Genomic DNA, 54089 nt, shown 5'->3' on the forward strand with positions numbered 1-54089 from the left:
GCCTCTGCGCTGCTTTTGTTGCGTTGAATCCGACGTTTTTAGCAGGTTTTAATCTCTTGGTTGTGGGGGTTCATTGCATTTGCGTCCCTTTGAGCATCGTCGCCAATCCGATGGTTGTGACACTCCCATGACTGACCTCCCGCAATCACATCCCGTGACCGGTGTGCTTTTGTCCTGGAAGAGGCACGGGACAGGCAGCCATGAAAACCGAAATCATCGAGCGGCTGGGGCAGGGGGACATTCTGGTCCCAGCAATGATTGCAGAGGGCTTGAGTGCGAACGAACGGGTCAAGGCGCGCCTCAGCGTACTGCAGGGGGTGGGGCGGCACGCGCGAAATCCGCAGGCCGCGCCATTCAATCTCGGGGTCGAATGCCGTGCGGCCGGGCTCGACTCGGCAGCCATGGAGATCCTGGTTTCCCAGGCAACCACGGTTCAGGGCGAATGTGTCGAGGCGCCGGGATTGGCGAGCCTCGGGGATGGGATCTGGGCCGATGTTGAAACCATGGGACGGTGCGTCAAGGCGGGCGATGCTGCCGAAGGGGACGCCGGCCTTGCCCGGCTCGCGGCGCTGAAAGCGGCGCTTCCGCTCGGCTCGGCCGATACGGTCGGGTTCGCTGTCATTTCCCAACTGACCAGCTTGTCGGAACATGGAGGCGATAGCCTCCACCGCCTGGTGATGGATCTGCATAAGGCCCTCAATCGGCTCTCTGCGCAGCATGCGGAAGAGATCGTGGCCGGGGCCCATGCGTTCGGCCTGCTGCCCGATGACCGCCCCGCGGTGGGGGCCTTCATGCGCGGATTGGAATCGACGCGCAGGCTCAAGTTTGACCACCCTGGCCTTGCGACTACGGTCGCCCGGTCGGGTGCGCGGCTCACGATACAGAACGACATCGGCGAGACCGATGCTCATGTCGTGGTCATTTCGGTGGAGGGCGACGCGGTCACGGTCACCTACACCGACGTCCATCTGGCGCGGGCGAAGTTCTTTACCGGCCTTCTGCGGGATTTTCCTGCCCAATGGAGCGGTCTGGAGCGCAAAAGCGGCGAGGCGCTTGGCGATGATGGGGTGTTCTATCTCGTCACTGGCCGGTGCCCCTTCACCGACCCCGCGGGGCGAGATGCGTTCCTGGAAGGCGTCGGCGCCAGTCTGGTGTTCCTTATTGATTGGAATAAGGCGCGCAAAGTGCTGCGCACCTGGGTCCCGAAGGCCGATGCCGTGCGGGTCCTCGATTGGGCCGCGCGGAACAAAGTCGGCCAACGCGGCTTCCTGGAACTCGGCGGAAGCGAACTGGTTGCCGCCGCCGTTCAGCACGCGGCGCCGACACGCATCGGCTTCGGCGAGCGGTTGGATGCCGCGCTCGGCCGTGATGCCGCAGTCGATTTTCTCAAGACAGTCTTGAAGGTGTCCGCCGAGGCGCTGCTGAACGGCAGTTCGGTGCGGCTGGCGCGGGACCAGATCGAAGCGGATCTGGTGCGCCACCTCCAGCGGGTCGAGGCCACGTTGCTGGCGATCGTGGTTCGGCAGGCCGGCTTGGCGCGGGAGATCGCCACCGCCATCGCCCATATGATCGCCGAGCAGCAGGCCCGCCGCGCCGTCGATCGCGACGCCCTGGCGCGTGGCGCGCGCCGCATCGAGGAAAAGGCCGACCGTATCGCCCTCGAAGCGCGCAATATGATCGCGCGCTTCGAGGCGGCTTCCGCCATCGTTCGTCTCGTGAACGGCCTAGAGGAAGCGATCGACGAATTGGAGCAAGCCGCTTTCGTTGCCTCGCTCGTGCCCGATGGGCTTTCCGCTGACCTGCTGAAGCCGTTGGCGGATCTGTGCGCGGCGGCCGTTGCGGGTGCCGGGGCCGCGGCGAGCGGGGCTGCGGCTGCAGCCGAAGTGCCTGCGGGGCAGCGGATCGATTCGGAGGACGCGTTGGCAGCCGTGGGGCGCCTCATCGAAGCGGAGCATGCGGCCGATTCCGCCGAGCGGGCGGTCACGGCCCTGGTTCTCACCGAGACCTATGATCTGAAGACGGCGCTCGGCGTGCTCGAACTCGCGCGGGCCCTGGAACGGGCGACCGACCGGCTGGCGGGCTTCGGCCACGTGTTGCGCGAGCATGTGCTCGCCGATCTTTCAAAGTGAAAAAGGAGGGGATGATGCATATCGCTCGCATCGCTGGCGGTTCCACCGCGACACCTTCTGCAGAGATCATCGGGGCCAAGGCGGCCAATCTGGCACGCATGGCGGCGCTGGGCCTTCCCGTTCCGCCGGCTTTCGTCCTGCCTGTGGAATTGTGCGCCGCTATCGTGAGTGGCGAGGCCGGGGCCCGCAAGAAGCTAGAGGACGGGCTGCGCGAAGGCATGGCCTTTCTTGAACAGGCGACCGGCAAGATATTCGGCGATCGGCGCCAGCCGCTGCTGGTTTCCGTGCGCTCGGGCGCCGCACGGTCCATGCCGGGAATGCTGGATACGGTGTTGAACGTCGGCTGCACTGAGATGGCGGTGCAAGGCCTGATCCGCGCAAGTGGAAATCCGCGCTTCGCCTGGGATTGCCGCAGGCGCTTTCTGGAGAGTTATGCGGATGTGGTCCTGAGCGCCGATGGTGCGGCCTTTGCCCAGGCGCGTGCCGTCTTGGCGCACGCCGAAGGAAATATCAGCGAGGCGGAGCTGGACAGCGAAGCGCTGGAACGACTTGCCCGCATTTACGAGAAACTGATCGACGGCGCGGACCTCGACCTGCCGGACCATCCGGCAGCGCAGGTGGAAGCTGCGGCCCAGGCGGTTTACCGCTCCTGGACCAGCGATCGCGCCATCACCTATCGCAAGCTTCAGAACCTTGGGGATCTGCAGGGCACCGCCGTCACCGTCCAGGCCATGGTCTATGGCAATCGGGGCCTGTCGTCGGGCGCTGGCGTGGCCTTCTCCCGCGATCCCTCGAGCGGGCGCGCGGAGCCGGTGATTGACGTGCTGTTTGGTGCTCAGGGGGAGGATGTGGTTTCCGGCAGCCGCACGCCAGATGGCGAGGAGGCCATCGTGCGGGCGGCGCCGCAGGCAGCTGAAGATCTGCGGGCCCGGCTGGTTCAATTGGAAGAGGCCTTCCGCGATGTGCAGGACGTGGAGTTCACCATCGATGAAGGGGAACTCTGGATTTTGCAGACCCGTGCGGCAAAACGCACCCCGCGCGCCGCTCTGCGCTTTGCCATAGACCTCGTGGCCCAAGGGCTGATTACGCCAGATGAAGGCACGGCGAGGCTCGCCGATCTTGATCTCGCCGCCCTGGTCACCAAGCGCCTTGTGGATGTGGGTGTTCCGGTAGCAGAGGGAATCAGTGCGTCCGCGGGCGTCGCCGTCGGGCGCGTCGCGTTCGACTCGCTGAGTGCAGAGCATCTCGCCTCCACCGGCACACCGGTGGTCCTCGTGCGGCCGGATACCAGCACGGCGGATGTCGCGGGCTTTGCCGCTGCAGAAGGCATTCTTACGGCCGTGGGCGGCCGCACCGCCCATGCGGCGTTGGTTGCGCGGCAATTGGGCAAGCCGTGCATCGTCGGGTGCGCCGGATTGAGGGTCGATCCCACAACACGCACGGCGATACTCGGAGGGGCTTTGCTCCACCAGGGGGACTGGCTGACGCTGGATGCGGACGCGGGCCTGCTCTATCTCGGCCAGGGCCGGATAGAGCAGGAACGGCCGGAGGCGGATCTTGCGGAAGTTGCACGGTGGCGCAGCCAGGTTGCCGAGATTTCCTGACCGCAGACGGTGATTGCGAAGCAGCAGCAGCCGACCGCAGCGCCAATCGCTACACCCACATTTTATCTGTTTCGCACAATGCGGTGAGAGCTGCCCGAAAGCGTTGCTGTCACTGTTCCCCGCCCGAAGCTGCTGCCAGGCTATCCGCGGCGGATGGAGCCCGCCAAACAATGGTTCGTTCGCAAAAAAAAGCGCGTCTCTGCGCGGGAGTGGCCTCCCGCCCGGCGTTCTTAGACGCGGTAATAATCCTTGTACCAATCGACAAAGGCAGCGACCCCGACCGATATATCGGTGTCAGGACGGTAGCCGGTGAGGCGCTCAAGGAGATCCACATTGGCATAGGTGTTGGGGACGTCCCCCGCCTGCATCGGCATATAATTGCGAATCGCCGTCCTGCCAACGCAGCGCTCGATCTCCGCGATGAAGTCCAGCAGCCGCACCGGACTGCCTTTGCCGATATTCACCACGCGGAAGGGCGCGGCCGGGCTTGAGCCCAATGTCTCGTCGCTCTCATCGGGCAGCATCGCGGCTGCGGGGACAACATCGAGCAGCAGGGCCACCGCCTTCACCAGATCATCCACGTAGGTGAAGTCGCGATACATGTCGCCGTGGTTATAGACGTCGATCGGCTCGCCCTTGAGCATGCTGCTTGTGAACTTGAACAGCGCCATGTCGGGCCGGCCCCAGGGCCCGTATACGGTGAAAAATCGAAAAGCCGTCGTCGGGATGCCCCATAGATGGGCGTAGGAATGACTCATCACCTCTGTCGCCTTTTTGGTGGCGGCATAGAGGGTGAGGGGAAAATCGGTCCGCTCGCCCTCGATAAAGGGCATCAGGGTGTTGGCGCCATAGACCGAGCTGGTGGAGGCGAGCATGAAATGCTTCACCCTGTGCACACGGGCCAGTTCCATGACGTTGAAAGTGCCGATCAGGTTGGCGTCCACATAGGAGCGGGGATTCTCCAGGCTGTAGCGCACCCCCGCCTGGGCCGCGAGATGGATGATCGCTTCCGGGCGGAAGGCATCCGCGATGTCCTGCAGGGCGGTCTGGTTCTCCAGCATCACTTCGTGGGCGCTGAATCCCGGATTCTGAAGCAGCAGCGCTTCGCGCCGCCGCTTGAGCGCGACATCGTAATAAGGGGTCAGCCCGTCGATACCCGCGATCTCGTGGCCCGCCTTCAGCAGCCGTCGCGCGAGATGAAAGCCGATGAACCCGGCCGTACCGGTAATCAAGATCCGCATAAGGAATGTCTCGTCGGGCTGCCAAAACGCCCCGCTTCTGAACTGGCCACTTTGGCGCGAGCGTGTCTTCACCACATTCGGTGACGCGATTCCAGTGTGGCCGGGAATCCAAAGGCCGAATCTTTGACTTGGCTTTGGCCGTGATTCTCTGGTCTTGGCCGCATTTGGTCCGTGCGACGGCAATTTTTAGATTTTGGAAGCCGGCGCATCAATCTTGTCAGGATTGTGGGTAATTCATCAGCCGGCAGCGCAGAGCTTCAATGCTGGCCACGATTTGTCGGCATATGTACGGTATCTAGGTAGAGAAAATGAGGCGTGTTAATCCTGCAACACTGCCTGGAAATCCAGTGCTGAAGACCCTTTCCGGCGCATACAGGCGTTGATCCCAGGTGAGCCTTTTGTATGGTTGCTTTGCGACGAAGGGGGGCAGTCCCCGGTCGCCCTTCCTGCGTTTGTGGCTTCGGCCCGAGTGCGGTGGGGAATCGGGGCAAGAACCCTCTCGGGGTGCAGTGGCACCGACGAAGTGGCGCTAGCTCCCTCGGAACGAAACTTGGAGGTCACACGATGAAGATGGTGAAAAGCCTTCTCCTCGGCAGCGCGGCGGGTCTCGTCGCGGTCGCTGGAGCAAATGCTGCCGATCTGCCTGTCAAGGCGAAGGCCGTTGAGTATGTGAAGGTCTGCTCGGCGTACGGCGCTGGCTATTATTACGTTCCGGGCACCGACACCTGCCTGAAGATCGGCGGCTATGCGCGCGTCGACTATTATTACAACGGCGTTGGCACGTTCAACCCGGCGATCTCCAACGTCGCCGGCGGGGCGTTCAGCAACCCCGGCACGGGCTCCATCGCCTATCCATTCCAGACCGATCGTAGCTCCGACTACAGGACCCGCGTTCGCGGCACGTTCGACTTCGACGCCCGCACCGCGACTGACTACGGGGTTCTGCGGTCATATGTCCGTGGCGGCGTCGAGTGGAACTCCTGGGGCGCCTCCGGTGCCTCGGCCACCCCGTCCAACGGCGGCAACAACCTCTATGTCGAGCGTGTGTTCATCCAGTTCGCTGGCTTCACGTTCGGTTACACCCAGTCGTTCTTCGACACGGGTATCGACTATATGATGACGACCCCGTATGCGGGTTCGAACCAGTGGAACACCGTGGTCGCCTATACCGCGCAGTTCGGCAACGGCTTCTCCGCCAGCTTGGCGTTGGAAGATGCGGCCAACCGCATCACCGGCGTGCAGGGTTCTGTCTCGACCGTGCTGCCGACCACCCTGGCCGGCCTCGCTTCGGGCGTAGCCTCTCCCGGCCTCCCTTTGGGCTACGTCTCTCCCGGCTACACTAACTACCAGGCCGGCACGCAGGTTCCTGACATCGTCGCCAACCTGCGCGTCGATCAGGCCTGGGGTTCGGCTCAGCTGTCTGGTGCTCTGCATCAGGTCACGGCCCTCACCCCTCTCAACACCGGTGTCTTCCCGACCGGCGTTTCCTATCTCGGTCAGAGCACGGACGACACCTGGGGCTGGGCGATCGGTGGTTCGGTTGAACTCAAGCTGCCCGTCATCTCCCCCGGCGACAGCTTGTACATCCAGGCGAACTATGCTGACGGCGCTCTGAGCTACCTCGGTCTCTCGGGCACCACCCAGGGCCGCGCCACTAGCCTCGGCTCCTCCGGCATCAACAGCTTCGGTTCGTTTGCGTCGTATGACGGCGCGTTCTACCCGCTGGCTGACGCCGTGTGGAACGGTTCGAACCTCAGCTACGACACCGAGTCCGGCTGGGCTCTCCAGGGTCAGTATCGCCACTACTGGATGCCGAACCTGCGTTCGGCCGTGTACGCTGGCTATGTGGACATCAGCGTTCCCGACAACACCGTTGGCGCCGCCGACGTGAAGATGTGGCAGGTCGGCCTCAACACCATCTGGTCGCCGGTGAAGAACCTCGACCTCGGTGTCGAAGTGCTCTACTCGAAGGTTGAGGGCGGCAACAACCTACTCGCCAACAACACTACTGCTTACCTGACCCCCAGCCTCGCCACCGGGGTTGTCACCTCCGCCGTGGGCGGTTCCACGGACGTGTGGTCGGGCGGCTTCCGCGCTCAGCGTAACTTCTGATCGACTGAACAGTCGGTTCGAGATGGGCCCCGGTGGATTTCCACCGGGGCCTTTTTTTGTCTGGTTGGCTTCGGCTCAGGTTGGACCCGGTTTCGCGTGCTCTTTGCCACGCAGAACGCGCACCAAATGTCCGCCGTCCTGGGCATGTTTCGGAGGGCAGGGGCCTTAAGTTCGCGAGGCGAGCAAGGCGATCGCATGCCCCTCCGCTCCATGCAGAGCTTCCTGCCGCGCTTCAAAGCGTGTCCTTCAATGGCAACAGGCGCAATGCCATCTCGCGCACCATCGCCGTAGCGAACCCGCGGACGAGAGCACCGTGCGCGCGGGTCTGTTTGCCTTTACCCGCTCGCCGATCCATGGGATCACTGCGGAGCGGGCCTTCCCGCACATCGTCGGCGGAGGGATGAGACGCAGCATGGAAGCTGGAGCCGGCGGAGATCTGCCGCGCCTGCGGTCCCGGTCGTGGGTCCGGTGGCGTGCGGGCGGCCTTGTTGCGACGACCCTGGCCGGCCTTGCATTGCTCTGGTGGCTCGCCTTGTTGCAGCGCCCAGCCATTGAAGCCGATCTCGAGGAGCGCGCCATCGAGGCATTGCGCAATACCGGTGAATCTTGGGTCCAGGTGCGCTTCAACGGCCGTGATGCCGTGATCACCGGCGAGGCCCTGGCGGAGCAGCCGCGTATCAAGGTTCGAAGTGCGCTGGAAAGCCTGTTCGGGGTGCGGCAGGTGAGCGATTCCATCGTCATGCTGCCCGAGCGGCGCCCCTTCACCTTCACCGCGGTCCGCGATGGCCGAACCTTGCTCGTGTCAGGCTATGTTCCGTCCGCCTATGCTCTTGCGCGCATCGGCGAAGCCGCGCGCGCGCTTCCGGGCGGGTTATCGGTGCAGGGTCTCGATCGGCTGGTTCGGGCCCGCGGTGCGCCGGCGGGAGATTTTTCCTCCGTCGTCGCATTTGCCCTCGAGCAATTGGTGCGCCTGCCTGCTGGTCGCGTCACGCTATCCGACGATGTCATGTCGATCGAGGGCCGCAGCCCGGACCTCGCCACGTACGATTCCCTCGGGGAGATTTTCCGCAGGCCCCTGCCGCAGGGTTTCCGCTTAGGCATTTTCGCTGTGCGCCCGCCGGTGATCACCCCCTATCTGTGGTCGGCGGTGCGTGACGGCAACCAGGTGGACCTGCTCGGCTACGTGCCTTCCGATGAGGCGCGGCAACAGGTGCTCGCGGCAGTCCGCGGCGCCCTCGACGATGCGCGAGTGACGGACGAGATGCGCTTGGCCGATGGCGCACCGAGCGCCGAGCGGTGGATCAAGGCGGTGACCTTCGGGCTCCATCAATTGGCTCAGCTTCCGAAGGGCAGGGTGGATATTTCCGACACCGCGATTACCTTGGATGGTGCGAGTCCGGACTATGGTTCCTTTGACGCCCTGCTAGCCGCGCGCCGCGCGCCGCCGGAAGGCTTCTCTGTGGCCCGCTTTCTGGTCGATCCACCGCGTGTCTCGCCTTTTCTTTGGGCGGCGACGCTCCAAGGTGACACGTTGAAACTGACCGGCGCGGCGCCTACCGAGGAGGCGCTGCGCGGCATTGTGGAGGCCGCGCGCAGCGTGCTTCCGGGCATCGTCGTGACGGACCAGACCAAGCTCGCTTCCGGGGGCCCCCCCGCCGATGCCTGGGTGAATGCCGCAAACTTCGGCTTGGCCCAATTGGCCAAGCTGCGTGAGGGGCGGGCTGAGCTTTCCGGCACTCACATCACTTTGTCGGGCGAAGCCTCCGATTCGAGCGCCTATGCTGCAATCCGGTCTGCTGTCGCGGTGCCGCCGACCGGCATTCATGCGGATGCCGGGGCGGTGCGGCCTCCATTGATTTCGCCTTACGTGTTTGCCGTTCGACGCGACGCCGAAGGTGTCATCGTTTCCGGCTTCTTCCCCGATCCCGCAACCCAACTCGCGGTTCGTGCACTGATTGCGGATCTCTATCCCAGTGACCGCATCAACGATGTAAGCGCGGTGGGGGCCGGGGCGGCGCCTGGCTTTGGAGAGATGCTGCCCAAGCTCCTTCCCGAGATGGCCCGGCTCGAGACCGCGGAATTGCGGATCGTCGACGGGCAGGTCCAATTGTCGGGTGCGGCGCTGCATCCCGCCGCGGTGGCCCAAATCGAAGCTGGCGTTCGCCGCGCGCTGCCCCGAGGTTTTACCGGCGAGGTCACCTTGGATCGGGCACCGCCGGGGACGCCGGAATCCGACCAGGAATGCGCCGGTGAGGTGGAGCATGTGCTTGCGACAACGCCATTGCTGTTTGAGGCGCGCTCGGTTCGGCTTGTTGCCGCGAGCGCCTCAAGCCTCGATCGCATTGTCTATGCCGTCCAGCGCTGTCCCGGCACACGCGTGGAAATATCGGGTGTGCCAGAGGGGAGCGGAGGGGGGGATTTTGCCTTGTCTCGTGCGCGAGCAGACACCATTTCAGCCTATCTGAGGCAGGCAGGTATTGCCCCCGGACGCTTGGTCGTCGGAACTGGTGCGGGTGGCCCAGGTCCGGGATTCGACCCCGCCTCGGGGCGGGTGCGGGGCGGCGTGCAGATCATGATCCGTGCCGCGGAGCCGGCCGTGGAGCCGGTGCTGAGATAGCGCTCGGTTCACGCGGCAGCAGGTTACATGCCGGCGAATCGGGAGGAAAAGAAAAATGGCCTATCTCGCCCTGACCCTCTGGCCCTACGTGCTGGGTGCCTTCATCCTCGGTCTTGCCGTCGGATATGCATTCCCGCCGGCGGCGCGGGAGCCGCGGCCATGATGTCGTTCGAAATCGAGACTGCCCTCCTGCTGATCCTGGCGTGTGCGCTCGGCATCGCCTTAGGCATGGTGTTGCGTCGGCGTTCCGAACATAGGCGGCGAATTTCCCTTTTCGCCCAGTCAACTTTCGTGCCGCTGGCCGAATCCGGCGACAGCTTCGAGGCGGATGACCTACCGGAGGCGGCGCCTCAGGCGGGGGCCACAGCGATCTCGGATGGTCCATCCCCCGCCATCTCCGAGATGCTGGTGAACCAGCCGGCGCCGCCAGATCCAGTCCCCACAACGCCTCCCGAGAGCAAGCCCAAGAAGTCGCAACGGCGCCCGCCTCCGCGTGCGGGGAGCACGAAGGCGGAATCCACGAGCCCGATAGCACTTCCCGACCTCTCGACGCCCGAACAACAACCGACCCTATTCACTTTGCCCCCGATCTCCTCAGGCGAGGCCGCCGTTCCTGGCACGCGTCCGCCCGCTCTCGCCGGTCCGGATCCCGCCGGCGCGGATGATCTCAAGCGACTCAAGGGCATCGGCCCATTGAACGAACGCAAGCTGAACGGGCTTGGTATCTATCACTTCCGCCAAATCGCGGCCTGGAGCGACGAGGAGGCCCGTTGGATTGGCGCAACCCTGGGATTTCGCGGCCGGGTCGAGCGTGAGGATTGGGTCGGCCAAGCGCGAACCCTGATATCGGCTGCGCCGCTCAACAACGCCCCGTGAGCATTGTCACCCGGTTTTCTCAGCTCCGAGGGCGCCGGGTCTGAGCGGCTGGACCTTGGAGAATGAGACGAATGGTCGGAGCAGCAGGATTCGAACCTGCGACCCTCTGCTCCCAAAGCAGATGCGCTACCGGGCTGCGCTATGCTCCGACGGGCGAAGCGCCTTTGCATTCCTTAGTTTTTCCGGAGATGGAGGGCAAGCCCTCCGCTGAAATAAGGGAACGAAAGAGGGCCGAAACCCGGTGTTCGGGACGGAAAGTCCCGGAAAAATCCCGAAATCCGTTCATGGCCTGTTCTTCGTCTTGCGCTCGATACGCGGCGGGGCCGCCTCGCGCACGTTGCGCTGGGCGGCCTCGGTCGCTTCCATCGCGCGGCGCAGATCCATGTCGTCGGCGTGAGCGTATTTCGTGGTGGTTGCGATATCCTCGTGGCGCAATAGCCGCTGCACGAGCTTTAGATTCCCACTCTCGCGCAGAAGGCGGGTGGCGGCGGTGTGTCGGTGGTCATGAAACCGGAAGTCATCGATCTTCGCGGCGACCTTGCAGCGGCGCCATTGCGTCTTCAGCCCCTCATAGGTGATCGGCCGGCGTTCGCCCCGGCGGCGCCCGTCCCGCACGCGTTGGACCTGATAGGTGAAAACGGCATCGGGGTGGTGCCCCCGCAGGGGGAAGAGCAGTTCGCGCAGGCCCGTTGTCAGCGGAATCGTGTCAACCTTCTCGCCCTTGCCGCGGATCGTGATGCTGCGATTGCCCCAATCGATATCGGAGGGGCGCAGGCCGACGCATTCGGCGAGCCGGCAGCCGGAGAGCAGGGCGAAGCGAAGGATGGGGTGATAGTCGGGGCGGAGCGCATCGAAAATCTGAGTCTCTTCCTCGCTGCGCAACTCGCGCACCCGTTCCTTGGGCTCTGCCAGCAGGAAGTCCTTCCACTCGATTTCTTGCACCTGCTGATCCCAGTGCTTGCGCGCTCGGGCGAGGACGCGGCGGAGCGGCTCGGTCACGGTCCTGTTGACGGTGGAGTTCTTGACGCCCTCAGCGCGTCGGCGAGCAACGGCTGCCGAGACGATCTGCTTGCCGATGTCCTTCAGGAGCGTCTTCGGGCCAAGCTGAATCGTGAGCCATTCCAGGGCGGAATCGAAGGTCTCGCGGTAGTTTCCGCGATAATGTTGCCCGACCTCGGTGAAGAAGCGGGCCATGGCGACATTGACCGTCATCGCCGCTCCGCCCGGCCCGGCGGCGCTCAGTGTTTCGCGCGCCGCTTCCCGCTGGCGGGTTTCGTGGCGCTCGGCCTCGCGGCGCGACGTGCAGCCCGTTGTGCCATGAAATCGTACACCTCGGAATTGGAAGTCGAAGTGGAAGAACGGGCTTCCCTTGGGCTTATAGACGGACATTGGTCAACTTTCCGGCGCGCCGCCACGAAGGCATCGATGTCGGTCGGATCGAACATGCGCCGCTGGCGCCGCTCGCCCCGGCCGGTCGAGATGTATGTGATCTCCCCATGGCGGATGTGTTCGCGCAAGGTGCTGGTGCAGATGCCTAAAGCTTTGGCAGCCTCCTCCATTGACAACAGCCGAGACATGTTCAGTTGCCTCCCTGCTTGGAGAAGCATGCGAGCAACCACGTCCGCACGCGGGATTGAAATGATGGATCGGCGCTCATGTGCTCGCTCTCCGGATGGCCTGATAATCGGCCTCGACAAGAGGGAGGAGAACGCCGGCGACACCGCGCCATGTGCGTTCGGCGGCGGGGTCTGCTGGCTGCTGGCGCCGCTGCAGGACTGCGCAGAGGCATGTAGCGAGCATCGGCCACGCCTCGCGGTTATTGGTGACCCCGCCATAGACGGTTTCAGCGCCGGCTTCGGCGGCACGATAGGCATTCTGCACCTGGTCGGTGAGGTCGTGGCGATCAATCCAGGCGCGTTCTGGATCGCGCCTTGGCCAATCCGCCAAAGCCTCGCGCGTGTATGTGATGAGGCGCCATAGCGCCATGCGGGTGGGGCGCAGGTGCTCGCTCATAGGGTCACCGGTGTGCCGTTGTGTTCGATTCCGTCGAGACAACGGCCAGCGGCGCGCTTGCCGACGCGGCGCATGACGTGGAATCTCACCCCGTGGAAGCCGCGGCCGCCGGCAAGGTTCAGCCAACGGGTCTTGACGTCGTCAGCGAACTTTCGGCCGTAATCGGCTCGCCAGTCTGGATCGTCCCGTTCTCGGTCGATCGCCACCGCCCACTCGCCCCACTGCTTGAACAGGTAGGGAATTCCATGCGCCGCGCAGAAGTCGCGGGCGGCGCGGTGCCAATCTGGATGCGACGGGCGGGCGCGCGGGCCGCTCTCTCCGCCGGAGATGAGCCACGACAGGAATTCCCAGCCGGTCCAGTCCACCAACCCGAGGGCGGGCTCGTAGCTCACGAAGGTGGACCATCCGCCGGCGGCGAGCGCGCCAAGATCCTCGCGCCGCTCATCGGCCCGGTGCTGATCCTCGACCGAGACGCCGAGCAAGACATTCGGAAGGGGCCATGCACCGAGGTAGACCCGCGGGCCAGCGGGGGCGAAGCTATCGTCAATTCCGGGCGCTATCAGCACGACCTGGAGCCGTTGGTCCAGCGCCATGCCGCAAGCGAGTTCATAGACGCGGCGCGGCGTTGTCGGATCGGTGCAGTAGCGGCGCATCCGCGCTGAGCGCTTCGTCAACACTTGAAGGGTGTGCTGCGGGCACAGCGCCATGACGGCGAATACCCGGTCGATCCACTCGTCTGGCACGCTCTCGTGAAAGAGATCGCTCATCGAGTTGACGAAGATCCGCCGCGGGCGGCGCCAGCGCAGCGGCTGGGTCAGGATGTGCTCGGGTGCGAGGGCGATCTTGCCGGTCCACACCGCGTTGCCGTTCACCACCTTGGTGGTGCCGACATAGTGAGAGGTGGACTGCATCAATTCGATGCGCCGCGCCATGCTCATGGCGTAGCAATTGGTGCAGCCTGGAGATTCCAGCGAGCAGCCGACGATGGGATTCCACGTCGCATCGGTCCATTCGATTTTCGAATTATCACCCATGGTCGCTCCCTTCCAATTCGCGCAGGCGATCTGCGCGGGTCGCGATTTCCTCTTTCAGCTTCTGGATTTCCGCGGTCACTTTTTGCCGCATGTAGTCTTCGGCGCGCGGTATCTCCTGCGCGATAGCCTCGATGAGGCGGCGCGCCTCGGCCGGCGTCAGGTGGCAGATGGTGGCGCGTTCTGCCCGGCCGGCGGGGTCCGGATTCCGCATGTAAATGCCGATGGCCGAATAGTCGGCCTGAACTTCTAGATTGCTCATCGCTCATGCCCTCATCGGCATGAGCACGAAGAGCGACGTGGCGTCGCCTTCGGCGGTGATGAGGGCGGGCGAGCCGGCATCCTCCAGCATCACGCGCAGGCGGTCGCCGGGGGCCACGGAGCAGATGTCGGCGAGATAGGCGGAGTTGAAGCCGATATCGAGCGGCTCGGCGTCGTAGGCGGCCTCCATTTCGTCAACCGCAGTTCCGGTATCCGGGCTGACCACGGAGAGGGTGAGGGCTGAATCAGAAAAGGAAAACTTCACGGCCCGCCCGCGCTCGGTCGAGAGGGTTGAAACGCGGCTCACGGCGGCGGCGAACTGTGCCTTGTCCAGCACCGCGGCCTTGGAATTCCCGCTCGGAATAACGCGGTTGTAATCGGGGAAGGTGCCATCAATGAGCTTGGTGGTGATGGTGGTCACGCCTGCGGCGACGCGCAGTAGCGTCTTGCTCACGCTCACCTGCACCTTCGCCTCGCCCTTGATCTTCGCGAGCTTCGCCATTTCGGCGACGGCTTTGCGCGGGATGATCACGCCGAAAGGTTCGCCTCCGGTTCCTTCCGGCGCCGCCATCTGGTAGCGCGCGAGGCGGTGTCCATCGGTGGCGACCGCACGCAAAACCAAGCCATCGGCATGGTCCTGCAGGAGATGGAGGAAAATGCCGTTCAGGTAATAGCGCGTCCCCTCGGTGGAGATGGCGAATTCCACCCGGTCGATCATCTCGGCCATCTTGTGGGAATCGAGCGCGAAGGAATGCGACCACTCGCCCTTGGCGGCGTCGGGAAAATCGGCCGGGTCGAGCGTCGGCAGGGTGGCCCGCGACTTCCCGCAGCGGATCGTCACGGTATCGCCGTCGCCGCCCGTCAGGGATATTTGCGTTCCATCGGGCAATTTGCGCACGAAATTGAACAGGGTATCGGCGGGCACCGTCATGGCGCCGGTGTGCTCGATCTCCGCCGCTATTTCGGTTGTGCCCGTGATATCCAGATCGGTGGCGGTCAGGCCCAAGGTCTCACCGAACGCGGATACCTTGATGTGGCTGAGGATCGGGATGGTGTTGCGCCGCTCCACAAGCTTGTGGATGCGCTCCAGGGCGCCGGCGAGCGCGTCGCGCGAAAGGGATAGCTTCATCAGGCGGCTCGCTGTGAAAAGAGGTCGGGTTCGTGCGGGCGGGCCTTGCCCGCGTCTTTCGCCGCGCGGATCTCGGCTCGCAGAAGGTTTGTGGTGATGGTGGCGAGCCGCCGGCCGAGTCCGGCGCTCTTATCGTGTTTGCCCCTGGCGCGGGCATAGGCCGCGATCAATTCGCGGCGCTGAGCCTGAAGTGTCGCGGCCTTGGCCATGCTCAGAAGTCGAACTTCGAGGTATCGACGTTGAGGCGGCTGGCGATCTTCTTCAGGATCTCCGCTTCCTGCGGTTCCACCTCGCCATCGGCGTTCGCCACATCGACGGCCACCAGATAGACGTCTTCCGCCATCTGCCCGCCATCACGGCCCTTGATATCGTCGAGCTCGCGCGCCAGGGCCTGCCGGCCCGAAGCATCCTTCGCCCGCTTGAACATGGTCTCGGCGGTGACCTCGATCTGGTTCTGCTGGTACATCTTGCCCAGCACCGGATGATTGGTGAGGATGCGCGTCACCTTGGAGCGCTCGCTGTCCTCGATCTCCCCATCGGCATTCGCCACCAGGGCGGAGGCTGCGCACACAGCTTCCAGATAGTCCTTGTTCTGCGAATAATCGGCCTGCACTTCCTTGGCGCCGGCCTTGAACGCCTTTTTGATGGCTCCGAACATGGATCACTCCTAAGTCTTATGATTTCGGCTGTGCCCCAGCCTGAGGGTTACTTGCGCCAACGCTGGAAGCGGCGGCCTGCCTCGAACACAACGCCGGTCCAACACAGCCCCATGGCCAGTTCCGGCAGGTTGTTGAAGACGGCGATCCACATGATCAGGCCGCCATTTCCGGCTTACCCTCATAGGCGGGCAGGCCGGTGGTGGTGGCGGCATCCTGCAGGTCCGCCTGTACCTGTTCGCGCAGGAAGTATTCCCAGCGATAAAGCTGGTAGAACCAGGAGATGGCGCCGCCGCTGATGCGGTAGCGGATGCGCGCGGGGATGCGGATGCGCGGGGGCTCGGCGTCGCCGGAGACGAACGGCGCCACGGACACCATGAAGATTCCGGGGATATCGATGGGCTCGCCAGCGGCGTTCGTGTGCTCGGTGGTGAACACCACCTGGCGCTCGCCGGTCTGCGGGTTGAAGGCCTGCTTGACCTTCGAGCCCTCGTTGACTTCCAGCGACCGGGACAGAGACAGGATCTCGTTGGGGGCACCGAACCGGGCCTTGAACTTTTCCGCGAACTCGGTCACCTCGCCAGGGAACGGCGAGGCCAGCTCGGCCACATGCTCCTCGAGGAACAGGGCGAACTTGGCCTGTTCCATGGGCTTGCTGTCGCCGGCGATCCAGACCTTGAATTCTTCGGTCAGGGGGAACGCGTAGACCACGCGGTGCTTGCCGAAGCGCGCCTCATTATCGAGGGTGTGATAGTCCAGCACCGCCGTCAGCTTGGGGTTGGGCCAAGCCGTTTCGGCGAAGATGGCCGAGCCGTCATCCTTATGGCGTTCCACCAGGGCGATGAAGGAGGCGAGCGTGTTGACGGTCGCCGTGCCTTCGCGTTCCAGTTCCGCGCGGGCCTCTTCGATGAGGTCGATGAGCGAGATGAACTCCTGCGCCCGGCGGTCCCAGCCGACCGGCACCACGGGGGGCAGTCCGCGCCCGAGGCCGGCGGTGGGGATCGAGATGATATCCGGCTTGCTGCCTTCGATGGCCAGCGCCTTCAGGCGGTCGATGGCATCGCCGCGCAACTCGCTGGAATAGGGCGCGTATTCCGCCGCCGCGCCGTGCAGCGCCGAGGCCAATCCGAGGCCCTCGGAGAATCCTCCGAGCCGCGCGCCGATCATCGACGCGTCGATGGTGATGTTCAGCTTTTCGTCCGGCGCCTTGCCGTCGTTTTCCGGCGTCTCTTCCGTCATGGGTCTATCCTCGGTGGGCAATGGGGGAGGGGGGGGGGGCGCCGGTCAGGCGCTGGCGCGCTCGCCGGCTGGGCGCGGCCCGGCGAACATGTCGGTCTGGCTCGGATGTTCGACGCTCAAGGCGTTGCCTACCGGCCAGAAGGTGGTTGCGGGGAAGCCCTTTTCCTTGGGCAGCTTCACCTTCACGACCGGCTTCAGGTCGATCCGGTCGGCGAGTTTCGTGAACTCGACTTCCAGGGTGAGGGAGGCCTGCGCCTTCTCTTCGGGATGCTGTTCCAGCGTCTCGATGACGCGGGCGAGTTCCTCGTTGAGGCGGCTTTCCAACTTGCCGCGGGACAGGAGCCCCACGGCTTGCAGAAAGCCGCGAATGACACGCTCGGACATGGGGAAAGCTCCTTTCAGGCAGCCGCACGGGCCGCGATGTGCTGGGGGAAAAGCTGGGTGAAGCGGGCGCGCCATTCGGCGGCGGCGCGCGGCCACGGCCAGATGGAGATCCGTCCGCGCAGATGCGCGGGTTCGATGGTCTCGAAGTCCGGATGCCAGGGATGGGGCGAGGGGCACAGGAGCTGCGCGCGCTCGGCGGCGAGCATGCGCAGGTCCCAATCATGCACGCGCTTGGAGACCTCCGGCGGCAGAGGCCAGGGCTCGCCGGCGGCCTCATAGATGGCGGAGTCCAGATCGTGCTTCAGGCCGGCGATGGCGTCGCGCACCAGGGCCTTGCCCACGCGCTCCACGGTGGGACCGCCATTCATCATCTTCGCGAGCGCCCGGCCCGCGCGGATGGCGATGGCCCATTGCACGGGCGTGATCAGGTCTCCGCAATAGGATTCATGAGCGTCGTGCAACAGGAAGGCGCGCGCGACGACGATGCTGCCCGTCTCGGCCAGGATGGCATCCACGCCGAGCACGCAATGCTGCGCTACCGAATAGGGGCCGCCGCCGGTCGCCCCGTTGAAGCGGGGCAGGCGCGCGAGATGGTTGGGGATATCGGTGACGAAATCCACCATGCCGGCGTGCGGCGTCATCAGGTCGCCGACGCGGCTGGTCTCGGTCTGCATCCAGGCTTCGGTCATGCGGCCTCGCCATCGCTGGGTTGAACGGAAACGAACGTCGGCGCGCCATCCACTATTTGGAGGCGAAAGGGCTGATCGCCCCATTTGAGGAAATGGACCGCCACGACCTCAGGGTTGTCCATGTCCCGCGCGTTCGACGCGAACTCTCGCGCGAACTCTTCGAGGGTTTCGGCGCAGCTTTCGGGCTCGCCCATCTCCCAGCAATTGGTGAAGTCGGCGGGCGCCCCGCCCTCTACCCGATAGGTGCCGTCTGGATAGACAGTCACCTCGCGCGATCCGCGCGGTTCGCTCCACGTGAAATCCAGGCACTCGATCTCCGTGACCCACATCGCGTAGACGTCGGACGGATCGTCGCCGTCGTCATCAGCCCCGGAACCGCCGACCCTGAAGGCCAGAACGTCCGCGGCGGCGGCGCCGCCGCCGTCCCATAAGATCCAGTCCGTGGGGTGTGCCTTTCCCGGCGGCATCACTTCGTCAACCAGGAATTCCGGCCACCAGGTGCGGGTCGGCTGGGATTGATCGTTGTTCATGCGGCCTCGCCATCATTGGGCTGAACGGGTTCAAAGGTGGGGGCCGCGCCGCCGAACTGGCGCAGCGCGATCTCTAGGGCGCGGTCGATGGTGCGGGCGAGCGGCCCGGTGCAGCGGGGATCTTCCCGCATGCTCACCATCCACGGGCCGACGCGGGCGGCGGCATCGCGCTGGCCGGTGCGCACCGCGAACAGCAGGGCCTGCGAGGCCTGCCACACAAGGCGCGCGATGCTGCCGGGGCCGGTGCCGCCGGGGGAATAGGAGATGAGCGCGCCCATGGGTTCAGGCCGCCGCCAGGCCGGAGGGCGGACCGGCCAGGGCGCGGGCCTCGTCTGCATATTCTTTGATCTGCGCGGCCGAGAATCCGGCGCGGGCGAGGTCATCGGCCGTGCAGCCGCCGGTGGCGTGTTCACAGGCGCGCATCACATCCGCCATGCGGACGGCGATGCCGGCTGGCGGGGCGGGCTGTGTGCCGTCCGCGACCTTAGCGAAGCGGAAGGGCGCGAAGCCTTGGGCGAAGCCATGCAGCCAGATGAGCGGCGCGGCCATCTGCTGGGATGGGTTGAGATGGTCGCCGGGCTCGACGGCGCGCACGGTGTAGATGTGGCCCTTGGCGAGGGGGAAGCGAGGGCCGGCGCCGAAGATGCTGGTGCAGCGCACCACGTCGTTCGCCTTGAGGCCGTGGGGATGGCCGACCTTCGGTCGGATGCTGCCTCCGGTCATCAGGCGGCCTCCCCGGTGGGGATTTCCCCGGCGGCGGCCTCGGCCAGCCCGGCGACAAACTCGGCACGCACGGTGGCGATGCGGGCGGCCAGGAAAGCGCGGGCATCGTCCGCGGCCTCCACCTGACCATCGAAGAGGCTGTCGTCTTCCTCTTCGAAGAGCTCGGTGTTGAGCGCCTGTTCCTGCCGCAGGGCCAGCTTCGGCAGGTGATCGGCGGCGGCGATGAAATCGCCGGCCTCTTCTTCGGCGAGGGCGAGCGCCGGCCCGAGGCCGGAGAGCGCGCGCTTCAGCTTGCGCGCCTCATCGGCGGTCAGTTGGGCGGGGAAGATGATGTCCGACATAGGGGCTCCCATCGGGTGATGGGATATGAAAGCGCCACTTGATTTAAAACGTCAAGCAGTGCTTTCAAAAAAAGTCCAGCGCATCAAGAGTGTTTTGTGTTCTTGCTTCGTTCTCGTTTGCGAGTCACATTGTCGCGGTTAGCTCGGAGTAGAAAGATGGCACATGTGACTTACTATGTCGTACTCGTGTTCGACCGATCCGATAAAGGTCGGCTGCGCCCCCGCGATCCTATTGCGCCTCAATCGAAGGCAGGTGCGCGAAGATTAGCATGCCGATTATCGCAGGAGGCGGCAGGCGTTCTTGCTTTCAGCCGGACCGGAAATATTGATATGGGCGACTGGCAGGATGCTGTGATCATATACAGGAAGGGTGATTTACCTGAGGATCTTGGGTTGCCTGATCATGAGCCGTGGGAAGAAGAGGGGTGTCTGTCAGAAATCGCTTAGCTTTTAGCGGCGGGCGTATTTGCCGACAACTCGATGGCAAATCGGCCAATCAACCTTTGCAACGCGCCATTCTTTGGCGGGTTGCCATTGACGCAGAAGCCAATCCTGTTCCGTCCACGAAAGCAGGTTCTTCAAGATCGCTTCCACCTGCCCATCCGGTGCATGGTCATACAGGATAACATCTTCCTCCCGTGCGGGTGGAAGGCCCGGATGCACTAATGCCATGTCTCCTTGGCGATAGGCCGGGAACATGGAATCCCCCATGACAAGCATGCCGTAGGCACCGCGCACCCCTTCCAGAATGGACGGGCGCTTGACAACCTCGATTGCTTCAAAGGTCACTATCAAGTGGCCCGTGCCACCCATGGCAGCCGCATAGACGGGGAAGTCCCTCGGGCCGACCAATTCCGAGCCTGCGACAAACTGGGGCGTGAACGCTTGCGGCCTCTGATCCGGCACTGGCTCACCGGTAGTGTTGGTGAACCATTCCACCGGCATCCCCAAAGCCGCGGCGATCTCTCTAAGCCGCGATAGTGTTACATCGCTTGCGCCGCTCTCCCACTGGGAAACCGCCTGCGATGAAACGCCCACGGCCTCGCCTAGCTTCCCTTGGGACCATCGGCGGGCTCGCCGCGCTTGTTTAATGCGATCTTTCAGCGCCATAGCGAAATCCTAAAGTGGTGCTTACAGGCGGTCCACCAAACAGCGCTTGCGTTTTAATGAAAGCGGTGCTTGATTTGACGGTATGGACAGCCGAGACGAACCACTGCGCCGCGCGATCAAGATCGCCGGCACATCATCCGCCCTGGCGGCGCTGGTCGGTGTGACCCCTCAAGCGGTGTCGCAGTGGCCTCGCGTTCCGGCGTCACGTGTTTTGCTGGTGGAGCGCGCAACCGGCGTGTCTCGCCATGAATTGCGGCCCGATATCTACGGGCCGCTCGAAGAGAAGCGAGGGGAGGCGGCATGATCGTGAAGCATTTCGTTCCCCTCTTGTTGCGGCGGGCAACCGCTCCGCCGTGATCGGACCTTCAGACAGTCTCACCTAACCTTCGTTTTCGGAACGAAAAAGCAGAGGATCTTTTTTCGTGAGCGATATTGCTTTGCCTGATGGCCTGATCCCGCTCATCAAGAGCACCACCCGCGCGGCGGTTACCGCCTGCGTCGTGCCCGGTTCCACCGGCCCGCAACGCGTGGAGCAACTGACGGGCTATTCCGCCGGCACCATCAGCCGATGGGGCGGCGATGCCCACAAGGACCTCGCCTCGCTCGAGGCCGTGTTCCTGATGGAATTTGTCTCGCAGAAGCCGGTGTTTGCCCGCGCTCTGGCGGCGCTGACCGGCCACCGGCTGGTGCCGATCGAAGACGGGGAACAGGCCGACGATCTCATCGGCGATCTGGTGCGCACCTCCGGTTCGGGCGGGCGCGTCACCACCGTGCTGGGGGCCGCCCTCGCGGATGGCGTCGTGACCCCGCGCGAGCGGGAGGATGTGCGCCGGGCGGTGTCCGAGCACGTGAGCCACCTCACGGCCCTGGAGCGCAAGCTTGCCGGCCTGCCGCTCGCGGACGGCGAGGGCTGACATGGGCGATCTTTTCCCATTGACGCACCGTGGCACGCCGGGCGGCCCTCGCGCGGCACAGGTCGTCGCGTGCCATCGGTGCCCGGTGGAAAAGGTCGTGTTCGCCCACAATGGACGCTTCCCGGAACACACGCTTGTTGCGCGTTTCGAGAAGTGGGGTTGGGGCATAAGCCGGGACGGTGCCCACCTCTGCCCGGCCTGCCGCACCAAGGAAATCGCCGCGCGCCGCGCCGACCGCACCCCATCACCGGAGGAAAAACCCATGGCTGCGGCACCTGCGCCGAGCGCCTCGCCGAACGCGTCCGGCGCCATCGTCGAGCTCTACATGCTGCTTGACGACAAATACCAACGGGCGCGCAAGGCCTACATGGCCGGCTATTCCGATGAGCGGATCGCCAAGGAACTCGGCTTGTCGGTCACCGTGGTGGCGGAGCGGCGCGAGAAGGACTTCGGCCCCGTGGTCGTGGATACCACGCTCGAGGAGCTGGCCAAGGCCAGGGCCGCCTTGGCGGAGGGGTTGGCCGAAGTCCGCAAAGCGGCGACCAATCTGGCCGGGCTCGCGGGGCATGCTGAACGGCGTCTCGGCGATATGGACAAGTTGGTGTCGCGCCTCACCGCCACCGACGCGGTGCAGGGCTGAATCATGCGCCAGCCCGTCGTCATCCGCCTCGATGCGCTTTACGCCCGCCGCGCGCCGGCGGCCCGCCGCATGGCCAAGCGCGGCTATGTGCTGTGGGAAATCGCCGCCTGCCTGCGCCTGTCGCGCGAGCGGGTGCACCAGGCCCTCGCGGGCCATGCCGCCAACGGGCGCGTGTGGTCGCAGCGCGAGCGCAATCTGATGGCGCGGGCGGGGAGGGCGCAGGCATGAGCGGCGAGCGTGACCCCGATTTTGACGCATGGGTGGACGATGCCCGCGCGGTGACGGTGGCTGAGGTGGTGGCGCAGCGCGGCATCCGCCTGGGAAAAGGCGCGGTGGAGCGGGTCGGGCCGTGCCCGGTGTGCGGCGGCACCGACCGATTCGGGATCAACACGCGCAAGAACGTGTTCTTTTGCCGGGGCGCGGGGCAGGGCGGCGATGCCATCGCCCTGGTGCAATATCTCGACGGCGCGGATTTTCTCGGCGCCTGCGAAACCCTGACGGGCCGCGCGCCGCTGCGCGGCGAGGGCACGCGCGCCAGCCCGGAGGAACTCGCCGCGCGGATCGAGGCACGCCGGGCTAAAGAGGCCAAGCGAGAGGCTATCTCCGACAAGCATCGCGAGCATGAGCGCAAGGCTCTCTACGCCATGTGGCGCGGCGCTCGGGTCGCGGCCTTTTCGCCGGTGCAGGACTATCTCGACCTGCGGGGCCTCGCCTTGCCGCGCGGTGCTGGGCTGCGGTTTCTGCCGGACGCGCCCTATTTCCATGGGCGCGAGGATGATGGCCGGGGCCGCACGTGCCCGCGCGTCATCCATAGCGGCCCGGCCATGCTCGCGCCCATCACCGATGCGGACGGCGTGTTCCGCGGCCTGCATTGCACCTGGTTGGACCTCGACCAGCCGAAGGGCAAGGCGGTCATCGCAGATCCCGAAACGGGCGAGGTGTTGGCGGCGAAGAAGGTGCGCGGCAGCAAACAGGGCGGGCGCATCCTGCTGGTGAAAGCGCCATTGGGCGCGCCGGAATGGCAGATCGCGGGCGAGGGCATAGAGACGGTGCTTGCCGTCTGGTGGGCGCTGGTGGCGACCGGCGCGGACCTGCGCAACATCGAATTCGTCTCGGGGATCGACCTGGGCAATCTGTCCGGCCGCGCCACTGAGACGGTGCCCCATCCGACCGCCACCCGTACCGATGTGCAGGGCCGCGTGAGCACCTGCAAGGTTCCTGGCCCGGTGCCGGACATGGACAGCCCGGCCATGTGCGTGCCGCCGGAGATCAAGCGCCTGACCTTGCTGGGGGACGGGGACAGCGACCCCTTCACGACGCTTTGCGCGATGGAGCGCGCCCGCGCCCGCCACGCCGCGCGCGTGCCCGAGGTGGCCGTTGCGTGGCCTCCGGAAGGGATGGATTTCAACGACATGCTGCGCCCCGCGGCGCGGACAGAGGGGGAAGCGGCATGAGCGCGCCTGAGCTTTTCCTTGGCGGGCGGGTAGCGCTATGGCGCGGCGACGTGCGCGAGATGCTCGCCGCCATGGAGCCGGATAGCGTCGATTGCGTCGTCACCAGTCCGCCCTATTGGGGCCTGCGGGATTATGGTGTCGCCGGGCAGATCGGCCTGGAGCCGACGCTTGGTGAGCATCTCTCCGTGATGGTGGATGTGTTCCGCGCCGTGCGGCGGGTGCTCAAGCCGTCTGGCACATGCTGGATCAATTATGGCGATTGCTACGCCACCTCTCCCAATGGGCGCAGCGCCGCCGATGTGAAGGCCGCAGGCAAGGATGACCGGACCTTCCGGGATAAGCCGTTCTCGACCATCGGGGCGATCTATTGTCCTGACGCTACCGCAGGCGGTTATCGGGGTGGCACGAAGAACCTTAATAATCCCGCGGGTAGGGTAGTCGCCGGCGGATTCTTGAAGCCCAAAGACCTCTGCATGGTGCCGAACCGCCTCGCTATCGCCTTGCAGGATGATGGATGGTGGGTGCGCGCGGAAATCGTGTGGGCAAAGCCGAATCCAATGCCCGAAAGCATTCGGGATCGGCCCGCGACCGCGCATGAAAAGGTGTTCCTGCTCTCGAAAAGCGAGCGCTATTTCTACGATGCCGAGGCGGTGCGGCAAGGGAGGGTCTCGACCGGCGATTACAAGACTCCCGATGGTTGGGATACCGGTCCGGGCGGCCACGGGTCTGTGCACCGCGCGGGGCGAGAGAAGGGTGAAACCGTAGCAGCCAAGCGCGCCAAGCAGGCCGAGACCGCTGCCGCCGCCGCATCAGTAGGCGCGTCCAGCGGGCGCCGGATGGCGGGATTCAACGAGCGCTGGGATGCTGCGGAGAAAACCCGCGCCTCCGATGTCGCTGACCCGCGCCACACCGGCCACATCAATCACACCGGCATCGATGCGGTAGAGCGCGGCTCTCGCAACCTGCGCAACTACGAACCCGCGCCGCTCACTGTCTGGCCTATCGCCACCAAGCCATTCAGCGAGGCACATTTCGCGACCTTTCCTCCAGAGTTGGCGGAACGCTGCATCCTCGCAGGCTGCCCAAAGGGCGGATCGATGCTCGATCCCTTTGGCGGCAGCGGCACCACGGCCATGGTGGCGCTGCGCCACGCGCGGCACGCCGCGCTGATCGAGCTTAACCCCGATTATGCCGATATGGCGCGCCGGCGGATCGAGCGCGATTGGATGGGGCCAAGCGCTCGCGCCGCGCGTTCATCGCGGGGGGGGGAAGAATCTTCCGCGCCCTTATTTGATGGAATTGCGGAGGCGGCGGAGTGACGTCAGCGCATTCGGAGCACACGCTTTCACCAGCGCCGGACCCTCACGCCGCCATTGCGGCGATTGTCCGAGCCACCAAGGCATCGCAACCCATCCCGGTCGCGCCGTTCGCAGATGAGGAACATCCCCAGCGTGTGCCGCGCAATGGTGGTTTTGACGTGGACAAGATGAACACGGAATGGGGCCTTGTCCTGATGGGCTCCAAGGCGGTGATCGTGCGCGAACAGGTCGCCGGTCCCATGGAAGACAGGCTGCGCCTGATCTCCGTGGACGCATTTCGGACCTGGTTTCTCAACTCCAGCACAGAAGTCGCCACCGGCGACGGAAAGGTGAGCGGCATGACCTGGGCAAAGCGCTGGCTCGCGCACAAGAAACGCCGCCAATTCGCGGGCATCGAATTCTTCCCGAATCCGGATGGGGTGCCGGGAACGCCTGGATATCTTAACCTCTGGCGCGGTTTCTCGGTCGAGCCGCGCGAGAAGGAAAACGGGTGGGCGATCCTGCGCGACCACATGCTGAACAATGTGTGCGAGGGAGATGAAGCCCTTTTTCGGTGGGTTTTTGGCTGGTTCGCGCACATGGTGCAGCGCCCGCGCGAGAGGGTGGGCACAGCGCTCGTGATGCGCGGCAAGATGGGCACAGGCAAGACCAAGGTGGGCGAGATCTTCGGATCGCTGTTTGCGGCCCATTATTTCGCCGTGGATGATCCCCGCTATGTGACGGGCCAATTCAACGCGCATATGGCCTCGTGCCTCCTGCTGCAGGCGGAGGAAGCCGTGTGGGCCGGCGACAAGGCCGCAGAAGGCCGGCTGAAGGGCCTTGTGACGTCCAAGTTCCAGATGATCGAGGCGAAGGGCATCGATCCCATCCGCCTGGATAATTTCGTGCGGCTGCTGATGACCTCTAATGAAGATTGGGTTGTACCGGCAGGCAAGGATGAACGCCGATTTTGCGTGCTCGATATCAATCCGAGATGTGCTCAGAACACGGAATATTTCCGGGAGATGGACGAGCAGCTTGCGGATGGCGGGCGCGAGGCGCTGCTGCACGATCTTATGACCTTCGATCTGTCGCAGATTGACTTGCGCAAGATTCCGCGCACCGGGGCACTGCTGGAACAGAAGCTGCGCAGCCTCGACAGCGTGGAAAGCTGGTGGTTCGAGCGCCTCGACCACGGCGCGCCCACATCCTCCGGCCGGCAATGGCCGGACATTCTGGCCACGCGCACGATGTTCGATGATTACATCCTTGTGGCCGACAAGGTCGGTGTGCGGCGAAAGAGCGAGTTCACCGCGTTCGGGATCAAGCTGAAGAAGCTTGTTCCAGGGTTGGACCGGGTGCGCCGATTTATCGAGACGGCGCCGGGTCTGATGGAACGCACATGGTGCTACGTGCTCCCGCCTCTTGAGGTGTGCCGTGCCGCCTTCCAGGCCGAAGTTGGGCAGGTGGTCGCCTGGGGCGTCATGGATGACGGCGAAGAGCCGAATGGCGCCGATGATTTTGAGCCGTGAGAGAGACGGGTTTGAAGGGGTAGAGGCTGTTGTGTCCTACCTGAGGTAGGACACGGATGCAAGGTAGGACACGCGCAAACCCTTGGTATCAAAGGCTGTGTCCTACCTGTCCTACCTGTCCTACCTATTTTCAGCCCCGTACACGTGTGCGCGCGCGTAAAAAGCGGCGGGCATTTCGCGCCGAAGGTCCCGCTCTCACGGCCGAATAGTGGTTTTTAGGTAGGACAGGTAGGACAGGTAGGACAGATACAGCGGTAGCAACGGTTTGCACGTGTCCTACCTCATTCAATTCTGTGGGTTGAGGTAGGACAGGTAGGACAGGGGAGGCGAGGGCGATGAGAGCGGTCGATATCGAGCATCTGGTGCGGTGGGCATACCGTGACGAACTGCCCAAGCAGCGCGAACTGGCGATGGACGCAGGCCGGGCGCCAGAGGGCTTTTGCGCCCCATGGGCCTCCGTGACCCGCGCGGGAGAAGAAATGGCGCTGATGCGCGAGCGCGATGCCATGAACTGCTATGGCCTGTTCCCGGATCTGGTCGAGCGCGGCGAGGCACACCCCGATGCAGTGTTGATTGCGCACGCGGTGGTGAATCTTCGTGACGGGGTGCCGGAGGCGCCGGCAGGATGGAACCCGCTCTCGGACCTCGGCGACCTCGGCGCGGATGGAGTGGCGGCCTGTGCCCGCGCATGGGCAATGCTGATGACGGTCGATGAGGAGGGCACGGCCCGCATGCGGCGGTCGCCGGCGGCCCTGGTGGTCCGCCACGCCATCCTCGGAGGTGCGCCACCCTGGGAGGCCGAGGTGCCGCGGCGCGTGCCAGTGACCCAATATGGCCGACCCAAGTGGTTCCGCCTCATCACCGAGGTGTCGGCCGGTGCGTTCGGGCCGGTGACGCATCAGATGGAGGTGGATGGCTTCGACCATGCGCGACGGCGCCCGTATCCAGGCGCCTATCAGCGCACGCTGCTGGTGCCTGACCCGAGCATCGCGGCATTGGCGCGGCTGGAATATGAGATCTGGCACGGTGCCCTGTGCCTGCTGGCCGTGAGGCTCGCTGGAACCATGTCCGCGCACCGCGTCCTGCCGCCAGCCCGCTCCTGCCGGCCGTGGGAACAGGCCGATGTGCCCGCCCGCGTCCTGCCATCGCTTCAAGCGATTCCGCAAATCGTTCGGCCCGCCAAAAGAAAGAATGCAATAGCCGCTTGACGTGCGACAGTTTCTTGGTTCATTACTTGTCACGGATAAAAGGAAACCCGGTTCGCCAGTCGCGAGCCGGGTTTTTTCGTTCAGGTGGGAGGATCGATGCCGAAGCTACCGGCTATGTTCCGCCCCATCACCAGACCTCGCGAGCAAGCCAACCGCGACTATGACGCGCGCCGCACCGCGCAGAAGCCTTGGCGCCGTTGGTATTGGTCGCAGCGTTGGCGCAACATCGCCAAGCATCACCTTGCGTGCGAACCGCTGTGCCGCATGTGCTCCGAGCGCGGCGACGTGGTGCCGGCCACCCATTGTGATCACGTCATTCCACACCATGGCGACACCTTCCTGTTCTGGGAAGGCGAGCGCCAATCGTTGTGCGAGACCTGCCACAACCGCGACAAGCAGCGCGAAGAGGCGGGCCTTAGGGCTCCAGAGACAGGAGGCGCGACCGCCGGGCGCCGCCGCTGACCCCGAAATCAGGGGTGGGGGGGGAGGTCGAAAGCTCCACCCCCTGCGCCTCCGCACCGGTGGAGGAGTCGCGCGTATCGCGGCGCAGGTTTCCGAAAACTTTTTTTTGCCAGGGTCTTAGTGCTTTGGCGATGTGAGGTCACATGTCTCCTCGTGGACCAAAGCCACAACCGGCAAGCGTCAAGCTGGCGAAGGGGAATACGGGTCGGCGGCCCATCGTCGACGATGGATCGCTTGTGGATGGGGATGCGCCCGCCACCCCGACGATTCGGCCCCCGTCGTGGTTGAAGAAAGAGGGGCTGAAGGTTTGGGAGCGCCTTGCGCCGCGCCTGATCGCCCTGCGCCTGCTCGGCCCCGCCGATGTTGAGACCTTCGGCCGATACTGCCGCAACTTCGCGCGCTGGCTCAAGATGCAGGACACGCTCGACAAGGAAGGCGAGACCTATGAAAGCGAGAGCGCGCACGGAAAGCTGAAGCGCGCTCACCCTGCCTTTCTGATTTCCGACCGCCTCGATCGCAAGTTGGAATCCGTCGAGGATCGATTCGGGCTCAACCCCGCCGAGCGGCAGCGCATCATGGTATCGCGCGCCGCCGCCGGCGCGCAGGGCGAAATGCCTCTGTCCGGCGGCCGCAATCCAGCATCCAAGCCAGCGGCAAAGCCAGCAGCTGCCGCACAGGCGCCCAAGGCGAAGTCACCCATCGGTCTGTTGCAGTAGTTGATGGCAGTTCAGCGAGGGTCAGCGGCGCGCCGGCGGCCAAGAACCCGGCCACGGGCTGTTCCCGCAGCGGCGATATGGGACGCCAAGCAGTTTGTCTGGACGCTTGACGGCTATTGGTATGATGAGCGCGCCGCCGACGCGGCAGTGAACTTCTTTCCCGAGTACCTGGTGCTCACCACCGGGGAATGGGCGGGGCAGCCCTTCGTGCTCGCCGACTGGCAGGAGCACGATATTGTACGGCCCCTGTTCGGCTGGAAGCGGCCGGACGGAACCCGCCGATATCGCCGCTGCTATGTGTGGGTGCCGCGCAAGAACGGCAAGACGGAACTCGCCGCCGGCATCGCCCTTCTGTTGTTGCTGGGTGACGCGGAAGAAATGGGCGAGGTTTATTCCATCGCCACGGACAAGACACAGGCCCGGATCGTCTTCGACAAGGCGACGGCCATGGTGAACAAGTCCGAGGTCCTGGCGCACTATCTCGATTGTTTCGAACCGTCGATATATTGCGCAGCACTAAACGCCGCCTTCAAACCGATGAGCGGTCGGAGCAAGGGTAAGCACGGCTTCAATACGTCCGGCCTCGTAGGCGATGAAATTCACGAATGGTCGAGTGGCGCGCTCTACCAGTTCATGCACGATTCGGAATCGGCCCGGCGTCAGCCGCTGGAATTCCTGATTTCCACGGCGGGCACCAAGGGTGGGTATGGTGAAGAGGTGTGGGTCGAGTGCCAGAAAATCCTCGACGGCACCACGTTGGACCCGGAGACGCTGGTGGTCATCTACGCCGCCTGCGAAGAAGACGATTGGACCGATCCGAAGGTGTGGGCGAAGGCAAACCCGAACCTCGGCGTCTCAAAAAAATTGGACGTGATGCAGACGGAATGCCGCCGCGCGCAGGAATCGCCGCGGCTGGAAAACGGCTTCAAGTGCTTCCAGCTGAATCTGTGGTCAGATCAGGCGGTGCGGTGGCTTCCGATCAACCGCGTTGACGACGATGGCAATCGCTTCGGATGGGACCATTGCATCGGGCCAGTGCCTTGGCAGGATCTGCCACAGCACCTCATCGGCAAGCGATGCTTCGGCGGGCTCGATCTTTCTGCCATCGTGGATCTGTCGGCCCTCGTGTGGTGGTTCCCGGCGCAGCCAGGCCTTCCGCTCCCGGTGGCGTTGCCACGCTTTTTTAAGCCGGACGCGCTGCTGAAGGAGCACGGAGAGCGAGACAAGCTTCCGTATCACCAGTGGGCAAATCCGAAGGAAGGGCCGGCGGCGCTGCTGACCACGCCTGGAAATGTGGTGGATTACGAGTTCATCCGCCGTCAGATCCTGCTGGACGGCGAGCATTTCAAGATCGCCCACGTCGGAAAGATCAAGCGCGAACCGCACGAAGTGGGCCTCGCCATCGACCGTTGGAACGCGGTCGAGACCGCCGTGAAGCTCGAACAGGAGGGCTTGCCGGTGGGTCTGTTCGGCCAGGGCTTCGCGTCGATGTCGGCGCCCTCGAAAGAGTTGGAGCGCCTGGTGCTCTGCAACGGATTTCACCATGGCGGTCACCCGATTCTGCGGCGCCATGCGCAGGTGGTGCCAGTGGAACAGGACGCCGCCGACAACATCAAGCCAGCCAAGAACAAGGCCACCGAACGCATCGACGGCATCGTCGCGACGGTGATGGCACTCGGCATCGCATTGCAGGATCAGGGGGAGGATGGCGGATTGGATGACTATCTCGCCAGCCTCAAGGTCAAGGATGGGGTTGCGGCATGAAGCTCTGGCAGAAAGCCGTCACCTTCGTCCGGCGATCCCCGAGCCTGACCGAGCCCGGCGGTTGGCGGTCATCCGATGGCGAGGCGGCGTCGGGCGAGAGCGTCACGGAAAACAGCGTGCTCGCGCTATCCGCCGCATGGGCCTGCGTCAACATACTGAGCGGAACCCAAGCGTCGCTGCCGCTGATGGTCTATCGCACCGCCGGCAATGGTGCCCGTACCGTCGCCATAGACCATCCCCTGTACCGGATTCTGCATCACAGCCCCAATGCCGAGCAGACGGCCTATGATTTTTGGGAGTTCGGCACCGCCTCCCTCGAACTGCGGGGCAATTTTTTCGCGCTCAAGGATACGGTGGGTGACCGACTTGTCGGGCTCACTCCCATCGCCGCCCCGGTAGACGTAACGCGCGACCGTGGCGCTCTGCGGTATCGCTGGAGCGAGGACGGTCGCGCATATGATGAAGGTCCGGCGCGCGTCCTGCACATCCGCGGCTTCGGTGGGTCACCCTTAGGTGGCATGTCCACCCTGGCATTTGGTCGCAATACCTTCGGGCTTGCCTCCGCCATCGACCGCACCGCCGGCGCCACCTTCAAGAATGGCCTGCGCCCCTCGGGCGTCCTGACGTTCCCGACTTTCCTTAAGCCCGATCAGCGCAAGATCGCCGAAGAGGACATGGCGGCGAAGTTCGTGGGCGCTATGAACGCCGGCCGGCCCATGGTGCTGGAAGGCGGCACCACATGGCAGGCGCTCACGCTCAACCCTGAAGATGCGCAGATGCTGCAATCGCGGGGGTTCTCGGTCGAAGAGGTCTGCCGCTTCTTCGGCGTCCCCCCCTTCATGGTCGGACACACGGTGAAGTCCACAAGCTTCGGCACGGGGCTGGAACAGCAGATCCTCGGCTTCCAGAAATTCAGCCTGCGCAAGCGCCTGCGCCGGATCGAAATGGCGTTGATGAAGCAACTGCTGAGCCCTGCCGATTGGGCCGCCGGCATCATCATCGAATTTAACCTTGAAGGGCTGCTGCGCGGCGACAGCGCGGCACGGGCGGCCTTCTACACGGCGCTGCTGAGTGCGGGCGTGATGACCATCAACGAGGTCCGCGCCCTGGAGAATCTGCCGCCAGTCGAGGGTGGCGACGTGCCCCGCATGCAGATGCAGAACGTGCCGATCACGCAAGCCGCCCCGATTGGACACAACGGCGGTCCGCCGCTCGCGGACGATGAAGCCGAAGCCGCATAAGGATTCCGCTATGCTTCACATGAAGACCGACGCTTTCGCCGTCGAAACCAAGAACAGCGGCGTTTTCCTCGATCAGAAATCCATTTCCGACAGCGGCGTGATCGAGGGGTATGGGTCTGTCTTCGGCGTGGTGGATAGCTACAACGAGGTGGTCGAGCCCGGCGCCTTCGTCGCGTCTCTGGTCGAGGCGAGCCGCAGGGGCCGCAAGGTCAAGATGCTCTGGCAGCACGATCCCATGCAGCCCATCGGCGTGTGGGACGATCTGTCGGAAGACAAGAAGGGCCTTTACGTCAAGGGCCGGCTGCTCAAGGACGTGCTGCCGCGCGCCGCTGAAGCATATGCCATGCTCAAGGAAGAGGCCCTCGATGGTCTCTCCATCGGCTACCGCACCATTGAGACGGCGCCGCATGAGGACAAGCAAGGCGTGCTCTTGCTGAAAAAGCTGGATCTTCGCGAAGTCAGCATCGTCACCTTCGCCGCGAACGAGCGGGCGCGGGTTGAAATGGTGAAATCCCTTGTGGCCGGCGGCAAGTTGCCGACCGTCCGTGAATTTGAGGAACACCTGCGGGATGCGGGTTTCTCAAAGAGCCTTGCTGCGGCCATCGCCGGCAAGGCGGCGCCGCATCTTCGGGGGGAGCCCGAGGCGAAGGCGAATGAAGCCACGGCCTTTCTGGAAGCCCTCCTGAAGGCCCGCTGAATCTCTCTGCCCCGAAAGGCAATCGCAATGCACATCACCCATCGCACCGTTGCGGCGGGCGGAATCGCTTGGCTCGCGTCCGCCGCCATCGGCCCCCGCATCTGTTTTGACCGCCCCAACGAGGGGCAGACCACCAAGTCCGCCGAACAATTGGCGGCTGACGTGACCGAACAGTTCAAGAAGAGCTTCGATGCCGTGAAGGAGATCGCCGAAAAGGCGCTCACCGAGGCGGGGAAGGGCGTCACCATGTCGACGTCTCTGAAGGAGAAGGCCGACGAAGCCCTGCTCAAGATGAACGGCCTGCAGGAACAGGTCGCCGCGTATGAGCAGCAGATGGCCCAGGCGCTGCGCGGCGGTGCCGAGGCCGAGGAAAAGAGCCTCGGTCAACAGTTCATCGACAGCGCGGAGGTAAAAGCCTTCTGCGCCAAGTCGCAGCCGCGCGGCCGGGTGGACTACCAGACCAAGGCCACCATCACCTCCGCCACCACTAACGCCGCCGGTTCCGCCGGCGCCGCCGTGAACCAGACCCGTCTTCCCGGCATCATCGCGCCGCCGGATCGCCGCATGACGGTGCGCGACCTGATCACCCCCGGTCGCATGGACGGCAGCACGCTCGAATATGTCCGCGAGACGGGCTTTACGAACTCTGCCTCGACCGTGGCGGAAGGGGCTGCAAAGCCGCAGTCGGACCTGAAGTTTGACCTGATGCAGACCGGCGCAAAAGTTATTGCGCATCACGCCAAGGCCTCGCGCCAGATCCTCGAGGATTTCGCGCAGCTCGCCTCCTATATCGACGGGCGGCTGCGGTATGGCCTCGCCTTCAAGGAAGAGGCGCAGCTCCTGAACGGTGACGGCACGGGTCAGAATCTCCTCGGCATCATCCCGCAGGCGACGGCCTTTGTGGCCCCGATCACCCTGACCGCCCCCACCAGCATCGACATGATGCGCCTCGCCATGCTGCAGGCCGCGCTGGCCGAACTCCCCGCGACGGGCCACGTCATGCACCCGATCGATTGGGCGTGGATCGAGACGCTGAAGGACGCCGAAGGCCGTTACATCATCGGCAACCCGCAGGGCACGCTCTCGCCCACGCTGTGGTCGCTGCCGGTGGTCACGACGCAATCCATCGCCCTCGACAAGTTCCTGACCGGTGCCTTCCGCCTCGGCGCGCAGGTGTTCGACCGGTGGATGGCGCGCGTCGAAATCGCCACCGAGAACGAGGATGATTTCATCAAGAATCTCGTGACCGTTTAATCTAAAGCGCCAAAATACCCTTATAAATCATACGCTTATGTATGATTTTTGTGGGTAAATTGGCGCTTTTTCTTTGGCCACATAGGGCAATCTAAGTACTTGGATTGTCAGCGAATATCACACATCCCCGGATAGGCCGTTACGCCTCATTTGCGCAACGGCCTGCGCATGTAAGGACGAAACGAATGGAGCAAAATCCGAAATCGGATGTGCTTGTTGGTGTGTCGGCAATCGCGGCTCACCTCGGCATGTCGGCACGCCAAGCGAAGCATCGGGTGCATCTGAATATGTTGCCGGTGTTTCGGATGGGTCGAACTGTCTGTGCCAGGAAAACCACCCTTAATGAGTGGATGGCTAAGCAGGAAGCTGAATCCACGAAGGTGGACTGATGGCTAAGGCCTCAGGGGGAAAACGCCCCCCACACCAAGCCATAGCGGAGATTGTCATGGGCGCGAGCGGAAGCACGCCGCCGACGGCGAAACCTGACGTTGCTGTTGCCGCCCATGTGGACGGCGCCAGTGTTTCGGCGCCGGGAGAAATCGGCCCCGAGCCTCGAAGCGGCGGCTTCGACGTGGAAGCGATGAACGGCGAGTTCTCATTGGTGTTGATGGGGAGTAAGTCGGTTGTGGTCCGGGTGCAAACCATCGGTCCTATAGAAGATCGTGTTCGCATCTTGGGCATAGACGCGTTTCGCATGTGGTTTCAGAACAGCTATACCGAGACGCGCGGGCCTGACGGCAAAACAAAAGGCATGACGTGGGCGGCGCGGTGGCTGGCACACGGCCAGCGGCGCCAATTCGCTGGCATCGAATTCTTCCCGAACCCGGATGGTGCGGAGACCACGCCCAGCTATCTCAACCTGTGGCGCGGTTTCTCGGTTGTGCCGTCCGCCACGGAAGGAAGTTATTCGATCTTCCGCGACCATGTGCTCAACAATGTCTGTCAAGGTGACGACGCACTGTTCCGGTGGGTATGGGCTTGGTTCGCCCATCTGTTGCAGCGTCCGCGCGAGCGCATCGGCACGGCCCTGGTATTGAGGGGAAAGAGGGGTAGCGGAAAGACCAAGGTGGGCGAGGTCATCGGCTCGCTAGTTGCCGCTCATTACTTCCTTGTGGATGATCCGCGCTATGTGACGGGCCAGTTCAACGCACACATGGCGGCGTGCCTTCTTCTCCAGGCGGAGGAGGCTGTGTGGGCGGGCGACAAGGTCGCGGAAGGACGGTTGAAGGGCCTCATCACGTCGCGCTTCCAGATGATCGAAGCGAAGGGGATAGACCCTATCCGGGTGGCAAATCACGTCCGCCTCATGATGACATCCAACGAAGACTGGGTTGTGCCCGCCGGTAAAGATGAGCGGAGATTCTGTGTGCTCGACGTAGATTCGCGATGCGCACAGAATTCGGGTTATTTCGCGGAGATGGAAGAGCAATTGGCGAGCGGTGGGCGAGAACGGCTTCTTCACGATCTTCTTTCGCTCGATGTGAACTCGGTCGATTTGCGGCGTATACCGAGGACGGGCGCGCTGCTTGAGCAAAAACTATTGTCTCTTGACTCGGTTGAAAGCTGGTGGCTTGAACGGCTTATGTCCGGAACGACGTTATCCGGTGGAGACACCTGGTTGTACGAGGTTCCGAGCTACAGCTTATTCGATGATTACATAGCGACGGCCGACAAGGTGGGTGTGCGGCGCAAGCGGGAGATGATTGCGTTCGGAATGAAGCTCTTCAAGCTTGTTCCGAACCTCGCGAAGAGCCGACCCTATATCGAGCGCGAGCGGGCTGTACCGAAGCGAGTATGGTGCTATAGAATGCCACCGCTTTCGCAGTGTCGAGAGGCATTCGTTGCTGAGGTCGGTCAAGAGATATCCTGGCCATATGATCCGGCTACAGAAGATGCCGATACTGATGTGCGAGAGAGCGAGTTTGATGGGGAAAGCGCGCTTTAGTCCAATCTCACATTGGACCAAGCGAGGTAGAGTGGACCCGTCAAACCTTTACCAGATCTAACCCCGTCCAATCTGTCCAATCTGTCTAAGCTTATCGCCTCGCGTGTGTGTGCGTGTGCGCGCGCGGCCGCACATTGAACGCACCGAGGTGAAGCGCTCTACCTTAATTCAGATTGGACAGATTAGACAGATTGGACCGCACTAGAGAACATCAGCGGCGGATACGGTCCAACCCTTCATTGTCATCCTAGACAGATCGGACCGGCCAAGCCGACGCGTGAATCGGCAGGGCAGGGGGGGAGGGCAAAGCTCAAAACCCCTCCGCCACCGCACCGGCTGGGAAGTCGCGCGTATCGCGGCGCAAGTTACCGAAAACTTTTTTTGTATCAACTGGTTATGCGATATCCGGTCTGCCGCGACGGGTGCCGCATGCCCTGTTGAGCCGGGCATACGGCCCGGCACGGCTCAACCACACATACTCGACCTCAAAAGGAGTGCGTACCAATGGCTGACGAAACTGTGGAAAAAATCCACCGCGCAATGGAAGCGGCAGTACATCTGCTTGACCTATCAAACATACCGCGTGACGCCATTTGCGATGGCTTCATATCTTGGTCGATTGTGTGGGCACGAACGATCCTCGGCCCGGCCGCATTGGCTGTTCATCTACGCAAGATCGCCGATCAACTGGACGGTCAGGCCGAGGGCACCGTTACGCATTGACTTGCAATCCTCCTGCGGCTCTGGCATCCTCCTGCTTGTCCGAATGAAGACGTCACCAGCAGGCTGGGGCGCGATCAACGGCCATCTTCAGGAACCGGCGGGATGCCGGGCCGCGAAGCTTAAAACGGCTCCTCATGGGCCGATGCTTTGACGTGCGAAGGCTGGCCAATGGATACCACCAATAACAAGCGATATTCGCCCCCGCTCGAACTCAAATTCGATGCCACAGCAACCGCGTCCGGCAAGGTGAAGGGCTACGCCTCAACCTTTGGCGGCGTGCCTGACAGCCATGGTGACATCATCCAGGCTGGCGCCTTTGCTCGCACGATTGCAGAGCACCAGGCCGCAGGCTTCATGCCGATGATGCTTTGGGCTCACGATCAATCACGCGTCGTGGGTCGCTGGCTCACCATGAAGGAAGACAGCTACGGGCTTGCGGTCGAGGGTGTTTTTAACCTTCAGACGCAAGAGGGCTCGAACGCCCATGCGCACGTGAAAGCCGGCGACGTTACCGGCATGTCCATCGGCTATCTCATCGCCCCGAATGGCAAGCAGTTTGGCCCGCAGGGCACCACCATCCTCACCGATCTCGACTTGGTGGAGATTTCGGTGGTGGGCCTGCCCGCTAACCGCCGCGCGAGAATCACCCTCGATAGCAAGCGAGACCTTGTGGATCTTCTCCACAAGCACGGCTTGCCGAAGGTCGCGGCGGAGCGGCTCGCGAATGGCGGTTGGCCAGCCCTACAGGCCGAGCCCTCCGAAGACACCAGCACCAACGTGAAGGAAGCTGCGGCCCGCATCGTGCGGCTCGCTCAATCTATGAGGCAGAAATGACCCAGCACATGACCCCCGGCATCCGCGCCGCGCTACTCGCCGGTGCCCACTTGATGCAGAAAGACGACTCGCTGTCGCCTCTCGTGAAGGCCATCGAGGACAACAACAAGGCCATCGATGGTCGCCTGAAGCCGCTGGAAAGCAAGGCGCAGAAGGATGGCCTGACGCTCGCCGCTGTGTCCGAACAGCTCGCGGATATCGAACAGAAGATGGCCCAGGCGTTTCGCGGCGGCGGCCCGGCCGAGGCCCAGACGTGGGGCGCGCAGTTCACCGAAGCAGCAGATGTGAAGGCGTTTGCCGCTGAGACCCACAGCCGGCCCGGCCGGGTGCGCATCCAGATGAAAACGACCATCACGTCTGGCACCGGCTCCGGTGGCGCCCTGGTTGTTCCGCAGCGCGATGGCGTCTCACTCTTGCCGAAGCGCAGGCTGACCATCCGTAATTTCTTCACGCCCGTGCGCGTCACCAGCGGCAGCGTTGAATATCCGCGGGAGACCTCCTTCACGAACAGCGCCGCTCCGGTGGCTGAGGGCGCGGCAAAGTCGGAAAGCGCGTGGGCCTTTGAACTGGTCACCGCTCCCATCAAGACGATTGCTCATTGGCTGCCCGCATCTCGTCAGATCCTCGACGATGCGCCGCAGCTCGCCGGGCTGATCGATACGCAGTTGCGCTATGGGCTGGCTTTGAAGGAGGAATCCCAGTTGCTCTATGGGGACGGCACGGGCCAGAACCTGCTGGGCATGATCCCTCAGGCGACCGCGTTCGCTCCGGTAATCGACATCACGGCCCCGACGATGATCGATACCATCGGCTTGGCCATCCTTCAGAACGCGTTGGCGGACCTGCCAGCGGACGGAATCGTCATGCATCCGGCCGACTGGATGCGCATCCGGATGATCAAGGACGGCGACGGAAATTACATCTTGGGCGCGCCAGGCGTGATGGTCGAGCCGGCGCTGTTCGGACTGCCGGTGGTTCCGACCCCGGCGATCTCTATCGACAGCTTCTTGGTGGGCAATTTCGAAGCCGCCGCCACGCTGTATGACCGGTGGGAGGCGCGCGTGGAAGTGGGCACCGAGCATGCTGACTTTTTCGTTCGGAACCTGGTGGCCGTGCTCGCCGAAGAGCGCATCGGCTTCGCCGTCAAGCAGGCCAAGGCGTTGACCTATGGCAGCTTCGGCAACGTGGGAGCGGGGTAGTTTCGCAGTCGAATGATCCTGAAGCCGGGCGGCACAAACCGCCCGGCTTTTTTGTCAGAGGCAATAAAATTCACAGGTGAACGTCATGACGCAGAAGTCCGATCACGTAACCGCATTCATCGGGGGAAAGCAGTGTGTGGTGTGCTTGCGCCGGGAAGTCATTGAGAGCCTTGAATGCGCACTCAATGATTCCGCCTACGCTGTATTCCGGCGTTTCGGCAGGGGGCATTGGACCGTCAATGAGGTGCGGACCATTCTTAACTTCGCATTGCTCGAAGATGGCCAAGTCAGCCATCTGAAAAAGATGATCGCATTCGGCTTCGCGAACGTGCCCGTCGCACGCCATCCCCTGGTGGATCACGTGCTTGAGACCAATCCACAAGCCCCCTATGCCGTGCTCGCGCTACGCTGCCTTGAGGCGGCGCTGTTCGGCATATCCCCGGAATTCGCTGTGTTCGATGAACGCGACGACGATGCCGCTGCGTCGGCAGCCTGAGGAGGCGCGCCCATGGCCACCGATCTGGAACGCATGGTTGTTTCGCTCGAGGCAAACACCAAGAAATTTGAGAACGCTCTTGCTCGCGCCACCGCGAACAGCGACCGGTCTTTCAATCGCATGTCGCAATCGTCGGCGCGGGCTGGAAAGCAGATAGAAAAAAACCTCACCGACTCCACGGCCAGGGCAGCGGCGGCGATGGGGAATGCGGGGGCTGGACTGTTCACCCGCAGCCTTGCCGCAGTCGGCGCCGCATTGGGGACGCGCGAGATCATCCAGTACGCGGACTCATGGACGCGAGCGACGAACGCGCTGAAGGTGGCCGGCCTTTCAGGTGCTGATCTGGGCACTGTCATGGGCCAACTCTTCGATGCGGCACAGCGGCAGGGCGCGCCGATCGAGGCGCTGACCACGCTCTATGGGCGCGCCGCGCAGTCGGCGAAAGAGCTTGGCGCCACACAGCAGGATCTAGTTCAGTTTTCCGAAGACGTGGCCGTAGCGCTCCGCGTCGCCGGCACATCGCCCAGCGAGGCCACGGGTGCGCTGCTGCAGCTTTCGCAGCTTCTCGGCAGCTCCAGGGTTCAGGCGGAGGAGTTCAATTCCGTCAACGAGGGGGCCCGGCCGATCCTGCAGGCGGTGGCGAACGGGATCGAGGAAGCCGGCGGCAGCGTCTCGAAATTGAAGGCGCTGGTCGCGGACGGGAAGATTTCCAACGTCGCCTTCTTCAAGGGCTTCCAGGCCGGCGCAGAGGGGCTGCGAGAGCAAGCCGGGGCCGCTACGGAGACGATTGCCCAGGGTTTCACGCGTGTGTCCAACGCCGCAACGAAAGCCGTGGGCGAGCTCGACAAGACATCTGGCGCATCGGCAAATGCCGTCCAGAACATGAAAGGGGTAGCGACCGCAATCGAGGCGATCCCGACCGCAGTGGATGCCGCCGTCACCAAGCTCGGTATGCTCCAGCAATGGCTTACCAATGTCGGCAATTCGTCCTTCTGGAACAAGATCGGCCCCTTGCTCGGCGTGGACTTCTCCGCAGCCGAGGCGGCGCGCAACGGCTTGTCCCCTGCGCCGCGCGATCAGGGAATTGCGGCTCTGAAAGGTGGCCAAGGGACCGCGCTCGGCGCCGGCTTCGATGTGTCGGACCTTGCCAGCAGCGGCAAGAAGCCGGCCGCGAAGACAATCAAGGCCGCTGATTATCCAGTGATCGGTGGGAAGGAGAAGAAGGGCGCGGCCGAGAAGGTGAGCGACTTTGACCGCGAGGTTGCGGCGGTGAGCAAACACACCGAGGCGCTGCGGCTGGAAGCGGAGATGGTCGGTAAGGGCACATATGAGACCGCCAAGGCGCGGGCGGCGCTGAGCCTTTTCACTGCGGCAAGGCAGGAGGGAATTGAAATCACGCCCGCGATCCGCGAGCAGATCGAGCAGGAGGCTGATGCCTATGGGCGCGCGTCCGTGGAATTTGAACGCCTCACGGAAAAGCAACAGCAATTGAATCAGCTCCAACAGGAATTTGGGAACATTGCCGGCGGCAGCATCTCGGGTCTCATCGACGGCACACAGACGTTTGCCGATGCCCTCACGAATGCCACCAAGCGCATGTCGGACCTGGTGCTTCAGGCCGCCTTGCTGGGGGACGGCCCCCTCGGCGGGCTCTTCGGAAGCGCCGCCTCCGGCGGGAAGGCTGGCGGCATCATCGGCCTGCTTTCCGGGGCGCTGGGGGGCGCTGGGGGCACGGTTGGTGCGACGGCTGGTGCCACGTTCGGATTTGCCGGCGGCGGGCTGGTGCGCGGCCCTGGAACGGGCAGGTCTGACGACATCCCCGCTCGCCTTTCGAACGGCGAATATGTCGTGAACGCCCGCGATGCGCGGCGCAACCGTGGGCTCTTGGACCGGATCAATTCGGGGCAGGTGCAGCGCATGGCGGACGGCGGATCGGTTGGACGGATCATCACAGCGAACACCGCCATTGCGCCGCGCCCCGTCGCAGGAGTCACGTTCGCTCCGTCCACCACCATCGACGCGCGCGGCTCGACCATGTCGCGTGAGGAAATGGCTTCCATCCTGGCGCAGTCGCAGCGGGAAACGTTGAGACAAGTGCCGGGCCTTGTGGAAAGAGCGCGCGGGCGGCAAATCTCCAGCAACCGCACCTGATGCAGGCCAACACCTTCCCGCCAGCCTCTTCGCCTCTTTGGTCAGGCGAACGCACGCGCGCGGTCCTCCCTTGCGGGAAGGCGCGAAGCGGTGCAAACATGGGTGTTGGGTGTGGAAACCCGGATCAGCGATAGGCAGGCAACCGGTTGGCGCCGGAAAGCTGCCGAATGCGTGAGAGCCTTGGCGGGCTCAATAACGCGGTGGTGCGTCTCTTGGCGGAGGCGCGCCGAACCTGGCCACTATGGCCGGGGGCGGTGCGCCATGTCCAGAGCGAAAGCTTAAAAGCACGCCGACCTGTCTCGCTGGCAGGTTTCCACCCCCCGGCTGCCCGGTCTGACACCGGGCACGGCTGTGGAAGGCCGTAACCAGCGAGTGAACCCCATGAACATCATGACGCCCAAGGCGTGCGCGATGGCCGGCGAAAGTCTGCCCGCCGACGCCGCTAGGAATGGAATACCCATCCAAAAGCACGATCTGGTGCTTTGCAGCGATGCGCCCCGAATCGGCGATTTGACGCTAGCGCGCCGGCTCGCGTTCGAAAAGCCATACAACATCAGGAAGTTGATCGAGCGCAACAAGGCCGAATTGGAAGCCTACGGCGCGTTGCCCGTGAATTCTCTCCACGCTGGAGAGAAACCCATGCGTGGCCGGCCGGGCCTCGCCTACCTTCTGAACGAGGGGCAGGCGCTTGTGTTGTGCGCCTTGTCCCGCACCCCCGTTGCGGCATCGGTGCGGCAAGAGCTGGTGCGCATCTTCCTGCTCTACCGAAGCGAATACCCGCCGCTTCCGCCTGAGGTTCAGGCGCTCCGCGACCTTTGCGAACTGTCTCACGTGTTCCGCAATGGTCGCAGGCGCTTCCTATTGGCGCCCGTGACAACCGCCATCCTCGACGCCTTGGCAGCCTTCGACGCTGGCACGGAGAATGATGAGGACGGCGCGGACATGGAACCCTCGCTCGGTGGCGAAGAGACCGACTTGGAAGGGTCCGACGATGACCTTGAAGGCGACGGAAATACCGACAAGGAGCCATCTGCCGGCTGGACGGGCTTCGAAGATCAAAGCGTGCTTCAGGCATATGGCGGCCATGATGAAGAGGAACCGACCCTCGGTTTTACCGAAGCTGAGGCGCGTGGCGATCACCACCGCAAAGGCACGTCAGATTTGGAAGTTGATCCAGATGATGATGATGAACTTGATCCCGATAGTTCCGAGTGGGGCGTAGCGGATCAGGAAGGCATTTGGGAGCAATTCGGACAGTCAACGCCCGTTTGAAAACGATCCCGGCCTAATAGTAGGCCGGGATCGACGGCCGGATATAGGAGTTTTATTATGGCTAGTGTCAGCAAGCGGGAATGGTTATACAAAGGCGCGACAAAATCAGCGTGGGTTGTGCGGTATTTTGCGGGCGGGAAGCACCGTAGCAGGCAGTTTGACCGAAAGAAGGACGCAGACGCCTTCAAGCGCAAAATGGAAGATGAGATTGACTGCGGCGTTCACATAGTTGATCGAGATGGCGTCACCGTGCGCCATGCCTGCGATGAATTCCTGAAAGAACAGGAAATTAGAGTCGAGGATGGCCGCATTTCAAAGGCGACTTTAAAAAATCTCCAAACGTCTGTTAACAAGAGTGTCATCCCATTACTCGGAGACAAGAAGATTCATCAGATAACATGCACAGATTGTGAGGAATATTACGGAAAACTTCTGCGACTGCACGGGTTGTCCCCCGTCACAGCGAAGGAGCGGCTGATAAAGCTTGGTCAGATTTTTGACTTTGCTGCAGCACCGGGCCGCGATTGGGTGAAGACGAATCCCGCAGCGCAGGCACGCAAGAAGCTCCGAGGAATTGCAAGCGAGCCTATACGTACGTTCTCGCCCGATCAGATTTTAGTGCTGCTTAAGGCTGCTGATGTTCGCAGAAGAAATCAGCATCCACGCACCCATCGTCTTGCAAGGTGCTTTGTGCATTTGGCTGTCTTCTGTGGGTTGCGGTGGGGAGAGATTGCCGCTCTGACATTGCCGCGCGTCAATTTTGAGGCCGGCCTTATTGAGGTAAGACATAGCCTCACCATGTGGGACGAAATTAAGGGGCCTAAAACACGCGCGGGCTTGCGCGACGTTCATATGCCGCCGCATCTATCTAAAATGTTGTCGGAATGGATACGCGACGACATGGCTCCAAGCGATAGAGGCCTTCTGTTCCGCGCAAAGTTATCGCGCACAGATAAAGGGCCGGGTGGCTTTATAGGCGCCAGTGGCTTCTTCAATACATACTGGCATCCCTTATTGAAGGAGGCGGGGCTTCATGAAGAAGGCGGAGACAACTTCCATTTTCATGCGCTGCGCCACTTCTATTCAAGCTGGATCATAGCGAACGGCATGTCCGTGATGGATGCTGCTCAAGCAATGGGACATAAGCGCTTCGACATGACGTTGCAGGTGTACGCGCATCCGATGATCGGCAGCGCCGGTCGCAAGTCCATCTCCACTTTAGCGGCCTCTCGTCTGCTGGCCGGCTTAGGTGTGAATGAGAGCGTTCTTGCGCATGACAAGGCCGATCAGGTTGGATGATTTGCGCAAGAGTTGCGCAATGCCGTATAAGTCATTGTAAAATCATCATTAAATAACCTCGTGACGGCGCTCTGTGAAGAGCGGCTGGCCCTGGCGGTCTATCGTCCGGAGGGCTTCATCTACGGAGACTTCGGCCGCGTCGCTTGATCTTGCAATATCTGACGGGGCGGGGAAACCCGCCCCGTAACCTCAGGAGGGTTTCACATGCCGAAGTATGACGTCCTGCGACAGCATGACGGTGACCGCCAATATTTTCAGGGCGACACACGCGAACTCGCGGCATCCGATGCGATGCATCTGGTGCGCCTCGGCACGCTTGCGCCGGCGGGTGAGGTCAAGGCCGCGCCGACGCTGATCAACAAATCGGACAAGCCGCTATCGAACAAGGCGCCCAAGGGTGCCAAGTCCGAGGCCTGAAAATGTCCGTCGCCGTCATCGTGCGTCCCGCATCGATCATCACCATGGATCAGGCGAAAAGCCATCTGCGCGTCGAGCATGGAGATGATGATGCCGATATCGAGCGGTTGATTTTTGCCGCTCAGGCGCACATTGACGGCCCGTCCGGCGACCTTGGACGGGCTATAGGCCTGCAGACGCTGGAACTTACCCTCGACGGCTGCGAGTTGTGGCCGGGAGCCCATATCGATCTGCCGTACCCGCCCTATGTCGAGTTGGTGAGCATCTCCTATCTCGATCCGCTCGGCGCCCAACAGTCCCTCGCGACCGAGGCAGTTGCCGTGATCAATCACGGTGGCCTCGCACGGCTCTATCCTTTGTTCGGCTCCTGCTGGCCTCTGGTGCTTCGCCGGCCCGGCGCGGTGCGGGTGCGCTATCGGGCCGGTTACGAGACGCCTGAGCTCGACGCCGTTCCGATCCAGCAGGCCATGCTGCTGATGATCGGCCATTGGTACCGCAACCGAGAGGCCGAGTCCGAGGTGAGCTTTTCTCACCTGCCGTTGGGCGTGGATGCGCTGCTCGGTCCGTATCGCGTCTGGAGATTCTGATGCCTTGGGTGAAATTCACAGCCGACTTCGACTGGCGTCCTCAGATCGGCAAGGTGCACGCCTTTACGGACGGGACCGTCGCCCTCGTCACCACACCGTGCGCCGCCGCAGCGAAAGCGGCAGGCGCCGCGGAGCCGGCGGCGAAGCCCAAGGATGCCTCCGAACCAGATCTGGCGGCCGATGACCTCGGCGGGTGACCTGCGCGAGCGCATCCGTTTCGAGAAGCGGGCCGCCGCGAACGACGGGGCCGGCAATACCAAGGGCGATTGGCAGGCGCAATTCACCGTCGCTGCCAAGGTGCAGCCGCTGAAGGGTGGCGAGGGCGTGCTTGCCGGGCGTCTAGCGGGCTCCCAGCCGGTCATCATCATCGTGCGCAGTTCCGCCGCCACCCGGCAGATATCCCCTGCATGGCGCGCCGTGGATGCGCGCACGGGCGTCATCTACGCGCTCACCGGAACGGCCGACATGGCGGGTGATCGCGCGTTCATTGATATTCTGGCGGTTGCGGGGCCGGCGACCTGATGGCCAAAATCCAGGGGCGGGAAAGTCTGCGGAAGAAGCTGCGGGCTCTTCCGGCTGAAGTTCGCCGGGGCATGGCAGATGCGCTCGCGCAAAGTGCTGACGAAATCACCGAGATGCAACGCCGTCTGGTTCCCAAAAAGACCGGCGATCTGGCGGATAGCATCGGTTGGGTGTTCGGCGAGGCGCCCGAAACGGCCAAGCTCGGCGGAAGGCGGAAGGGAAAGAAGCCGACGTCCGCCGAGATTCAAGACAGCCGCCAGGATCTGCGCGTCACTATCTTCGCGGGCGATGATGCGGCGTTCTATGCGCGATGGGTCGAATTCGGGACGAAGTCCTCCTCTGCGAAGCCCTCGCGTCGGAACGCCAATTACCGGCGCACGGTCATCATGACCAAGGCGCTCCAGGCGCACGCGGCGACGCCGGCACAGCCCTTCTTCTACCCGGCTTATCGGGCGAACCGGAAGAAGGTGAAATCCCGCATCTCGCGATCCATCACCAAGGCGGCGAAAAAGGTAGCGGGCACATGAGCGACCCTTCGGAGGCCTTGCAGCGCGCGCTTTTTGCCATCCTTACCGCGGCGCCCGCCGTCACCGCCCTGATCGCACAGAGGGTCTACGACGCGCCGCCGCCCGACGCGGTCTATCCGTTCGTGGAAATCGCCGCGGTGCAGATGAATGAGGACGGCGCCGATTGCGTGGACGGCACCGAAGCCTTCATCGACGTGCACGCATGGTCGCAGGTGACGGGGTCAATTGAGGCTAAGCGCATCGCCGGCGCCGTCAAGGGCGCGCTGCACGAAGCCGCGCTCGATCTCGCGCCAAGGCATCGCCTGGTGGAAATCCTGTGGCGCGATACCCGAGTTTCTCGCGATCCGGACGGCCTCACCACCCATGCCGTCATCACCTTTCGAGCTCTGACAGAGACCGTCTGACCGGCCGTTCGGCCCCACACGAGGACATATCCCAATGGTTGCTTCCACGACCTTCAGCGGGTCGAAAATGCTGGTTCTCATCGGCGACGGTGCGACGCCGACCGAGGTTTTCACCGCGCCGTGCGGCCTCACCACCAAGGGGCTCAATCGCTCGGCCGAGGCCAACGATACGGTCGTGCCCGACTGCACCGATCCCAGCCTGCCGGTCTGGACGGAGCGCGAGGTGGTGTCCCTGTCGTGGGAAGTCTCCGGCGCCGGCGTGCTCGCGAGCGAGTCCGTCGCCATGTGGGACACCTGGTTCAAGAGCGGCCAGCCCAAGAACGTCCGCGTCGAGGTCTACAGCGGCGCTGCCGCCGGCCGGAAATACTCGGGTGCGGCTCTGTTGACGCAGTTCAACATTTCCGGCGAGCGCGGGAACAAGGTGACCGTGGATATCAGCTTGTCCGGCACCGGCGCCCTCAGCGAAGCGGCGATTGCAGCCTGATGGGCACGCATGATGCCGCGCTGACGCGCGATTGGGGGGACGGCACGCATACGTTCCGGCTCCCCATCGATCAGCTCTTGGAGCTGCAGCACCTCTGCGACGCCGGGCCGGCGGAAATCTATGAGCGCCTGCTGCACCGCAAGTGGCGGGTGCAGGATCTGCGGGAGATTGTCCGGCTCGGCCTGATCGGCGGCGGAATGGATCCGCTGGAAGCCCTGGCCCGCATCAAGCGCTATGTGGAATCCCGGCCCCTGATGGAGAGCGTTCCCCTTGCGCTGGAAATCCTCGGAATGGCCCTCATCGGGCCGGAGGAAAAGGCGAAAACGCCGGGAAAACCGGCGGCGGGGGAGGATCAAAGCGGCTCTCCGCCTCCGCCTTCTACCGAGCCGGCGGCGCGCTCGGCTTCTCGCCGCAAGAAATCGGCCGCATGAGCCTGTTCCAGTTCAACGCCGTGATCGACGGTTGGAACCAGGCGCACGGCGAAGGCAAGCCGGATGGGCCGAGCGATGCCGAGTTCGACGCCATGCTTGAGCAGCATGCAGCGGGGCGCGCTCGCGCCCTTCACTGAGGGTCGGCGGTTAAAATCCGCCGATTTTCAGATAATCGCGATACAAGTCGGCGTTAGGTCCCGACCATTTATTGTTGTCTATTGCAAAAGAGACCAGATTAACTGGATTTGAACCAGATTTATTGAATGTACATTCAATAGTTGTTCTGAATTCGGACAAGTTTGAGTCTTTTGATTTGCCTTTAATAACAATGACGGGCTTAGAAATTGCCGTAAAGTCGGTGAAGTCAATCACCTCAAACGTGTCCGGCGCGGTCATGACTTTCTTCGCCAGGAATAGGCAAGCCTCGTATTCGCGGCTTGCTGCGATGCAGGGTGTTGCAAGCACTGCGGTTGCCACAGCCAAAAATCCCAATTTGATCAACTCAGCCTCCCGGAGGGCGTGATGGCCACGGACGTTGAACGCCTTGTCGTTTCCATGGAAGCGCAATTCACGAAGTATGAAAAGGCGCTGGCGCGGATCGAGCGGCTGACAGGCACCACGACCGCCCGCATGGAAACCCGCTTCAAGGATATGGAGAAGGGAGTTTCAACCCGGATCGGGGCCACGCTTGGCAGCCTCGGATCCTTGGCCGGTATCGGCACCATTCTCGGCGGGCTCAGCCTTGCCGGGCTCATTGAGCAGCTTCGGTCCGTTGCCGGCCAGTTTGCTGAGATTGCCGATGTGGCCGACCGCACCGGGCTCGGCACCGAACAGATTCAGGAATTGCGGTATGCGGCTGAGATGGCCGGCGGCGATGTGAAGGATCTCGACAGCGGCGTCGTGAAATTCTCGAAGGGGCTGAGCGATGCCGCCCGCGGTACGGGTGATCTGGAAAAGGTGCTGCGCGCCAATGGCGTGGCGATCAAGGGCGTGAACGGGAACGCCCGCTCCACTATCGATGTGCTGTACGACTACGCCGACCTCATCAAGAACGCGAAGAACCCGCAGGATGCGCTCAACATCGCCACCATGGCGTTCGGCCGTAGTGCCGGTCCTGCCCTGGTGGTGGCGCTTCAGGGCGGTGCGGAAGGCCTGCGGACCGCGGCGAATGAGGGGCGCGCCTTCGGCGCCGTCGCTGATGACGCGATCATCCGCAAGGCCGCGGATATCGACGATGCCTTCGTGCGCATGTCGCGCGCCATAAAGGTGCAGGCCGGCGGCGCACTGATCGAAGGCGCGGACGCTGTGCGCCAGTATCAGAATGCTATCATCGGACTTGCTGCGGCGGTGGGGGCGGTCGGAGCCGGCGCGGTGCTTGGGCCCCTGGTGCAGTCCCTGGCCGCAGCAACGGCTGGCGCTGCGGTTGCGGCGGTGCGCATGAACGCGCTCAATGCCACCATTCTGACCGTAGCCGCCGGCCAACGCCTCGCCACACTCGCCTCGGCAGGCCTGTCCACGGCCCTCAGTCTCCTCGGCGGCCCCTGGGGTCTGGCGATTACCGCGCTCGCCGGGACCATCGCTTACCTCGCCCTGCGAACCGATGAGGCCAAGGAGGCGGCGGAACAGCATGCGGCGGCCGTGAAGGATTTCGATACGGCGGTGGCGCAGTTGAAATCGGGCCTTCCCGGCGCGGCCGAGAAGGTGAAGGCGCTCGGCAACGAGCATGTCGAGGCCGCCAAGAAGGCGCTCGCCGCAGCCGAAGCCGAACTAGAATATGCGCAGGCTGTTGGAGCGAGGCAGAACCTCGGAGGGTACGCAAGCAGATACCAAGTAAAGGCGCCTGCGGATAACACGAGCGAGATTGCCGCCGCCATTGAACAGGGAATCTCCAACGTCAAGGCGAAGCAAAAGGAATTGAAGGAATGGCAGGACAAGGTAGTGTCCGCCGGGTCGAATGCACCCGATGGGAAGCCCACCATCGTGCCAGACCCCGACGCCGACGCGAAGGCCAAGCAGTGGGCCAAGGTATTGGACCAAAGCCGCCAGCGGGCGAATTCGCTCCAGCTCGAAGCCTCCCTGGTCGGAAAATCAACCTTCGAAGCGACCCGAGCGAAGGTCGCTCAAGACCTGCTTAATGCGGCGAAGGAAGCGGATATCCCCATCACGGCCGACCTTGTGACCGAGGTCAACCGGTTGGCGACCGCCGAGGCATCCGCCACCGTCACGCGCGATGCGGCGAACGAATCCTATGCGCAGTGGAACGACATGCTGCGCCAATCCGGAGATTTTGCCGTTGACAACGTGGCGGCGCTGGTATCCGGCTATCAGAGCCTCAATGACGTGTGGAAGAACGGTCTCGGCCTGCTGACGCAGATGGTGCTGAAATCGGCGCTGATGGGCGAAGGGCCACTTTCCGGTCTGTTTGGCTCCAAGGCCACCGGCAACAGCCCCGGCGGCCTCTTCGGCCTGCTCGGCTCGCTGGTCCCCCGCGCGGAGGGCGGCCCTGTATCCCCTGGCAAGCGCTACCTGGTGGGCGAGCAGGGGCCGGAGGTGCTGACTTTCCCACGATCCGGCATCATCACCCCGAACGCCGCCGTCTCACCGCGCGCCTCCGGCGGCATCACGTTTGCCCCGTCCACCACCATTGACGCGCGCGGCTCCCAGATGGGCGAGGCGCAGATGCGCCAGATCCTGGCGGAGAACAACCGCCAACTGCTGCGCCAGGTGCCGGCGGTGGTGGAACAGGCGCGCGGCCGGCAAATCTCCAGCAACCGGACCTGATCCATGGCCATCACCTTCCCGCGTGCGCTGCCGCAGAATGTGCGGTTCGCGCGCAGCACCTTCACGCTTGCACGGCAGCAAGCCGTGAACACGCTCCAGAACGGCGCGGTGCAGGGGATGGAATTGGGCGATGCCCTATGGCGGGCGGATTTCCAGACCGAGCCGCTGGCGTGGTCCGCCCGCCGCGCGTGGGATGCGTGGGCGAAAACCATCAAGGACGGCATGAACACCTTCGTCGGCTTCGATTGGATCGGCTCCTATCCGATCGCCTACGGCGGCGGCGCGCTGGCGCTCACCAAGGCGACCGGCGGCGCCTGGGGCGGACAGGCCACCATCAACGCGGTGACCGCCACTACGATCACGCTGCTGGGCTTGCCGGCGGCCTACAAGGCCCGCGCCGGAGACCGGCTGTCCTTCGCCTGGAACGGGTCGCGCGCCTATCACGAGGTGATGGAGGATGCGACCGGAAGCGGTGCCGGCGCGATCACCCTCACGGTTGAGCCTGCGATTCGGCTAAACCCCTTGCCGGCTATCGGCGCGATCGTGGACCTGATCCGCGCGCCGGTCGTGATGAAGCTGATGCCCGGCACCTTCCAGAACCCCGATGCCCTGGGCTCGCAGCCCATCTCCTTCCAGGCGGTTCAGGCGATCCTCTGATGCGCACCATCAATCCGGCGGCCTTGGCCACGCTCGCAGCGGGGCGCGCGGTCTCGCGCCTGCTCCTCATCTTCGATTTTCCGTCCGGCACTTATGGATTCTGGGATGGCGTCGGGATCATGACCTATGCCGGGCTCGATTATGTCGGCGCCGGCAAGTTGCTCGGTGTCGATGATCTGGAGCTTTCCGGCGGCCTCGCGCCGGCGGCTGTGACGCTGCGCCTGTCCGCCATGCCGGAGGCCGGGCTTACCGTCGATGTGCTCGCCACCATCGAAAACGAGCAATACCACCAGCGGCCTTGCACCATGTCGCGGGCCTATTTCGACCCCGACACGCGCGCGCTCATCTCGGTGGAGCGGATCTTTCGCGGCTACATCGACCAGATCGAGCATGCTGAACAGGTGGGCGGCGCGGCTGAACTTGTATGCAGCCTGGAAAGCCGCTCGCGTGATCACACGCGGGTCGGGCACCGGGTGCGCGGCGATGCCGATCAGCGGCGCATCGCGGCGGATGACGGCTTCTTCCAGCACGCCGCGACCGCTGGAACGCAAAAGATCGTGTGGGGGCGGCGGGCATGAGGCGCGCGGATTGGCCGGAGCGGCTGGAAGCCGTGTTGGATCGCTATGCCGCCGGCACCTTCGTGCGCGGGCGCCGCGACTGCCTCACCTTGTGCCTGGACGTGGTGCGCGCGCTCACCGGAGAGCGCCTGTTTCCAGGGCAGCGCGGCTATCGCACCCGCGCGGAAGCGGTGCGGCGCGGCAAGGCGCTCGGCTTTGAGACTTTGGCTGATGCCTGCGCGAGCGTGCTGCGCGAGGTTCACCCGGTCGAGGCGCACCGGGGGGATATCGTCATCATCATGGACGGGGAGGATGAGGCCGGTGCCGTCTGTACGGGCGCCGACCTCGTGAGTATGGGCGCAGCCGGCATGTGGCGGTTGCCCCGTTCGCACGCCGTGCGCGCGTTCCGGGTGGGCTGATGGGCATCGAAGCCGCACTGATCGCCGCCGGCGCGTCCGCGACCGCCGCCAGCCTCGCCAGCACCGCGGTGGGAATCGGCCTCTCGGTCGGCCTCGCTTATGCTTCCAAGGCCCTCACCGGCAAGAGCCGGGCGGCCGAAGACAAGGGCGTCCAGGCCTCCCTGCAGATCGGCGCCGACGTGCCGCGCGGCTATCTGTGCGGGCGCCAGGTGATGGAGGGGCAGCTTTCGTATTGGAACGTGAGCGGGCCGGATAACAACTTCCTCGACCTGGTGTTCCCCATCGGCGACGGTCCGCATGATGGATTGACCGATCTTTGGGTGGATGGCGTGCGTCGGAATCTGACGCTCGCCTCCTCCGATCAGTTCCGCGATACCTATTCGGTCGAGAGTTATTATTACGGGCCGCTGTTAGTACCCCTGATGACCGTGACCTTCTATCACGGCTACGAAGATCAGCCCGCGCATGATCTGTTCGTATCGTCGGCCACTCCTGCCTCGCGGTGGACCGCCACCGAGCGCGGATCTGGCGTCGCCTATGTCGCGATCCGCTTATGGTATTTCAAGCAATGGTTTCCGGACGGCATCCCGAGCTTCAAATTCGGTATCCGCGGACGGCGCTTCTACGACTGGCGCAAGGACAGCACGGCCGGCGGCTCGGGCGCGCACCGATGGACCGACAAGAAGACGTGGGCTTACACGGAAAACCCCTTCGTCGAGCTCTACAATTTCCAGCGGGGCCTATACCTCAATAACGAGTTGGTCGTGGGCGCCGGGGTTCTGCCCGCCGACCTCCTCTTGGACCGCTACACGGCGGCAGCGAACGCCTGCGACGAAGAGGTGATGGATAGCGCCGGCTTCTCGGCAGACCGTTTTAGCTGCAGCACCTATGTCAATGACGATGAGGAGCACGGCGCCGTTACCGAGCGTATCCTCGATAGCTGTGCCGGGGCCATGTACGAGCAAGCCGGCAGCTTCGGCCCCATCGCCGGCGTCGCGCAGCCCACCGTCATGACCATCACGGACGGCGACCTTGTGTCTGGCCGGCCGGTGAGCTTCAAGGCCAAGCTTCCGCGCTCGGAACTCGTGAATGGCGTTTTCGGCACCTATATCGACTTCAGCCAGATGGGCGCAGCGGTGCCGTATGTGGCGCGCACCGACGCGGCAGCGGAATCGGCGGACACGGAACAGCGCCGCGTCGAAAGCAATTTTCCGCAAGTCAACGATCTGGTGCAGGCACAGCGGCTGGCGGAAATCGAGAAGCGACTGGCCCGCCTCCAGGCGACGGCCACCATCACGCTCGGTATGTCCGCCGACCCCTTGGAGCCTGGCGACTGGATACGCTGGATTTCGGCGCGGCCGGGGCGCGGCGACCGCCGCTATCTGATCAAGTCCTTAACGAAGGCGGCTGATCAGACGATCACGCTCAATCTGCGCGAGGTCGCATCCTCTGCTTTCGGCGCCGCCGCCAATGACGACGCGCCGTCCGCCGGCGACCCGAACGCACCCCCTGCGGTCATCACGACCGTGCCCATGTTCAACGCATCGCCGCGCACCCTGCTGGCCGAGAACGGGCTGAAGACGCCGGCCATCGAAGCGACGTGGCAGTCTATCCTCGATGACAAAGTGGACGCGGTCCTAATCCAATATCGCGTGGCCGGGCAAGAGGAGGTATTGCCCTGGCGCTCGGATGATCCGCTTTCCGGGCTTGTGGTTTGGAGTTCCGGCGTCCAATCGGAGACGCTATACGAGGTCCGCGCAACTATCACCTGCACGCCGGCGCGCGCCACTACGTGGACGGAGTGGAAGCCCGTCACGACCACCGAACAGGTTGTGCCAGTGACGATGCAGAGCTTCGCGCCGGCGCTGCGCGATTTGATCGGCACACAGCTTGGCGTGGCCGATGCCGAGTACCGCGCAGGCATTGAAAATCTCAACCTGATCGTAGCCGAACTGGCTGCGCATCAAGCTGTCGTGCGGCTTGAGGATGTGCGCCGGGTGACGGCCACATTTGGAAATCAGAAAGCGGAATATCTGTTCCAGGTCGGCGTTGTCGCCGATGACGTGAGCGCGACGGTGCAGCGGGTGGAGACGCTGGAGGCGGAGGCGGTGAGCCTGAATGCCGATCTGGGCACGGTCACCACCAACCTCGCCACGGTGAGCAGCACGGTCACCGCGCTGGCGGATGGTCAGAGCGCGCTGGCATCCGACGTGACGTCGTTGCAATCGACGACGACCGGCCTGGTGACGGGCCTCGATGCGGCCGAAGGTAATATTGGTGATTTAACGACAGGCCTCGGCGCTGCCGAGGGCACTATCGGAGGGCTGCAGTCAGACGTTGCCGCCGCTCAAGGCGACATCGGTACGCTCGTCACATCGGTCGCCACCGCACAGGGGTCGCTTACGACGCTGACCGGTACCGTCTCTGCGATATCGGCCGACGTGCTGGAGTTGACGGCAGCGGTCAATGATCTCAGCAGCAGCGTCACGGTGCGATGGGTCGCGGGTGTGACGCCTGCG

Annotated in this window: 61 protein-coding genes and 1 tRNA gene (1 of these 62 running past the window's edge); 44 read left to right on the forward strand and 18 right to left on the reverse strand. The window is 63.6% G+C overall.

Annotation, left to right across the window (positions count from 1 at the left end; translation table 11 throughout):
* The first annotated feature begins 200 nt into the window (after positions 1–200).
* Positions 201–2129: a hypothetical protein gene (locus V5F77_RS20235; RefSeq protein ID WP_429007151.1), complete on the forward strand. Its 1929-nt coding sequence runs from the start codon at positions 201–203 to the stop codon at positions 2127–2129.
* Between the two features lie 14 nt (positions 2130–2143).
* Positions 2144–3733 (forward strand): PEP/pyruvate-binding domain-containing protein, encoded by a 1590-nt coding sequence (locus V5F77_RS20240; protein WP_429007234.1) that lies wholly within the window; start codon positions 2144–2146, stop codon positions 3731–3733.
* A 230-nt stretch (positions 3734–3963) separates the two neighbouring features.
* On the opposite strand, the gene V5F77_RS20245 is transcribed toward V5F77_RS20240, so the two are convergent.
* A complete protein-coding gene (locus V5F77_RS20245) occupies positions 3964–4974 on the reverse strand; it encodes an NAD-dependent epimerase/dehydratase family protein (protein ID WP_429007152.1) in 1011 nt (336 codons plus the stop codon).
* A gap of 564 nt (positions 4975–5538) precedes the next feature.
* On the opposite strand from V5F77_RS20245, the gene V5F77_RS20250 reads away from it, so the two are divergent.
* The 3 genes from V5F77_RS20250 (at position 5539) to V5F77_RS20260 (ending at position 10579) form a co-directional block, all read left to right on the forward strand.
* Complete coding sequence (locus V5F77_RS20250; protein WP_429007153.1) at positions 5539–7086, forward strand: porin; 1548 nt, start codon at positions 5539–5541, stop codon at positions 7084–7086.
* Between the two features lie 412 nt (positions 7087–7498).
* Complete coding sequence (locus tag V5F77_RS20255) at positions 7499–9703, forward strand: OmpA family protein (RefSeq protein ID WP_429007154.1); 2205 nt, start codon at positions 7499–7501, stop codon at positions 9701–9703.
* A 159-nt stretch (positions 9704–9862) separates the two neighbouring features.
* A complete protein-coding gene (locus V5F77_RS20260; protein ID WP_429007155.1) occupies positions 9863–10579 on the forward strand; it encodes a hypothetical protein in 717 nt (238 codons plus the stop codon).
* Between the two features lie 72 nt (positions 10580–10651).
* On the opposite strand, the gene V5F77_RS20265 is transcribed toward V5F77_RS20260, so the two are convergent.
* The 3 genes from V5F77_RS20265 to V5F77_RS20275 form a co-directional block, all read right to left on the reverse strand.
* Positions 10652–10728 (reverse strand) — tRNA-Pro (locus tag V5F77_RS20265).
* A 133-nt stretch (positions 10729–10861) separates the two neighbouring features.
* Positions 10862–11791, reverse strand: a complete 930-nt coding sequence (locus tag V5F77_RS20270) for a tyrosine-type recombinase/integrase (protein WP_429007156.1) — start codon at positions 11789–11791, stop codon at positions 10862–10864.
* A 26-nt stretch (positions 11792–11817) separates the two neighbouring features.
* Positions 11818–12096, reverse strand: a complete 279-nt coding sequence (locus V5F77_RS20275; RefSeq protein WP_429007235.1) for a hypothetical protein — start codon at positions 12094–12096, stop codon at positions 11818–11820.
* Between V5F77_RS20275 and V5F77_RS20280 the strand changes: the two genes are divergently transcribed.
* Complete coding sequence (locus tag V5F77_RS20280; protein ID WP_429007237.1) at positions 12005–12559, forward strand: hypothetical protein; 555 nt, start codon at positions 12005–12007, stop codon at positions 12557–12559. The genes V5F77_RS20275 and V5F77_RS20280 overlap by 92 nt on opposite strands.
* 29 nt (positions 12560–12588) lie before the next feature.
* Here the strand turns inward: V5F77_RS20280 and V5F77_RS20285 are convergent, their stop codons facing one another.
* From V5F77_RS20285 to V5F77_RS20340, 12 genes are all read right to left on the reverse strand, one after another.
* Positions 12589–13626, reverse strand: a complete 1038-nt coding sequence (locus V5F77_RS20285; RefSeq protein ID WP_429007157.1) for a phage Gp37/Gp68 family protein — start codon at positions 13624–13626, stop codon at positions 12589–12591.
* On the reverse strand, positions 13619–13885 hold the full coding sequence (locus V5F77_RS20290; protein ID WP_429007158.1) for a hypothetical protein: 267 nt from the start codon (positions 13883–13885) through the stop codon (positions 13619–13621). The genes V5F77_RS20285 and V5F77_RS20290 overlap by 8 nt, the downstream gene beginning before the upstream one ends.
* 3 nt (positions 13886–13888) lie before the next feature.
* A complete protein-coding gene (dnaN, locus tag V5F77_RS20295) occupies positions 13889–15013 on the reverse strand; it encodes a DNA polymerase III subunit beta (RefSeq protein WP_429007159.1) in 1125 nt (374 codons plus the stop codon).
* Positions 15013–15222 (reverse strand): hypothetical protein, encoded by a 210-nt coding sequence (locus V5F77_RS20300; RefSeq protein ID WP_429007160.1) that lies wholly within the window; start codon positions 15220–15222, stop codon positions 15013–15015. Before V5F77_RS20300 ends, dnaN begins: the two co-directional genes overlap by 1 nt.
* Before the next feature lie 2 nt (positions 15223–15224).
* Positions 15225–15671 (reverse strand): tellurite resistance TerB family protein, encoded by a 447-nt coding sequence (locus V5F77_RS20305; RefSeq protein WP_429007161.1) that lies wholly within the window; start codon positions 15669–15671, stop codon positions 15225–15227.
* Between the two features lie 154 nt (positions 15672–15825).
* Positions 15826–16908, reverse strand: coding sequence for a DUF2303 family protein (locus V5F77_RS20310; protein ID WP_429007162.1), 1083 nt, complete (start codon positions 16906–16908; stop codon positions 15826–15828).
* A gap of 45 nt (positions 16909–16953) precedes the next feature.
* Positions 16954–17292, reverse strand: coding sequence for a hypothetical protein (locus V5F77_RS20315; protein WP_429007163.1), 339 nt, complete (start codon positions 17290–17292; stop codon positions 16954–16956).
* A 14-nt stretch (positions 17293–17306) separates the two neighbouring features.
* Positions 17307–17981: a hypothetical protein gene (locus V5F77_RS20320; protein ID WP_429007164.1), complete on the reverse strand. Its 675-nt coding sequence runs from the start codon at positions 17979–17981 to the stop codon at positions 17307–17309.
* A complete protein-coding gene (locus V5F77_RS20325) occupies positions 17978–18511 on the reverse strand; it encodes a hypothetical protein (RefSeq protein ID WP_429007165.1) in 534 nt (177 codons plus the stop codon). The genes V5F77_RS20320 and V5F77_RS20325 overlap by 4 nt, the downstream gene beginning before the upstream one ends.
* Positions 18508–18789 (reverse strand): hypothetical protein, encoded by a 282-nt coding sequence (locus V5F77_RS20330; RefSeq protein WP_429007166.1) that lies wholly within the window; start codon positions 18787–18789, stop codon positions 18508–18510. The genes V5F77_RS20325 and V5F77_RS20330 overlap by 4 nt, the downstream gene beginning before the upstream one ends.
* 4 nt (positions 18790–18793) lie before the next feature.
* On the reverse strand, positions 18794–19234 hold the full coding sequence (locus tag V5F77_RS20335) for a hypothetical protein (RefSeq protein ID WP_429007167.1): 441 nt from the start codon (positions 19232–19234) through the stop codon (positions 18794–18796).
* On the reverse strand, positions 19234–19575 hold the full coding sequence (locus V5F77_RS20340) for a hypothetical protein (RefSeq protein ID WP_429007168.1): 342 nt from the start codon (positions 19573–19575) through the stop codon (positions 19234–19236). Before V5F77_RS20340 ends, V5F77_RS20335 begins: the two co-directional genes overlap by 1 nt.
* Positions 19576–19731: 156 nt before the next feature.
* Here V5F77_RS20340 and V5F77_RS20345 point away from each other — a divergent pair, with 156 nt between their 5' ends.
* Positions 19732–20022: a hypothetical protein gene (locus V5F77_RS20345; RefSeq protein ID WP_429007169.1), complete on the forward strand. Its 291-nt coding sequence runs from the start codon at positions 19732–19734 to the stop codon at positions 20020–20022.
* Positions 20023–20025: 3 nt separating this feature from the next.
* On the opposite strand, the gene V5F77_RS20350 is transcribed toward V5F77_RS20345, so the two are convergent.
* Complete coding sequence (locus tag V5F77_RS20350) at positions 20026–20685, reverse strand: XRE family transcriptional regulator (RefSeq protein WP_429007170.1); 660 nt, start codon at positions 20683–20685, stop codon at positions 20026–20028.
* 82 nt (positions 20686–20767) lie between these two features.
* On the opposite strand from V5F77_RS20350, the gene V5F77_RS20355 reads away from it, so the two are divergent.
* The 32 genes from V5F77_RS20355 (at position 20768) to V5F77_RS20510 (ending at position 47293) form a co-directional block, all read left to right on the forward strand.
* The gene (locus tag V5F77_RS20355; RefSeq protein WP_429007171.1) at positions 20768–20989 is read left to right on the forward strand and encodes a transcriptional regulator; all 222 of its coding nucleotides are present in this window, start codon (positions 20768–20770) and stop codon (positions 20987–20989) included.
* Between the two features lie 118 nt (positions 20990–21107).
* Positions 21108–21599 (forward strand): phage regulatory CII family protein, encoded by a 492-nt coding sequence (locus V5F77_RS20360; RefSeq protein WP_429007172.1) that lies wholly within the window; start codon positions 21108–21110, stop codon positions 21597–21599.
* A 262-nt stretch (positions 21600–21861) separates the two neighbouring features.
* Positions 21862–22239 (forward strand): hypothetical protein, encoded by a 378-nt coding sequence (locus tag V5F77_RS20365; RefSeq protein ID WP_429007173.1) that lies wholly within the window; start codon positions 21862–21864, stop codon positions 22237–22239.
* A gap of 3 nt (positions 22240–22242) precedes the next feature.
* Positions 22243–22467, forward strand: coding sequence for a hypothetical protein (locus tag V5F77_RS20370; RefSeq protein ID WP_429007174.1), 225 nt, complete (start codon positions 22243–22245; stop codon positions 22465–22467).
* On the forward strand, positions 22464–23693 hold the full coding sequence (locus V5F77_RS20375) for a DUF7146 domain-containing protein (protein WP_429007175.1): 1230 nt from the start codon (positions 22464–22466) through the stop codon (positions 23691–23693). Before V5F77_RS20370 ends, V5F77_RS20375 begins: the two co-directional genes overlap by 4 nt.
* Positions 23690–25012, forward strand: coding sequence for a DNA-methyltransferase (locus V5F77_RS20380; RefSeq protein WP_429007176.1), 1323 nt, complete (start codon positions 23690–23692; stop codon positions 25010–25012). The genes V5F77_RS20375 and V5F77_RS20380 overlap by 4 nt, the downstream gene beginning before the upstream one ends.
* On the forward strand, positions 25009–26523 hold the full coding sequence (locus tag V5F77_RS20385) for a primase-helicase family protein (protein ID WP_429007177.1): 1515 nt from the start codon (positions 25009–25011) through the stop codon (positions 26521–26523). Before V5F77_RS20380 ends, V5F77_RS20385 begins: the two co-directional genes overlap by 4 nt.
* Positions 26524–26858: 335 nt before the next feature.
* Entirely contained in the window at positions 26859–27731 is an 873-nt protein-coding gene (locus V5F77_RS20390; RefSeq protein WP_429007178.1) for a hypothetical protein, read from the forward strand.
* Between the two features lie 96 nt (positions 27732–27827).
* Entirely contained in the window at positions 27828–28193 is a 366-nt protein-coding gene (locus tag V5F77_RS20395; protein WP_429007179.1) for an HNH endonuclease, read from the forward strand.
* A gap of 143 nt (positions 28194–28336) precedes the next feature.
* A complete protein-coding gene (locus tag V5F77_RS20400; protein WP_429007180.1) occupies positions 28337–28909 on the forward strand; it encodes a phage terminase small subunit P27 family in 573 nt (190 codons plus the stop codon).
* A 3-nt stretch (positions 28910–28912) separates the two neighbouring features.
* Positions 28913–30673: a terminase large subunit gene (locus V5F77_RS20405; protein WP_429007181.1), complete on the forward strand. Its 1761-nt coding sequence runs from the start codon at positions 28913–28915 to the stop codon at positions 30671–30673.
* Positions 30670–31914: a phage portal protein gene (locus V5F77_RS20410; RefSeq protein ID WP_429007182.1), complete on the forward strand. Its 1245-nt coding sequence runs from the start codon at positions 30670–30672 to the stop codon at positions 31912–31914. The genes V5F77_RS20405 and V5F77_RS20410 overlap by 4 nt, the downstream gene beginning before the upstream one ends.
* A 10-nt stretch (positions 31915–31924) precedes the next feature.
* Entirely contained in the window at positions 31925–32611 is a 687-nt protein-coding gene (locus tag V5F77_RS20415; protein WP_429007183.1) for an HK97 family phage prohead protease, read from the forward strand.
* Between the two features lie 27 nt (positions 32612–32638).
* Positions 32639–33865 (forward strand): phage major capsid protein, encoded by a 1227-nt coding sequence (locus tag V5F77_RS20420; protein ID WP_429007184.1) that lies wholly within the window; start codon positions 32639–32641, stop codon positions 33863–33865.
* 185 nt (positions 33866–34050) lie between these two features.
* On the forward strand, positions 34051–34254 hold the full coding sequence (locus V5F77_RS20425; protein WP_429007185.1) for a DNA-binding protein: 204 nt from the start codon (positions 34051–34053) through the stop codon (positions 34252–34254).
* A gap of 56 nt (positions 34255–34310) precedes the next feature.
* Positions 34311–35810, forward strand: a complete 1500-nt coding sequence (locus V5F77_RS20430) for a primase-helicase family protein (RefSeq protein WP_429007186.1) — start codon at positions 34311–34313, stop codon at positions 35808–35810.
* Between the two features lie 504 nt (positions 35811–36314).
* On the forward strand, positions 36315–36533 hold the full coding sequence (locus V5F77_RS20435) for a hypothetical protein (protein ID WP_429007187.1): 219 nt from the start codon (positions 36315–36317) through the stop codon (positions 36531–36533).
* A gap of 147 nt (positions 36534–36680) precedes the next feature.
* Positions 36681–37367, forward strand: a complete 687-nt coding sequence (locus tag V5F77_RS20440; protein WP_429007188.1) for an HK97 family phage prohead protease — start codon at positions 36681–36683, stop codon at positions 37365–37367.
* Between the two features lie 8 nt (positions 37368–37375).
* Positions 37376–38566, forward strand: coding sequence for a phage major capsid protein (locus V5F77_RS20445; protein ID WP_429007189.1), 1191 nt, complete (start codon positions 37376–37378; stop codon positions 38564–38566).
* Positions 38567–38651: 85 nt separating this feature from the next.
* Positions 38652–39062, forward strand: coding sequence for a GTA-gp10 family protein (locus V5F77_RS20450; RefSeq protein WP_429007190.1), 411 nt, complete (start codon positions 38652–38654; stop codon positions 39060–39062).
* Positions 39063–39074: 12 nt separating this feature from the next.
* The gene (locus V5F77_RS20455; RefSeq protein ID WP_429007191.1) at positions 39075–41213 is read left to right on the forward strand and encodes a tape measure protein; all 2139 of its coding nucleotides are present in this window, start codon (positions 39075–39077) and stop codon (positions 41211–41213) included.
* 381 nt (positions 41214–41594) lie between these two features.
* Positions 41595–42485: a hypothetical protein gene (locus tag V5F77_RS20460; protein WP_429007192.1), complete on the forward strand. Its 891-nt coding sequence runs from the start codon at positions 41595–41597 to the stop codon at positions 42483–42485.
* Between the two features lie 57 nt (positions 42486–42542).
* Positions 42543–43784, forward strand: a complete 1242-nt coding sequence (locus tag V5F77_RS20465; RefSeq protein WP_429007193.1) for a tyrosine-type recombinase/integrase — start codon at positions 42543–42545, stop codon at positions 43782–43784.
* Positions 43785–43988: 204 nt separating this feature from the next.
* Entirely contained in the window at positions 43989–44201 is a 213-nt protein-coding gene (locus V5F77_RS20470) for a hypothetical protein (protein ID WP_429007194.1), read from the forward strand.
* 2 nt (positions 44202–44203) lie between these two features.
* The gene (locus V5F77_RS20475) at positions 44204–44788 is read left to right on the forward strand and encodes a head-tail connector protein (RefSeq protein WP_429007195.1); all 585 of its coding nucleotides are present in this window, start codon (positions 44204–44206) and stop codon (positions 44786–44788) included.
* A complete protein-coding gene (locus V5F77_RS20480) occupies positions 44788–44985 on the forward strand; it encodes a hypothetical protein (protein ID WP_429007196.1) in 198 nt (65 codons plus the stop codon). Before V5F77_RS20475 ends, V5F77_RS20480 begins: the two co-directional genes overlap by 1 nt.
* Positions 44969–45310 (forward strand): head-tail adaptor protein, encoded by a 342-nt coding sequence (locus tag V5F77_RS20485; RefSeq protein ID WP_429007197.1) that lies wholly within the window; start codon positions 44969–44971, stop codon positions 45308–45310. The genes V5F77_RS20480 and V5F77_RS20485 overlap by 17 nt, the downstream gene beginning before the upstream one ends.
* Complete coding sequence (locus V5F77_RS20490; RefSeq protein WP_429007198.1) at positions 45310–45837, forward strand: HK97-gp10 family putative phage morphogenesis protein; 528 nt, start codon at positions 45310–45312, stop codon at positions 45835–45837. Before V5F77_RS20485 ends, V5F77_RS20490 begins: the two co-directional genes overlap by 1 nt.
* Positions 45834–46241, forward strand: coding sequence for a DUF3168 domain-containing protein (locus tag V5F77_RS20495; protein ID WP_429007199.1), 408 nt, complete (start codon positions 45834–45836; stop codon positions 46239–46241). Before V5F77_RS20490 ends, V5F77_RS20495 begins: the two co-directional genes overlap by 4 nt.
* Before the next feature lie 34 nt (positions 46242–46275).
* Positions 46276–46725, forward strand: coding sequence for a phage tail tube protein (locus tag V5F77_RS20500; protein WP_429007200.1), 450 nt, complete (start codon positions 46276–46278; stop codon positions 46723–46725).
* The gene (locus tag V5F77_RS20505) at positions 46725–47156 is read left to right on the forward strand and encodes a gene transfer agent family protein (protein WP_429007201.1); all 432 of its coding nucleotides are present in this window, start codon (positions 46725–46727) and stop codon (positions 47154–47156) included. Before V5F77_RS20500 ends, V5F77_RS20505 begins: the two co-directional genes overlap by 1 nt.
* On the forward strand, positions 47153–47293 hold the full coding sequence (locus V5F77_RS20510; RefSeq protein WP_429007202.1) for a hypothetical protein: 141 nt from the start codon (positions 47153–47155) through the stop codon (positions 47291–47293). The genes V5F77_RS20505 and V5F77_RS20510 overlap by 4 nt, the downstream gene beginning before the upstream one ends.
* A 10-nt stretch (positions 47294–47303) precedes the next feature.
* On the opposite strand, the gene V5F77_RS20515 is transcribed toward V5F77_RS20510, so the two are convergent.
* A complete protein-coding gene (locus V5F77_RS20515; protein WP_429007203.1) occupies positions 47304–47657 on the reverse strand; it encodes a hypothetical protein in 354 nt (117 codons plus the stop codon).
* Positions 47658–47678: 21 nt separating this feature from the next.
* On the opposite strand from V5F77_RS20515, the gene V5F77_RS20520 reads away from it, so the two are divergent.
* The 5 genes in view from V5F77_RS20520 to V5F77_RS20540 are tightly spaced (at most 3 nt apart) and all read left to right on the forward strand, a layout consistent with a single transcriptional unit that may run on beyond the window.
* Complete coding sequence (locus V5F77_RS20520) at positions 47679–49937, forward strand: hypothetical protein (RefSeq protein ID WP_429007204.1); 2259 nt, start codon at positions 47679–47681, stop codon at positions 49935–49937.
* Between the two features lie 3 nt (positions 49938–49940).
* A complete protein-coding gene (locus V5F77_RS20525; RefSeq protein ID WP_429007205.1) occupies positions 49941–50594 on the forward strand; it encodes a hypothetical protein in 654 nt (217 codons plus the stop codon).
* On the forward strand, positions 50594–51172 hold the full coding sequence (locus tag V5F77_RS20530) for a DUF2163 domain-containing protein (RefSeq protein ID WP_429007206.1): 579 nt from the start codon (positions 50594–50596) through the stop codon (positions 51170–51172). Before V5F77_RS20525 ends, V5F77_RS20530 begins: the two co-directional genes overlap by 1 nt.
* Entirely contained in the window at positions 51169–51570 is a 402-nt protein-coding gene (locus V5F77_RS20535) for a DUF6950 family protein (RefSeq protein ID WP_429007207.1), read from the forward strand. The genes V5F77_RS20530 and V5F77_RS20535 overlap by 4 nt, the downstream gene beginning before the upstream one ends.
* Positions 51570–54089 carry the 5' portion of a hypothetical protein gene (locus V5F77_RS20540; protein WP_429007208.1) on the forward strand. It continues 348 nt past the right edge of the window, so 2520 of the gene's 2868 nt are visible here — the first part of the coding sequence; its start codon is at positions 51570–51572; its stop codon lies off the right edge, out of view. The genes V5F77_RS20535 and V5F77_RS20540 overlap by 1 nt, the downstream gene beginning before the upstream one ends.

The sequence above is a fragment of the Roseixanthobacter psychrophilus genome (assembly GCF_043195195.1).
Taxonomy (GTDB): Bacteria; Pseudomonadota; Alphaproteobacteria; order Rhizobiales; family Xanthobacteraceae; genus NCEH01.

Excerpts from the sequence above, each read along its gene's own strand:
- V5F77_RS20520 (WP_429007204.1), top strand. The coding sequence starts at position 47,679 with ATGGCCACGGACGTTGAACGCCTTGTCGTTTCCATGGAAGCGCAATTC.
- V5F77_RS20445 (WP_429007189.1), top strand. The coding sequence starts at position 37,376 with ATGACCCCCGGCATCCGCGCCGCGCTACTCGCCGGTGCCCACTTGATG.
- V5F77_RS20400 (WP_429007180.1), top strand. The coding sequence starts at position 28,337 with ATGTCTCCTCGTGGACCAAAGCCACAACCGGCAAGCGTCAAGCTGGCG.
- V5F77_RS20305 (WP_429007161.1), bottom strand. The coding sequence starts at position 15,671 with ATGTTCGGAGCCATCAAAAAGGCGTTCAAGGCCGGCGCCAAGGAAGTG.
- V5F77_RS20370 (WP_429007174.1), top strand. The coding sequence starts at position 22,243 with ATGCGCCAGCCCGTCGTCATCCGCCTCGATGCGCTTTACGCCCGCCGC.
- V5F77_RS20290 (WP_429007158.1), bottom strand. The coding sequence starts at position 13,885 with ATGAGCAATCTAGAAGTTCAGGCCGACTATTCGGCCATCGGCATTTAC.
- V5F77_RS20310 (WP_429007162.1), bottom strand. The coding sequence starts at position 16,908 with ATGACGGAAGAGACGCCGGAAAACGACGGCAAGGCGCCGGACGAAAAG.
- V5F77_RS20300 (WP_429007160.1), bottom strand. The coding sequence starts at position 15,222 with ATGGCCAAGGCCGCGACACTTCAGGCTCAGCGCCGCGAATTGATCGCG.
- V5F77_RS20415 (WP_429007183.1), top strand. The coding sequence starts at position 31,925 with ATGCTTCACATGAAGACCGACGCTTTCGCCGTCGAAACCAAGAACAGC.
- V5F77_RS20325 (WP_429007165.1), bottom strand. The coding sequence starts at position 18,511 with ATGAACAACGATCAATCCCAGCCGACCCGCACCTGGTGGCCGGAATTC.
- V5F77_RS20530 (WP_429007206.1), top strand. The coding sequence starts at position 50,594 with ATGCGCACCATCAATCCGGCGGCCTTGGCCACGCTCGCAGCGGGGCGC.
- V5F77_RS20250 (WP_429007153.1), top strand. The coding sequence starts at position 5,539 with ATGAAGATGGTGAAAAGCCTTCTCCTCGGCAGCGCGGCGGGTCTCGTC.
- V5F77_RS20330 (WP_429007166.1), bottom strand. The coding sequence starts at position 18,789 with ATGGGCGCGCTCATCTCCTATTCCCCCGGCGGCACCGGCCCCGGCAGC.
- V5F77_RS20390 (WP_429007178.1), top strand. The coding sequence starts at position 26,859 with ATGAGAGCGGTCGATATCGAGCATCTGGTGCGGTGGGCATACCGTGAC.
- V5F77_RS20350 (WP_429007170.1), bottom strand. The coding sequence starts at position 20,685 with ATGGCGCTGAAAGATCGCATTAAACAAGCGCGGCGAGCCCGCCGATGG.
- V5F77_RS20425 (WP_429007185.1), top strand. The coding sequence starts at position 34,051 with ATGGAGCAAAATCCGAAATCGGATGTGCTTGTTGGTGTGTCGGCAATC.
- V5F77_RS20420 (WP_429007184.1), top strand. The coding sequence starts at position 32,639 with ATGCACATCACCCATCGCACCGTTGCGGCGGGCGGAATCGCTTGGCTC.
- V5F77_RS20465 (WP_429007193.1), top strand. The coding sequence starts at position 42,543 with ATGGCTAGTGTCAGCAAGCGGGAATGGTTATACAAAGGCGCGACAAAA.
- V5F77_RS20280 (WP_429007237.1), top strand. The coding sequence starts at position 12,005 with ATGTCGGTCGGATCGAACATGCGCCGCTGGCGCCGCTCGCCCCGGCCG.
- V5F77_RS20335 (WP_429007167.1), bottom strand. The coding sequence starts at position 19,234 with ATGACCGGAGGCAGCATCCGACCGAAGGTCGGCCATCCCCACGGCCTC.
- V5F77_RS20245 (WP_429007152.1), bottom strand. The coding sequence starts at position 4,974 with ATGCGGATCTTGATTACCGGTACGGCCGGGTTCATCGGCTTTCATCTC.
- V5F77_RS20365 (WP_429007173.1), top strand. The coding sequence starts at position 21,862 with ATGGCTGCGGCACCTGCGCCGAGCGCCTCGCCGAACGCGTCCGGCGCC.
- V5F77_RS20450 (WP_429007190.1), top strand. The coding sequence starts at position 38,652 with ATGACGCAGAAGTCCGATCACGTAACCGCATTCATCGGGGGAAAGCAG.
- V5F77_RS20315 (WP_429007163.1), bottom strand. The coding sequence starts at position 17,292 with ATGTCCGAGCGTGTCATTCGCGGCTTTCTGCAAGCCGTGGGGCTCCTG.
- V5F77_RS20380 (WP_429007176.1), top strand. The coding sequence starts at position 23,690 with ATGAGCGCGCCTGAGCTTTTCCTTGGCGGGCGGGTAGCGCTATGGCGC.
- V5F77_RS20435 (WP_429007187.1), top strand. The coding sequence starts at position 36,315 with ATGGCTGACGAAACTGTGGAAAAAATCCACCGCGCAATGGAAGCGGCA.
- V5F77_RS20375 (WP_429007175.1), top strand. The coding sequence starts at position 22,464 with ATGAGCGGCGAGCGTGACCCCGATTTTGACGCATGGGTGGACGATGCC.
- V5F77_RS20395 (WP_429007179.1), top strand. The coding sequence starts at position 27,828 with ATGCCGAAGCTACCGGCTATGTTCCGCCCCATCACCAGACCTCGCGAG.
- V5F77_RS20270 (WP_429007156.1), bottom strand. The coding sequence starts at position 11,791 with ATGACGGTCAATGTCGCCATGGCCCGCTTCTTCACCGAGGTCGGGCAA.
- V5F77_RS20525 (WP_429007205.1), top strand. The coding sequence starts at position 49,941 with ATGGCCATCACCTTCCCGCGTGCGCTGCCGCAGAATGTGCGGTTCGCG.
- V5F77_RS20490 (WP_429007198.1), top strand. The coding sequence starts at position 45,310 with ATGGCCAAAATCCAGGGGCGGGAAAGTCTGCGGAAGAAGCTGCGGGCT.
- V5F77_RS20495 (WP_429007199.1), top strand. The coding sequence starts at position 45,834 with ATGAGCGACCCTTCGGAGGCCTTGCAGCGCGCGCTTTTTGCCATCCTT.
- V5F77_RS20510 (WP_429007202.1), top strand. The coding sequence starts at position 47,153 with ATGAGCCTGTTCCAGTTCAACGCCGTGATCGACGGTTGGAACCAGGCG.
- V5F77_RS20500 (WP_429007200.1), top strand. The coding sequence starts at position 46,276 with ATGGTTGCTTCCACGACCTTCAGCGGGTCGAAAATGCTGGTTCTCATC.
- V5F77_RS20455 (WP_429007191.1), top strand. The coding sequence starts at position 39,075 with ATGGCCACCGATCTGGAACGCATGGTTGTTTCGCTCGAGGCAAACACC.
- V5F77_RS20355 (WP_429007171.1), top strand. The coding sequence starts at position 20,768 with ATGGACAGCCGAGACGAACCACTGCGCCGCGCGATCAAGATCGCCGGC.
- V5F77_RS20410 (WP_429007182.1), top strand. The coding sequence starts at position 30,670 with ATGAAGCTCTGGCAGAAAGCCGTCACCTTCGTCCGGCGATCCCCGAGC.
- V5F77_RS20535 (WP_429007207.1), top strand. The coding sequence starts at position 51,169 with ATGAGGCGCGCGGATTGGCCGGAGCGGCTGGAAGCCGTGTTGGATCGC.
- V5F77_RS20255 (WP_429007154.1), top strand. The coding sequence starts at position 7,499 with ATGGAAGCTGGAGCCGGCGGAGATCTGCCGCGCCTGCGGTCCCGGTCG.
- V5F77_RS20260 (WP_429007155.1), top strand. The coding sequence starts at position 9,863 with ATGATGTCGTTCGAAATCGAGACTGCCCTCCTGCTGATCCTGGCGTGT.
- V5F77_RS20340 (WP_429007168.1), bottom strand. The coding sequence starts at position 19,575 with ATGTCGGACATCATCTTCCCCGCCCAACTGACCGCCGATGAGGCGCGC.
- V5F77_RS20480 (WP_429007196.1), top strand. The coding sequence starts at position 44,788 with ATGCCTTGGGTGAAATTCACAGCCGACTTCGACTGGCGTCCTCAGATC.
- V5F77_RS20485 (WP_429007197.1), top strand. The coding sequence starts at position 44,969 with ATGACCTCGGCGGGTGACCTGCGCGAGCGCATCCGTTTCGAGAAGCGG.
- V5F77_RS20470 (WP_429007194.1), top strand. The coding sequence starts at position 43,989 with ATGCCGAAGTATGACGTCCTGCGACAGCATGACGGTGACCGCCAATAT.
- V5F77_RS20405 (WP_429007181.1), top strand. The coding sequence starts at position 28,913 with ATGGCAGTTCAGCGAGGGTCAGCGGCGCGCCGGCGGCCAAGAACCCGG.
- V5F77_RS20240 (WP_429007234.1), top strand. The coding sequence starts at position 2,144 with ATGCATATCGCTCGCATCGCTGGCGGTTCCACCGCGACACCTTCTGCA.
- V5F77_RS20475 (WP_429007195.1), top strand. The coding sequence starts at position 44,204 with ATGTCCGTCGCCGTCATCGTGCGTCCCGCATCGATCATCACCATGGAT.
- V5F77_RS20460 (WP_429007192.1), top strand. The coding sequence starts at position 41,595 with ATGAACATCATGACGCCCAAGGCGTGCGCGATGGCCGGCGAAAGTCTG.
- dnaN (WP_429007159.1), bottom strand. The coding sequence starts at position 15,013 with ATGAAGCTATCCCTTTCGCGCGACGCGCTCGCCGGCGCCCTGGAGCGC.
- V5F77_RS20505 (WP_429007201.1), top strand. The coding sequence starts at position 46,725 with ATGGGCACGCATGATGCCGCGCTGACGCGCGATTGGGGGGACGGCACG.
- V5F77_RS20320 (WP_429007164.1), bottom strand. The coding sequence starts at position 17,981 with ATGACCGAAGCCTGGATGCAGACCGAGACCAGCCGCGTCGGCGACCTG.
- V5F77_RS20345 (WP_429007169.1), top strand. The coding sequence starts at position 19,732 with ATGGCACATGTGACTTACTATGTCGTACTCGTGTTCGACCGATCCGAT.
- V5F77_RS20430 (WP_429007186.1), top strand. The coding sequence starts at position 34,311 with ATGGGCGCGAGCGGAAGCACGCCGCCGACGGCGAAACCTGACGTTGCT.
- V5F77_RS20285 (WP_429007157.1), bottom strand. The coding sequence starts at position 13,626 with ATGGGTGATAATTCGAAAATCGAATGGACCGATGCGACGTGGAATCCC.
- V5F77_RS20235 (WP_429007151.1), top strand. The coding sequence starts at position 201 with ATGAAAACCGAAATCATCGAGCGGCTGGGGCAGGGGGACATTCTGGTC.